Here is a 57,671-nt window from a genome sequence, read left to right as displayed (position 1 = left end):
TTATGTAGATGATTTATCTATAACTAAAGATAATAGGATAAAAACTTATATATATAATCCAAATGAAGTTTATTTATTAGTTTTGCATTTTGGCTTTCAATCGCATATAGAATTTGCTAAAAATGAAGAAATCCAAAATATAATTCTTGGGGATGCTTATGCTTGGAAAATAACTCCTTTGGCAAATAGATTATTTATTAAGCCTCTTGAAAAAGATATCCGTACAAATATGACTATTATAACTAATAAAAGAACTTATGAATTTGATATCGCTTCTACGGAACTTATGATGGGTAATGAAAGGGATTTAGTATATGTAATTAAATTTTACTATCCTAAGAAAAATGGTAATTACATGGCAAGGTTTTAATCGATGTCATTGTTGTGTAGATACGTCATTGCGAGGGAAAACTGTAAGTTTTGACGAAGCAATCTCAGGAGTTTGTTATTATTTCATGAGATTGCCGTGCAGTCTACGACTGCTCGCAATGACGGAAAAACTGATTCACGCGGGGAATGAAAACAAGAACACTTTAACTAATATAATTTAGATATGGCTGAAGAGCAAAATAATAATGATAATAATAATACCGGTTCTTTATCAGGAGCAGATGCTCCTGAAGTACAGAGAGAATTATCAAAAGTTTCAGTTAGCTTTAATAAGAGTATTGCGATAGTAGTCGTAATTTGCGGTATTTTTATATATATTTTTTATACTCTTTTTTTCGCTAATAAAAAAGAAGAAATACCGGAGACTCAAGTGCCGACTAATATTGTAAAACCTGTTACTGATGTTGATGATAATATTCCGGAGATTCCAAAGTTACCTGATCCGCCTAAGCTTGAGACACCTACTGCTCCACCACCACCTCCTCCTCCGGTAGTAGAAGTTCCACCGGTCTTACCTCCTACTACTCCTGTAGAAGAGAATAAAGACAAAACGCTTCCATTGCCGCCGGTTTCGTTGCCTTCGACTTCAGGAACGTTAGTTGAGAGTGATGCAGAGAAGCAACGTCGTGAAGCAAAAAGAAAATCAGCTATAGTATTAGTTGGTGGTGTAGAGCCTAAAAAAACACAGGAACAGATTACGGCAGAAGCGACTTTTAAAGATCGCGGTGATATGTCTTTGGTTCTTGGACGCGGTAAATTAATTGATGCAGTACTTGAAACGGCAATAAATAGTGATCTCGGCGGTGAAATAAGAGCCATTATTAGTAGAGACGTATTTTCTGAGAAAGATAAAGTTATATTGATACCGAAAGGATCAAAAATATTCGGTAAATATGCAACCTCAACTGATTCGAGCAGTTATGGTAGAGTATCTATAATATGGGATAGAATAGATTTGGCCAACGGTTATACTATAGAATTTGACTCCCCTGCAGTTGATAATTTAGGTAGACCTGGACTACAAGGGAGAGTCGATAATAAATATAAAGAACAATTTGCAAATGCCGTATTACAATCCGGCTTTAATATAGGTCTTGCTAAAGTTCTTGATAAGTTAGTGCCGCCTCCTATAGATTCACAGGCAGCAGCTACCAATAGTGCTACGGCAACACAATTGTTAAATACTGCTCAAACTATTGCGGCTAATACCGCTATGGATGCAAATACTAGGATAGTTACAATTTGTACTAATATACTTGCTGCTATTACCGATAAAACTTCGACTGCTTATACTACTATGACTCAAGCATGTACAACAGCACAAACTGCTTCTTCAGCGAATACTGCTGAGCAGAGACTTCAAACCTTAGTGCAGGCAGTTAATACGGCAGCTTCAAGTTTGCTTACTACTACCTCTATAGCATCGACTCCGACACAAGCACAACAAGCTTCTACTCAAGCTTTTACGGATGTGACGAATGTTGTACAAAATATGATAACTCAGCAGCAGTTTAAGCCGACGACAACGGTTAATCAAGGTACGCCGGTTAGAATATACGTTAATAAGGATTATAAATTCCCAAAAGCCGTTTTATTAAAATCAAAGGTAATGAAATGAATGAAGAATTTGCAGCCTTAGAGACGTTTTTACTTCCTTTTAAAAATTTATTTGCTGAAGACGGTATTAACGAGATTATGGTTAATAAGCCTGGGGAAGCATGGGTTGAAAAAAAAGGCGATATATATTCTAAGCAAATACCGGAATTGGATAGTGAACATCTACTTTCATTAGGGCGTTTAGTTGCTCAATCTACCGAACAGATGATTTCGGAAGAAAAGCCTTTACTTTCCGCAACTTTGCCGAACGGTTATCGTATTCAAATAGTATTTCCTCCTGCTTGTGAGATAGGACAAATCATTTATTCTATAAGAAAGCCTAGCGGTATGAATCTAACTTTAGATGAATATGCTAAAATGGGAGCATTTGATGATACTGCAACAGAGAGTTTAGTAGATGAAGATGCAGTAATTTTAAATAATTTCTTAGCCGAAAAAAAGATTAAAGAATTTATTAGACATGCAGTTGTTTCAAAGAAAAATATCATAATTAGCGGCGGTACTTCAACCGGTAAAACTACTTTTACTAATGCTGCACTTACTGAAATACCTGCAATAGAAAGATTAATTACTGTAGAAGATGCTCGTGAGGTTGTGCTATCAAGCCATCCTAACAGAGTGCATTTACTTGCTTCCAAAGGAGGACAGGGACGTGCAAATGTTACTACTCAAGATTTAATAGAGGCATGTTTGCGTTTAAGACCGGATAGAATTATAGTAGGTGAGCTGCGAGGTAAGGAAGCTTTTAGTTTTTTGCGTGCTATTAATACAGGTCACCCCGGTTCAATATCAACACTGCATGCGGATAGTCCCGCTATGGCTATTGAGCAGTTAAAGCTTATGGTTATGCAAGCAGATCTTGGTATGCCGCCTGACGAAGTAAAGAAGTATATTTTAACCGTTGTAGATATCGTTGTGCAGTTAAAACGCGGTAGCGGTGGGAAAAGATATGTTTCAGAGGTTTACTATAAGAAGAATAAGAATGCTGAGGGTATGGTGTAGCGAAAGCGTCATTGCGAGGAGATGCGTAGCATCGACGCGGCAATCTCAGGAGTTTTATACTACTTCATGAGATTGCCGCACTCACTTCGTTCGCTCGCAATGACGTAAAAATTACTCCACGCAAAAACTAACATATAAGTAAAAACTAGGAATATCAATTCATGGAATGGCATAAGATACTTAAAGTTACTAGGAATATATTCGGTCATGCTATAATTCATCCGGTTGTTATTTTTTGTACCATTTGGATAAGCGGTGCATTTGTTGCAATTTTTACTAATGAGGTTGGAGCTTTAGGTGTAGATATAAATGCTATAAATATTGCTTATAAGTGGGCTTACTGGCTTATTAACGTTTGGGGGCAGTTAAAAATTGCCGACTATAATTATTTAAAATTGAAGCTACTTGCATCTCTTCTTGGTCCTGCTATTGTTGTCATAATATTTTACATTAAAAATTTTGAAAGAATAAAATCATTACAATTTTTTGAGCAACCGGAAAAAGTATATGGAGATGCTAGCTGGGCTAATCCGTCAGATATAGAGGCTGCTGGTCTTAGATCCAAAAAAGGTATGTTAATAGGTGTTGATGCCAGTGGATATTTTGTTGCAGATGGGTTCCAGCATGCTTTATTATTTGCTCCTACAGGTTCAGGTAAAGGTGTGGGTTTTGTGATACCTAATCTGTTATTTTGGAGTGATTCAGTAGTAGTACATGACATAAAACTCGAAAATCACGGTTTGACGAGCGGTTGGCGTGAGAAACAAGGTCAGAAAGTTTTTGTATGGGAGCCTTCTAATCCCGATGGTATTACGCATTGTTACAATCCGATTGATTGGGTTAGTACTAAGCCCGGGCAGATGGTTGATGACGTGCAGAAAATTTCAAATCTTATAATGCCGGAAAAGGATTTTTGGAATAATGAAGCACGAAGTTTATTCTTAGGTGTAACTTTATATTTAATAGCCGATCCTACTAAAACTAAATCTTTCGGTGAAGTAGTGCGTACCATGAGAAGTGACGACGTAGTTTATAATCTAGCGGTCGTACTCGATACGCTTGGCGGTGTAATACATCCTGTTGCATATATGAATATTGCTGCGTTTTTACAAAAAGCCGATAAAGAGCGTTCGGGTGTAATATCTACAATGAACTCATCGCTTGAATTATGGGCAAATCCGCTTATTGATTCTGCTACTGCATCTTCTGATTTCAATGTACAAGAATTTAAAAAAGTCAAAACAACCGTATATGTAGGGTTAACACCCGATAATATACAGCGTTTACAAAAATTAATGCAGGTGTTTTATCAGCAGGCGACAGAATTTTTAAGCCGTAAAATGCCGGATTTAAAGGAAGAGCCGCATGGAGTAATGTTCTTGCTTGATGAGTTCCCGACACTTGGAAAGATGGATACTTTTAAAGCCGGTATAGCTTATTTTAGAGGTTATAGAGTTCGGTTATTTTTGATTATTCAAGATACGCAGCAGTTAAAAGGAACATATGAAGATGCGGGGATGAACTCTTTCTTATCTAATGCAACATACCGTATTACTTTTGCTGCTAATAACTATGAAACGGCAAATTTAATATCACAGCTTGTCGGTAATAAGACGGTAGAACAAAGATCATTTAGTAAACCTTTATTTTTTGACCTTAATATTTCTACTAGAACCCAAAACGTTTCTCAAGTTCAAAGAGCTTTACTTTTACCTCAAGAAGTAATACAGTTACCGAGAGATGAGCAAATTGTTTTAATAGAATCCTTTCCGCCTATAAAATCTCGTAAAATTAAGTATTACGAAGATAAGTTTTTTACTAGTAGATTATTACCGCCGACTTTTGTACCTACTCAAGTACCTTTTGATCCTAGGGCAAATAATAATGAGGCTCAAGAAGAGACTGAAACAACAACTGCTCCGGAAAATAATGAGTAAGATCCAAAAATGCGTTCAGCTATTATTGATATCGGTTCAAATGCTTTAAGAGCTGTAGTTTATGAAAGTGATGAGCTTGGAGCTCCGGAAATTTTTAATTATAAATTTAGAAATTATCTTACAAATTTACTTAATTTAGATAATTTAGACGTAAAACATCAAACATATTTATCTCTACAATATCTTATCCATATTCTTACCAAACTGTCTGTTACTAATATTAGATGTGTTGCAACAGCTATACTTAGGGGGCATCCTAAAGCAGATGAATTCAAAGCTATAATTAAAAAGAGATTCAATATTGATATTGAAATTATCTCAGGTGAACGTGAAGCTTATTTAACTGCTGCCGGATTAATTTCCGGTATTAGTGATGCTTTCGGTATTGTAGCCGATCTTGGGGGTGGAAGTCTTGAGCTTGCTCAGATTGGAAATAAAAAAGTCGGTAAATTAAAATCATTGCCGCTCGGTACAAAAATTATTGCTAGTAGCAATTTTGGTGATGTTGGGCTGATTACTAAAATGCTAGAGGAAGAATTTGGAGCTGCACACCTTGAAATTCTCTAGTTTTTTCAGGCGGTGCATTACGTCTAATGAGCCGTATATATATGGAGTCTATAAATTATCCCCTTAAAAATTTACATAATTTTGAAATAAATCGTGTAGAGTTTGAGTTATATTTAGAGAAATTATCGCAAATCGATAAATTAAAGCTGAGTTATTACGAGCAGAAAGCCATAAATTATAATGCAGTTCTAGTAATAAAAGCGATGATTAAGGTATTTTCACCGGAAAAGATTATTATCTCAAATTACGGTTTAAAAGAAGGAGTAAGATTTGATTCGTTACCGTCTCATGAAACAGAAAAAGATATTATTTATGAGAGGGTGAAGAGATTAGTAAAATTTGATAGAAATATATGTAAAATTGAAAAATATATTGAAGCAGTACAATATCTTTTAATTAATTCCGATGCTACGACTCTTATTATTATTGAACTCGCTATAATGCTAGCACAATATAATAAAAATATTGATAAAACGCTCAGAGCAAATTTTGTTTCGGAATTTATACTATCTTCAGACATTCCTTTTAGTATAGACAGCGCCTTATGCTCGGCATTGCTCTTACGGTTACTTATACTGCTAAAACTGACATGCAGATTAATAAAATAGCTAAGAAAATGATTAGTAAAAATGATTATTACAACAGTCATATAATCGGTTATTATATAAAAATTGCTAGAGAAATTGATGGACCGGAATTCCAAGAACCTTCTTTTTCGATTAAATTAAAAGACGATAAATTTTTACAAATTAATGCTTCAAATATCTTGCCTAAACAAGTTTTTGAAAAGGTTTGTGAACGTTTAAAAGATATAAGTTCTGCTAGAAAAAATATTAGTTATAATTTTAGTGATTAATTGTTTTTTGATCCCGTGGTCAATCCTATAGTACCGGACATTTTTTTTAAAGATCCCAATGTCATCCCCGCGAAAGCGCACAACTGTCCGAAGTTGAAAAATAAGTAGAGTAAGCAATTGTTTTTACAACTATTGCTGGTAGTATTTTTAGTGTTTTACGTTAAAAATACCATTTTTAGCTATTAAATAGCTTTTGTTCATTTTAACTTCGGACAGTTGTGGCGAAAGCGGGGATCCAGACTAAAAAATCTTTAATTTTAAAGATTTTTTATTACATAGTTTTTGTAAAATAAAGCTTTTTTTAAAAGCTTTATTTTACTGGATTCCCGCCTACGCGGGAATGACATAGAACAAAAATTGTCCGGTACTATAGGTCAAGCCATGGGATGACATCGAGTGTGTTTTCCGGGCTACACAACAAGACATTCCTGCTTTCGTAGGAATGACATCGAAATCTTTTTAAAAACTGTCCGGTACTTATTTTAAGTTCTCTTAGTCTACCTCCCAAATCATTATATAATCCTGAAAACAACAAATATATTAGGATATATGATAAAAAATTATTGGAAAAAATTTTGGAAGAATAGTACTACTAAATCACAAAATTTTATTGAACTAAACGACATTGCATACGGGAACTTAAAAAGAGTTAAGGTAGGCATAGAAGCTTATCGTGAAAATGTTATAGTATATAGATGTATTAATTTAATTGCTCAATCGGCGGGACATGTGCCGTGGAAAGTGCTTAAAAGTAAAACCGGAGAAGTAATATCAGAGCATCCGGTACATTATTTACTAAAAAGACCGAATCCTGAAAAAGCCGGAGCGGATTTTTTTAGTGAGTTAATCGCAAGCAAATTATTATTCGGTAATAGTTATATTTTATCAACTCTGGATTCATATCCTAAAGAAATTTATTTACTACCGGCTCTTGCTACTGAGCTTGTTATAGAACATGACAATATAGTTGCTTATAGATATAAAAGTAGCAAAGGTGATAGGATTTATAAGATTGACCATATAGCTAAGATGAGTAGAGTCTTGCATCTAAAAAACTATCATCCTCTAGATCAGCATTACGGGTTATCTTGTTTAGAAGCTGCTTCGCTTCCTATAGATTTACATCAACAATCTTCTTATTGGAATCATTCATTATTACAAAACGGGGCGAGACCTTCCGGTGCATTAATAGTAAAAGATAGTAACGGTTATCTTAGCGATGAACAGTTTGAAAGATTGCAAGCTCAATTATCAGAGAAATTTAGCGGTAATAGTAATGCCGGTAAGCCTTTGCTGCTTGAGGGAGGGCTTGGCTGGCAAGAAATGAGTATCAACCCAAAGGATATGGATTTCATTGAATCTAAAAACTCTGCGGCAAGAGAAATAGCTTTAGCATTTGGAGTGCCGCCGCAGTTACTAGGTATTAACGGCGATAACACCTATAGCAATATGCAGGAAGCTCGCCTTGCTTTATGGGAAGAAACGCTAATCCCTTTACTTGATAAAATTGCGGATAGTATGAGTAATTGGTTTTCATATCTTTTTAAGGAAGATATTATTATTGATTTTGATCGTGATTCTATATCTGCATTAACCGAAAAGCGTGAAAATTTATGGGCTAAAATCTCTAATGCTAATTTTATGACTTTAAATGAAAAAAGAGCTTTTGTCGGACTTCCACCGATTATAAACGGTGATAGATTATGACTAAAGATATTAGCGATACGTTAAATAATTTGTATGACCTTATAGCGAGGCTCATTATTCTACTCGAAGATGAATTAGTACGTATTACGCTGCATAAAAATGAAAATAATATAATAGATACTAAAAATGGGTCATGCCTCCATATTGCAGTTACGCCTATTAAAAAGCTATACGTTCAATAAGAGTACCAATAACCTTATCATGAATATCCAATGACTTGGAAAAGCAGATTGTCTTACGTGCAAGCCTCTTGCATCTCGTTCTAAGGTTCAAGTTACTTCGTTCTATCCGTTGAGTGTATTTTTTACTGATAATATGCTTTTTAGGGTCTAATAACCTAGCATAACTCCCCCATCCATCTGTATAGTAAAAAGTCACCTTGAAATTCTCTAGTTTTTTCAGTAATGATTCTAATGTGCTATCACATCTTGTACCAAACGTATAAGCAACTACTTTTAACGAAATCTTATCCAAGGCATACCAAAGCCATCGTTGTCTGGATTTATTCTGTACATAAGACCATTGTTCATCTATCTCAGGAGCAATAATTACTTTTGTTGTACTGATAGAATGATTTATTGTTTTTAATACTAGATTTTTTAAAACACGGATAACTGTATTGATACCCACTTTTAATACTCTTACTGTATCTCTAACTCCAGAGCCGTTGATTGACATTTCTACTATTTGCTCCTTAACTCCAGGCTTAGATGCATTATTAATATACTCCAATTGAAAATATCGATTACACCGCTTGCATTGATATCTCTGTTGTTTTGAAATTGAATATCCTGACTTTATTACTTCTTCTGTGTTGTTACAATATCTACACTTAACATCTATTTTTGCCATAACTCCTTAACTATAATTCTCTCTTATTACTGTTTGAGGATTATAGACTATTTACTCTAAACTGCAATACGGAGGCACGACCTTTTTAATATTGTCATATTCTATCGGTTCGTGATTTAATTGATCTAAATACTCACCAAGCATTTTACCGGCAAATCTTCCCACGCTTGAAAATATGCCGCCTCCAAATGTATTTCCTATGCCGCTGCCAAGCGAGCTAAAAAAACTTCCAAACATATTTACCATATTATATTTTAATATGGATTGATATTAGCACTATGATGTGGTAACACTAATAGTATAACTTCTTGTCATTGCGAGGAAATTGCATAGCAATTGACGAAGCAATCTTGTGCCAAAGTCCTGAGATTGCCACGCTCACTAACGTTCGCTCGCAATGATAGAATTAAAAAAATGGAAATCATAAATGTTTAAAAGATCTTTATTCATCTTACTATTACTTGCTGGTTCCTTAGTTAAAGCAGAAATTATAGAAGTGGATAGTTTAAATAAAATAAAACAAGATTTTAAAGAAAATTATAATAAAAATTATGTACCTCAGGATTTATTAGTAGTAACGGTTTTAGATGAATTTTTGTTTAAGTCTTTAGTGCCTATAGGTAAACAAATTGACAAAGATATTTATCTTACACTAACTCCTCTTTTGCGTAATATTAATAAAAATTCAAAAGCTATTTATATAGATCAATTGATTTTAACTAATGATAGTTATAAGAAAGAATTACAAGAATCTGATTTTCCAAATTTTGTAAATGAAATGAGTAATAGTAAAATCCCTATAATAGCCGTAAATGATGGATTTACCGGTAATTTTAATAATATTCCTAAATTTGAAATATGGTTTGCTGATTATTTAAAGAAAAATTTCAATATTGATTTTTCAAATAGTTTTCCAAACAATAATTATATTATTTTTAATAATTTAGACAGTTTTGCTAATACTTATCCGGTATTTTATAAGGGTATATTGACGAGTAATAATATATCGGAAGCGGAAATGATGCTCAATTTCCTTATTCAAGTGGAATTTATGCCTAAAGCTTTTATAATAATTAGCAGTAACATAGAATTATTAAAATCAATGGAGTTTCAACTTAATAGTTATAGTTCTAATATATTATTTATTGGTTATCATTATAATAATAAAAATACCCCGGAAAATAAAGATGCTGCATATTATACTAAAATCATTAATGATTTAATACCTCAAATAAATAAGATAAAAAGAAATAAACCGCCTCTAAAAACTAAAAAGATAAAAGATAAAAATCCTTATGATAAAAATCAATAAAATTTTATTGAGCTTACTTTGCTTAGTTATTTCGGGTATAAGTTATGGTCAAATTATTCCTACTTACTCTGTAGATTCGGTAACAATGAAAAATTTATTACCGAAGATAGATGCAGATACGCTGGTACTTATAAATATAGATAATACTATTATAACACCGAAATCCAAATTATTTCGATACCGGGATAATTCTTATATAAATTTTACTAAATATTTATATAGTCTTGCAGCGGATAACGCATCAGTTAATAAAACTATTGCAAAATTGATAGTGCAGCGTCAAATGATGCTTGTTGAATCTAAATGGGTAGATTTAATTAATAAGATGAAACAGCAAGGTGCAACAGTTTTAGGTCTTCAAGAAATAACTGCTCCATGTAATTTAATTGAAAATTATGAAGGATGGTTATATACCTTACTTTACGGACTCAATATTAATTTTACTAATAAAGTTAATGATAAAGATGTATTTAGATTTAATCCAAGCGATGCTGGAGCCCCTATTTTTTATTTAGGTATAATATTTACCGGTAATATAAATAGAGTAAAAACTCTTATAGAGTTCTTAAAAATTATACCGAAACAACCTACAAAAATAGTAATTTTTGCGAATAATAAAAAAGATTTAGAAAATATGGACTCTTATTTAAGCATGGTTGATATAGGATATTATGGAATTGAATATTTGGGGTGGCAAATGTTACCGGGATCACCTGATCATCAAATCGCTGAGTTGCAGCAATCTACGTTTTTAAATACCGGTCAGTGGTTAGAAGATGATGTAGCTAGCAAGATGTTAAATATTCCCGATAGCAAATTACAAAAGTAATATTTTATTGAGAAGGACTTTGTTGCTGAGATGCTGATGTCATTCCTAGCTAAAAGTGGTGTTGCCCGTAGGGCTCTTATGTCATTCCCGCGTAGGCGGGAATCCAGAAAAAAAGTATACATACAGTAAATTTTTAAAATTAAAAGCTCGCTTTATGCTGGATTTCTGCTTTCGCAGGAATGACATCGAACACCTGTAATAATTCGCTATTCGCATTTAATAAATAATATGAATAATAACTTAATAGCTGCTTTAAAAGATTTAATTATTAATACCGGTAGGGTTGCACTAGATATAAAAAAGGCAGGAATATTGACTGATACTAAATCAGATGGGTCAGTAGTCACTAATGCCGATAAGGAAATTAGTAAAGTAATTTATCAGGCTCTACAAGTCTTAACACCCAAAATAGCTATAGTATGTGAAGAGCAGCCGCTACCTATATTAAGCAATGATACTTTTTGGTTAATCGATCCTATTGACGGGACACGGAGCTATGTAAACGGTAAAAATACATATACGGTAAATATAGGGCTTATTGAAAACGGTCTTCCAACTATCGGCTTGATATATCACCCTGAAACAGCAAAGCTATATTATACCGATGTACAGGGGCGGTTAAAAATCGAACAGAATTCTAAAGAAATATTTGTTAATCATGAACCTAAACATGAAGAGCTTAATGCGGTAATAGGTTTTTATAATTCAAATAAAGCTACTAAAGAATTTTTAAGTAAATATTCATTCGGTCAAATAAATGCAATAGGCAGTTCAATTAAACTATGCTTAATTGCTGAAGGAGCAGCTGATATATATCCAAAATTCGGTCAAACTATGGAATGGGACATAGCGGCAGGTCATGCTTTGATTAAAGCCGGCGGCGGTAATATTTTAGATACACATGGACAAGAAATTACTTACGGTAAAGAAAATTTCGCTAACCCCAATTTTTTCGCCTGTAGTAAATATTGGTTGGAAAGGGAGGCTGTGTTTCGTGGATACTAAGTCGTCATTGCGAGCAGGCATTGCCTGCGTGGATACCACCCCGTCATTGCGAGCAGGCATTGCCTGCGTGGATACCACCCCGTCATTGCGAGCAGTCGTAGACTGCGTGGCAATCTCATGAAATAATACTCCTGAGATTGCTTCGTCGAATTACTACGTAATTCTTCTCGCAATGACGAAAAAATCGATCCATGCAACAATGCCAATCCGCATCAAACCAACTTCTTTAACTCATAAATCAATTCAAGTGCTTCTTTAGGGGATAGTTTATCAGGGTCGATAGTTCTAAATTGTTCATCTAATTTGCTGCTTATAGTAGTTTTATTAGGCTCAAGATTAAACAAACTCAAATTATTTGATTCCGTCGATAAGATATTTTTTCCTTTACCGGTAGAAGTTTTCTCAAATTTAAGCAGAATCTGCTCAGCTCTATTTATAACGCTGGCAGGGAGTCCTGCTAAAGCTGCAACATGAATACCATAAGACCTATCGGCAGCACCTGATATAATATTGTGCAAAAACAGAATATCTTTACCTGATTCCTCAATAGCAATAGTATAATTTTGTAAAGCCGGCAGAAAATTACTCATAACAGTAAGTTCATGATAGTGCGTTGCGAATAAACAACGACATTTTAGCTTATCATGGATATATTCAAGCACCGACCACGCTATAGATACGCCGTCGTAAGTGGATGTGCCTCTACCTACCTCATCAAGGATGATTAGTGAGTTTTTTGTAGATTGAGCAAGGATCGCCGAGGTTTCAAGCATCTCTGCCATAAAGGTCGATTGTCCCTTAATTAAGTCATCAGCAGCACCTATTCGGCTAAATATTTTATCGACTACTCCTATTTTGGCACTTTTTGCCGGCACAAACGAACCTATTTGAGCAATGATTGCAATAATGGCGTTTTGACGCAGATAAGTACTTTTACCAGCCATATTAGGACCGGTAATTAACCAAATACGCCCCGCTTCCGATAAATGACAATCATTATGTACAAAGCTTTTACTAGTTTTTAATAAAGCTTGCTCCACTACGGGATGTCGTCCTTTAACGATATCAAAGCTTAAATCGTCGGTAAATTCAGGCTTAACATAATCATATTCATCAGCGATATATGCAAAATTACAAAATACGTCAAGCCCGCTTAAGGAGCTTGCAAGCATTCGTAAATAGGAAGCTTTTTCGATTACTTGGCTACAAATATCGGCATATAATTCTTTTTCCAAGCTTATTACTAAGGTTTTAGCGTTGACTAACTCGCTTTCAAGCTTTTGTAGTTCAGTAGTAGTGTAACGGACATTATTAACCGTTGTTTGACGGTGAATAAATTTGGGATCAAGGATTTTATTAACATTTTTAGCGGTAATATCGATAAAAAGCCCTATAACATTATTATGAGATATTTTTAAACTATCTATGCCCGTTTCTTTGCGATATTGATCTTTTAGCTTTTCAATATGTAATTTCCCATTATTAATTAAATCATGTAATTGGGCTACTTTCGGATGGTATTCATGTTTTATTATATCTCCGTCATTTAAATTATTCGGTGCATCTTCTCGTATAGCTTCGTCTATTAAATTATATAATTCTGCATCGCCTGATAGAGGTTTAATAATTTTTTCGATAAAATCAGGTAAATTAAAACCGTAAGCGTCAAAAAATACTTCTTTAATCATCGTTGCAGCTTCCAAGGTATATTTAATACTAAGTAAATCACGACCCGAACTTCTGTTCATTGTAATACGTGTTAGGCAGCGTTCTATATCACTAGTTTTTTTTAGAAGTTCTCTAATTCTTTTTACTATTTCTAAGTTGGAATAAAAGAACTCGGTAATATTTAAACGATGATTTATTTTAGCAATATTGGTTAAAGGACTTGAAAGAAAATTATATAGTAAACGTCCGCCTTGTTTAGTAACCGTATGATTGAGAGTGTTTAGTAAACTTCCTTTCAGGGTTCCTTGTGAGTTTGTTACAATTTCAAGGTTGCGTCTAGTAGAGAAATCAATAGTCATATAGCTATGAAAATTGATAATTCTAGGGATTGGTAAATGAGGGATGTTTTGTTTTTGCGTTAATGATAAATATTCTAAAATGCTGCCTATGACACAAATTTGACTGCTAGATATCTCACCGATTCCTTTAATATCTTTCATTTTATAAAAGTCTAAAATGATTTTTTCACATTTATTAATCGCAAAAAAACTATCAACTTGATAGGTAATACGAAAATTTAATTGTTTGAAAATACTATCCGCAAGATTAGAAGATCTCAAGTTTTCGCTAAGCAGAATTTCACTAGGCTTTAAACGAGCCAGCTCATTAAGAATTTCCGCTTCCGGTACATTAACTACAAAAATTTCGGAAGTAGAAAGATCAACATAACAAAGGCTAGCCGTTTCTTTATTTTTCGGTATTACAAGACTTGCTAAATAATTAGGTTCGGCTGAAGCAATTAGATTCTCTTCAATTATAGTTCCCGGAGTTATAATACGTGTAACGTCTCTAGTAACTACCGCTTTATAACCGCCTCTATTTTTTGCCTCTTCAGGGGTTTCAAGCTGGTCACAAATAGCAACCTTATAATTTTCTTCAATTAACTTAGTTAAATAATTCTCAAGAGCATGATAAGGCACTCCGCACATCGCAATTTCTTCTTCACCGTTTTTGCCCCTTTTTGTTAAAGCTATACCAAGTACGTTACTTGCTAAGATCGCATCCTCATAGAACATCTCATAAAAATCGCCCATTCTAAATAGTAGTAAACAATCTAAATGAGCAAATTTAATGTCTAGATATTGTTGCATCATTTTCGTTGCAACGTCATAATTATATTTTTGTTTAAACTCTTGAAGATTCATATTAAGCAAAGTCATTTATATTAATGGTTTATCGAATATATAATAATGTTTGGTTAAGTTAAATATATATTTTGGGAGGAAATTAATTATAATACTGCATTATTAAATTATTTCTGCTATTATTAATTTATACTGAAAATATTTAAATTAGATTATTATGAAAACACAGCTTGTAGCTCTCACTAATAGAGGGCAAATGACAATTCCAAGTTATATTAGAGAGAAATTAAATTTATCTACAGGAAGTAAGTTAGAGTTAATAGTACAAGATAATTCTTTTACGGTAATACCTATAAATAAATCAGTTAAAAACTTGAAGCATATTTTACCAAAACCTAAAAATACTCTAACTATAGATGAAATGAATGAGATTATTAAAGGTTCATATGAGGATTCTGCGATCAGGTCCTCTACTGTACAAACATTATTGTTAGTCTGATTACAAAGGCAATTAATGTCATTCCTGCGTAAGCAGGAATCCAGTACTTTTCACTGTCACCCCGTGGCTTGACCACGGGGTCCACAAAAACAATAAAAAATACTAATAATATTAGTATTTTTAACTGGATCCCGTGGTCAAGCCACGGGATGACATTTCGCTTTTTTCTGGATTCCCGCTTTTGCGGGAATGACATTGTGAACGTTCGTACCACAACTTTTTATAAAGCTGCAAGCGAATTAACAATGTTTAGGTTCTTGCGCGCTATTTGTTCTTAATAAGCTTATAGCGTGTAGCTTTTCCTTGTCCAAGACGCTCTAAACGTTTTAAATTAGATAATTTTTTTATTATAGACTCAACTGTTCTCTCAGGAAAACCAAGTGCATTTACAGCATCTTTACGACTAAATTCGTTAATTTCTTTTGTATTAATCCAATTCCACATCATTAGTTGTTTTGCAGATAACAAATACTCTATATTATCATTTTTAATTATTTGTAATGCTCTAGTACTTTGTGATTTAACCACATTTAGAAAAAAAATCAACCAAGCGGTAATATCTTCTGATTTTGTCTTCCATGTAGCTTGAGTTTTATTAAGTGCCATATAATAATCAATTTTATTTGCTTCAATAATGTGTTCATGAGAGATAATCTGAACAAATAAATAACCATGCTTTAAAAGCAATAAATTAGTTAGTAATCTGCTTGTTCTACCGTTTCCGTCCTGAAATGGGTGAATTGCTAAATACTCAAAAATAAAATTAGCAATAATGATTAAAGAGTGCTTAGTTTTACTATCAACCGTCCAATTGTACCAATCTATTAACTCCTGCATTTCTTTTTTTACTAGATAAGGTGGAGTTGGATCAAATATTGTACCCACCACATTACCATTATGATCTTTTGCTTCTACACGATTTGATCCAAATTTATAATTTCCTTTATGTCTTGCATCTTTTTCACTATGAACCAACATATCATTATGTAACTTTAATATAAATGATTCCGTAATACTAATTTCTTCATAATTATTAAAGATAAACTCAAGACACTTTAAATATCCAACTATTTCTTGCTCATCACGAGTCTTAAATTTTTTAACACTTAGATTTTTATATAAACTTTCGACTTGCTCATCAGTAAGTTTATTACCTTCAATACGATTGGAGGAGCCGGTTGAAGTGATAATTACTGAACGTGTAAGACGATCTAGCGTTTGAGGTAAGATTTGTCCTGTAATATACCAACTATTTTTTACTCCTTCAATTTCAGAAATTTTTGTATAAATTTCTTCAATTACTGAAGGATTAAGATTTAGTCTTTTATGTATACGAAAATCTTGTAGATTCATTTCACTATTTTTACATGAGTACTATGTGAAATAATGTTAGATAATGTGAGTAAAGTCAATATATTTTTATTTTATTTTTAACAATCTAACGTTATGTCTACCGCCTTCAAATTTAGTGGTTAAAAACTTATCTATAATATCAAACACTATTTTGTGATCTATGGTTTTTGCTCCGAGTATTAAGATATTAGCGTCATTATGAGCTTTAGCGTTTTCAGCGGTTAACATATTATGGCACAAAGCTGCTCTTATTTCCGAGCTACGATTAGCGGCTATAGACATACCAATTCCTGTATCACTAATTAAAATACCGATAGGAGCTGATTTTTCAATAATAATATCTACTACTTTCTTAGCATAATCAGGATAATCAACAGTTTGTGTATTATTTGTTCCGCAGTCATAAACCTTTAAAGATTTCTGCTCTAAATAATTGATAATTTCAGACTTAAGCTCATAACCTGAGTGATCACTAGCTATGACAATATTATAAGTTTTCATAGTTAATTTTTTGATGGAAAATAATGATAAAAATTATATACTATGTAAGATTTGTTTTCTAATGTAAATAATAGTTTTGTTAAATATATGAAATATCCTGTTGCACTTAGTATCGTTATATGTTTTTGTTTAGTTGCTTGTGTTGAACAGCCGCCTGCTCCAATTGAGTATAAAGTAGGAGATGTTACTGCAAATAATAATTCTACCGAATTAGAACACGATGAGGGGTTGATAGTTCAAAGAACTATGGAAGACGATTCCGTATCAGAAAAAGTTAGCGGTAGACTTGAAGAACCAAAGGCAAAAATTATAGAAGATGATAATGATGATATTGAGATTCCTATATCTCGGAATGAAGATGAAGAAGAGATAGAGCAGTCAAGCTTTGTAAAACCGTTAAACGGGGTAATTATTACCGAGTTTAAAGCCGGTAAAAGTAAAGGGATAGATATTGCCGCTAAAGAATATAGCGAAGTTAAATCGATAGAGGCAGGAACGGTAATATATTCAGGTTTTAATAAACAATTCGGTAATTTAGTAATAGTTAAGTTAGATAAAGACGATTTAGAAGTAGCATATGCGAGTTTAGACGATTTGTTACTTAAAAAAGGTGATAAAATTACTAAAAATAGTGTTATCGGACATGTAGAACATAAGTTATATTTTGCGATGCGTAAAAACAAAATAGCGGTTGATCCGAGTAAATATATAGAATTTTAAATGGAAGATTTTATTACTCTTACTAAATACGGTGAACCTCAAAATGTTATAGTAAGGAGGAGTGGTAAAGCTAAAAATATAGCCATACGAATTACGCCTAAAGGTGCAGAGCTTGTATTGCCTCTTAAGGCAAAGCTAGAGAAAGGTCATAATTTTCTGTTAAGTAAAGAATATTGGGTTAGACAAAAATTACGCCGTAATGTAACTGTGATACCAAAGGATGAAGATAAGATTTCTATTTTGGGAAAATCTTATGAAATAATACATATTGATTCGTCTAAAAATCAGATAAAACTAAATGATTCTACGTTAGAAGTATATTGTAGTACGATACTAAAAAAACTTAGTATAGAAGTATTCCTTAAAAAGACATTATTAGCAGAAATAAAAATAATAGTAGAGAATATATCTAAAAAACATAATTTGACTTATGCGAATATTAGAATAATGGAAAATGTTACTCGCTGGGGAAGCTGTTGTAGCAAAGGGAATCTTGCTTTTAATTGGCGAGTAGTTTTTGCTCCCTTTGAAGTACTGAAATATTTAGTAGCTCATGAAATGGCACATTTAAAAGAAATGAATCATAGCGAAAATTTTTGGGAGCTAGTTGAGGATATATATCCTGAATACCAACCGGCAAAATTATGGCTAAAAAGAAACGGTAAAAATTTATATAATTATTTGTCATGAGATGTCATCCCGTGGCTTGTTCGATGTTGCCTGCATGGATACTTAATCGTCATTGCGAGGAAAAACTGTAAGTTTTGACGAAGCAATCTCAGGAATATTATTTCATGAGATTGCCACGCAGCCTATGGCTGCTCGCAATGACGAGATGGTATCCACGCAGACAACGCACTTCCGCGGGAATGACATCCTAATAAAAATAAAATACCTATTTATGAGGATAGAATGCACAACACCACGAAAAGAGTAACAGTTCCGGCACTTGAAGAAATCTTATACGAGCCTATAAAAGTGTTGGATCACGGTTTTATTAGAGTTATCGATTATATGGGAGATGATAGTGCTATAGTACAAGCAGCTCGTGTTTCGTACGGTAAGGGTACGAAGCAGCTAAATCAAGATAAAGGGCTGATAAACTATTTGCTTCGTCATTATCATACCACTCCTTTTGAGATGTGTGACATCAAATTTCACATTAAGCTACCGATATTTATTGCAAGACAATGGATTAGGCATAGAACAGCTAGTGTTAACGAATATTCGGCAAGATACTCTATTTTAGGCAACGAATTTTATTTACCAGAACCGGCAAATATTGCTTCCCAATCTGCCGTAAATAAACAATGTAGGGAAGGGGATAGCTTACCGAAAGAAGTGGCTGAAAAGGTTCTTGCAATTTTAGAAGAAGATGCTAAACAGTGTTACGGGCATTATAAAGAGCTAATGAATGCCGATGAAGATGGTAATATTATAGATGAGAATACCACAGGAATAGCAAGAGAGCTTGCCCGTATGAATTTAACTTTAAATTATTATACGGAATGGTATTGGAAAATTAATTTACATAATTTACTTCATTTTTTAAGGTTACGTGCCGACCCTCACGCACAATATGAAATTAGAGTTTATGCTGAAAAAATGCTTGAGATAGTCAAAGCTTGGGTTCCTTTTACTTACGAAGCTTTTGAGGAATATCGTTTGCAGGGAGCAAATATTTCACGTAAAGGTTTAGACGTAATCAAAAGAATGATAAAAGGTGAAAAAGTCACCCATGAAACTAGTGGTATGACTAAAAGAGAGTGGGAAGAACTAATGAAGATTTTTGGATAACTTTGCAAGATGTCATTGTGTGGACACCAAATCGTCATTGCGAGGAGCGAAGCGACGTGGCAATCTCATGAAATAATACTCCTGAGATTGCTTCGTCAATTGCTATGCAATTTCCTCGCAATGACAGATAAAGCCGATCCACGTGGGCAATGCCCGCTCGCAATGAGGTTAATTATAAATAAGGAGTATTTTGAGTGAGAAATATTATATATTTTATACTATCACTATTATTTAGCTTTAAAGGTTATGCACTTGAAACAATAAATATTGAGCATGGGCGAGCTGACCCGACACCTATAGCAGTTAATAAATTTAATGCCGATAGTTCTGCTGATGACGTAGTAGGTCACGATGTGGTGAAAGTTATCTCTAATGATTTAAAGCTTTCGGGGTTATTCCGTCCTATTTCCTCTGCATCTTTTATAGAAGAGAAGACAGGAATAGAATATAAACCGCTTTTTGCTGCATGGCGTCAAATTAATGCTAGCCTTTTAGTAAACGGTGAAGTTAAAAAACTAGAAAGCGGTAAGCTAAAAATTAGCTTTATATTATGGGATACGTTGCTTGAAAAACAGCTTGCCGGCGAAATTCTTGAAGTACCGGAAAATTTATGGCGAAGAGCAGCACATAAAATTGCCGATAAAATTTATGAAAAAATTACCGGTGATGCCGGTTATTTTGATACTAAAATAGTGTATGTATCAGAAAGCACTTCTTTACCGAAAATAAAAAGAATTGCTTTGATGGATTATGACGGGGCTAATAATAAATACCTTACCAATGGAAAGTCACTAGTATTAACCCCAAGATTTGCTCGTTCAGCGGATAAGATTTTTTATGTTTCATACGCAACTAAAAGAAGAGCTCTTGTTTATGAAAAGGATTTAAAAACAGGTAAAGAAAGCGTAGTAGGTGACTTTTCCGGTATATCTTTTGCCCCTAGATTCTCACCGGACGGTAGAAAAGCTGTAATGTCGATAGCTAAAAACGGCTCGACGCATATTTATGAAATTGACCTTGCTACTAAACGGCTTCATAAATTAACTGACGGATTCGGTATTAATACCTCTCCTAGCTATTCACCGGACGGTAAAAAAATTGTGTATAATTCTGATAGAAACGGTGTGCCTCAATTATATATCATGAATTCGGACGGAAGTGACGTTCAGCGTATTAGTTTCGGTGGAGGTTCTTACACTGCTCCTAGTTGGTCGCCTAGAGGAGACTATATAGCATTCACTAAAATTACTAGAGGAGTTGAAGGAAAAACTTTTAATATCGGAATTATGAAAGCATGCCCCCAAGATGATGAGAATAGTGAAAGAATAATAACAAGCGGATATTTAGTCGAAAGCCCTTGTTGGTCGCCTAACGGACGAGTTATTATGTTTGCTAAAGGTTGGCCGTCGAGAGCTAAAGCTCCGGGGAAAAATAAAATTTTTGCAATTGACCTAACAGGTCATAATGAAAGAGAAATTATAACACCGGCAGATGCTTCCGATCCTGAATGGTCAGGCGTGCTGAACTAATGTCATTCCTGCGAAAGCAGGGATCCAGTACTTTAAAGCTTTTAAAAAGCTTTATTTGAATAAAAATCGGTCATGCCTCCATATTGCAGTTACGCCTATTAAAAAGCTATACGTTCAATAAGAGTACCAATAACCTTATCATGAATATCCAATGACTTGGAAAAGCAGATTGTCTTACGTGCAAGCCTCTTGCATCTCGTTCTAAGGTTCAAGTTACTTCGTTCTATCCGTTGAGTGTATTTTTTACTGATAATATGCTTTTTAGGGTCTAATAACCTAGCATAACTCCCCCATCCATCTGTATAGTAAAAAGTCACCTTGAAATTCTCTAGTTTTTTCAGTAATGATTCTAATGTGCTATCACATCTTGTACCAAACGTATAAGCAACTACTTTTCACGAAATCTTATCCAAGGCATACCAAAGCCATCGTTGTCTGGATTTATTCTGTACATAAGACCATTGTTCATCTATCTCAGGAGCAATAATTACTTTTGTTGTACTGATAGAATGATTTATTGTTTTTAATACTAGATTTTTTTAAAACACGGATAACTGTATTGATACCCACTTTTAATACTCTTACTGTATCTCTAACTCCAGAGCCGTTGATTGACATTTCTACTATTTGCTCCTTAACTCCAGGCTTAGATGCATTATTAATATACTCCAATTGAAAATATCGATTACACCGCTTGCATTGATATCTCTGTTGTTTTGAAATTGAATATCCTGACTTTATTACTTCTTCTGTGTTGTTACAATATCTACACTTAACATCTATTTTTGCCATAACTCCTTAACTATAATTCTCTCTTATTACTGTTTGAGGATTATAGACTATTTACTCTAAACTGCAATACGGAGGCACGACCTAAAAATCTTGATCTAAAATATTTTTGTAAAGCTCGATTTATCTCGCTTTACAGTGGATTCCTGCTTTCGCAGGAATGACATCGAGTAATAACGGTTTAGAATGCTAAGCTACTTTTTTACTATGGTTTAAGATAAACTTTTTTATTTTTTCAAAAGCCGTATTCTCTATTTGTCTAATACGTTCCTTAGAAATATTATATTCATTACTTAGAATATCTAAAGTCTTAGGATCATCCGTTAATTTACGCTCTGTAAAAATACGGAGTTCTCTATCGTTTAAAACTTTCATAGCATTTGATAGTAGCTTTCTTTTATTAGTGGAATCTTGTCTACTAATAGCCATAGCTTCAGGAGTAGGGCGTGCTTCAGGCAATAGCTCTATTAATTCACCTGATTCTGCATCGTCACTATTTATAGGGTTATTTAACGATAAGTCAGAACCTGAAATTCTACTATTCATTTCGGAAACTTCATTAACCGAAACGCCTAGTTCTTCTGCTATTTGTACAAAATCATCGCTATTAATAGCCCTTGAGTATAAATTAGTAATTTTATGCTTAATTTTGTTAAGGCTAAAGAATAATTTTTTTTGTGCAGCCGTTGTTCCCATCTTTACTAATGACCAAGATTTTAGTATATATTCTTGGATAGCGGCTTTAATCCACCACATTGCATATGTTGATAGGCGGAAACCAAGTTCGGGATTGAATTTTTTTACTGCCTGCATTAAACCTATATTACCTTCTGAAACCAATTCGGTAACAGGAAGACCGTAAGTCCTATAGCCACTTGCAATTTTTGCAACAAGCTTAAGATGGCTTGTTACTAATTTATGTGCAGCTTGTAAATCATTTTCCTCTAAATAGGATTTAGCTAATAAAAATTCTTCTTCTTGCGTAAGTGACGGAATTTTATTGATTTTCTGTAAGTAGCTATAAAATCCTGATTCGCTAGAGATTGCTAATGCATTAATATTATTAGTCATACCAACCTTACTATTTTTCTTTATACTAACATATATATGATCTAAAATAAACTTTTTCTAGAGTATTTTTAAATAAAATCAAATAATGTCTAAAAAATCCAATAAAAATTTAGCCTTTTCCTTGTTGGGATTAATAATTAGTATGGTATTACTAAGTTTTGCTTCCGTACCTATCTATAATTTATTTTGTAAAGTTACGGGATATGGAGGTACTACTGCAAAAGAAACGGTGAGTGTATATTCTAAGGTAAAAGGCACTAAACCTATAATTATCGAGTTTGATGCTAATGTTGATAAAGATTTACCTTGGCGGTTTATTCCCAGGCAACAAAGAGTGCAAATTGTTCCGGGGCAGAATACTCTAGTGTTCTATGAAACGGAAAATCTAAGCAATAACGATATAATAGGTACTTCCGTATATAATGTTACTCCAAATAAAGCAGGAAAATATTTCGTAAAAATTCATTGTTTTTGTTTTGAAGAACAATTATTAAAAGCCGGCGAAAAAGTCTTAATGCCGGTTACATTTTATATAGATAAGGATTTTGAGCTTGACCCTGAAATGCAAGACATTAAAGTACTTACTTTATCTTATAGCTTTTTTAAAGTACGAGAGCTATATACTCGCTCAATTTGAAAAATTGGCTACGTCGTCTTGTAAGTCCTCCGGTCCTCACGTATTTAAGTATACGCTTCGGTCCTCGGCTTACAGACTCCTTGCTCTTTTCCAAATTGAGCTTCGTATACCAACTCTTCATTTACTTGAAGTATAGCTGTCACCTAGTTTGCTTGACCCCGGTATGACAACGGAGCGTTTTTCAAGAGCCACGCAGGCAAAGCTAATAATTGATGCTCAACAACCCATTTACGAATTCTAACAATCAGTGGAGTGTTTATAAGAGCGGTAGAAGGTAAAACTTTGCCGTTAGTATTAAAATTAATTATAGGTTCTATACCGTATATGCTATACCATGGCTTTAACGGTGAGCTATTTGAATATTTACGGTGAAACCAAGATAAAGAAGGTGTTGTTTCATCATATTCTATTACTTTAACTGATTGTGGATTTTTGTGATATATAAGGCTAAGTACCGATTGGTCGGAATGATGCCATTTATATTCATCGTAATTAGGATGAATATTATAATCTTTGCCTGAAAGAATTCTAATATCTTCACAACTTCTTAGCCATTTTTCAATAAAAGAGCGAGAAAGTGCAGTATTACGCACAACAATAACGGCACTCCAAATATGATCGTTATTTCTACATTCTTCGTTCAGACAATCCATTAAAGCAAAAGTTTCACCTTTAACAAAACTACCGTTTTTACGATCGCGATCATGTACCAGTAATATATCATTATCGCCTAAAAGATTTGTTAAATTACTGATATGTTTTTTAATAACAAAAGCTGAATCTAAATATACTATAATAGCTCCTTCTGGTGCATTTTTCATTGTTTCAAGTATAATATAAGGCTTCCATAGCCATAACCCCGCTCCTGCAGGTTCATTAAAAATTTCTTGATTTTTTTCTATAAATGCTTGATTTATATGCTTTTTCTTATAGTTAAATATGAAATCTATACCTTTATTAATCGCATAGTGAGTAGTAGCATTTTGATTACGATAAACATATTCCGGACCGTCGGCATAAGAAACTAAATAAATAGGCTCTTTTATAGAATTCTGAATAGATAAATCTACTTTTTGTAATGATAAATCATTAATAAAACCTTGGCGTGCATATTCTAAGATAATCAGTACGAAATAAATTAGAGCTAATGTAATAATCGTTTTGTATAATATTTTAAATAACATATGATTTTTGTATTCTTTAGGCTACATTATTGTAAGTTTCTCGCCATTGCGAGGAAAATTAAGAAGTAATTTGACGAAGCAATCTCGTACTAAACTCCTGAGATTGCCACGCTCCTTACAGTCGCTCGCAATGACGGTATTATAGCATTTTAATATATTAAAAGATAGTGTTGTAATTTAATTATAAATTTAGTATAATTTGCTGTTTGTTTAAGGTTGATATGATTAATTTAGGGGATAAGCAGTCTACTATAGTTGTCGCGATGTCAGGCGGGGTTGATAGTTCGGCGGTTGCCGCAATGTTGCATGAACAGGGACATAATGTTATAGGTATTACCTTGCAGCTATATGATCACGGTATGGCAGTAGGAAAAAAAAATGCCTGTTGTGCCGGTCAGGATATTTACGATGCTAAAATGGTAGCAAATAAGCTAGGTATTCCCCATTACGTACTTGATTATGAGAGTAAGTTTAAAGAGTCGGTAATAGATAATTTTGTTGATAGCTATTTACAAGGTGAAACCCCGCTTCCATGTGTGCAATGTAATAAATCGGTGAAATTCAGGGATCTAATTAAAACGGCTAAAGAGCTTGGAGCAGACAAGCTTGCTACCGGTCATTACGTACGAAAAATAAACGGTGATCACGGGGCGGAGTTACATACGGGACTTGATCCGGCAAAAGATCAGAGTTATTTTTTGTTTACTACTACTAAAGAGCAATTGGAATATTTAAGTTTTCCTCTTGGGGGGCTTACTAAGGATGAAACACGTAGGCTTGCTAGTAAATTTGGGCTTGAGGTAGCAGATAAGCCCGACAGCCAAGACATTTGCTTCGTACCTGATGGAAATTATAAGAGTGTAATAAATAAAATACGTCCGGGAGCAAGCGAAAGTGGCAAAATTGTTCACGTAAACGGGTTTGAACTAGGAGAGCATAGCGGTATAATTAATTACACTATAGGGCAACGTCGTGGTCTTGGTATAGCTTATAACGAGCCTTTATATGTAGTAAAGATTGATCCTAAGGACAATATAGTATATGTAGGACCGGAGTCTGCATTACATGTGCAGGAGTTTATAATTAAAGACATAAACTGGCTTGCAGATGAGATTAAAGATAATGAAAAGCTAGAAGTAGAAGTTAAAATTCGTTCGACAAGACCGCCTCGTCTAGCTGAAATAAGCAAACTCGATGATGATAAAATGAAAGTAAAATTTTTATCCGAAGAAAAAGCCGTTGCCCCTGGGCAAGCATGCGTTATTTATGCTGGCGAAAGAGTACTCGGCGGCGGATGGATTACTAGGTCGTGCCTCATCAATACAGTTATCCGTGTTTTAAAAAAATCTAGTATTAAAAACAATAAATCATTCTATCAGTACAACAAAAGTAATTATTGCTCCTGAGATAGATGAACAATGGTCTTATGTACAGAATAAATCCAGACAACGATGGCTTTGGTATGCCTTGGATAAGATTTCGTTAAAAGTAGTTGCTTATACGTTTGGTACAAGATGTGATAGCACATTAGAATCATTACTGAAAAAACTAGAGAATTTCAAGGTGACTTTTTACTATACAGATGGATGGGGGAGTTATGCTAGGTTATTAGACCCTAAAAAGCATATTATCAGTAAAAAATACACTCAACGGATAGAACGAAGTAACTTGAACCTTAGAACGAGATGCAAGAGGCTTGCACGTAAGACAATCTGCTTTTCCAAGTCATTGGATATTCATGATAAGGTTATTGGTACTCTTATTGAACGTATAGCTTTTTAATAGGCGTAACTGCAATATGGAGGCATGACCGATTACTAGAGATATAAGGTAATTATTTTTGCATAAATCCGTCATTGCGAGGAAAAACTGTAAGTTTTGACAAAGCAATCTCAGGAGTATTATTTCATGAGATTGCCACACAGCCTATGGCTGCTCGCAATGACGAAAAAATTATTACATTAGGCAATACAAAATAAGCTCACTAAAACAGGAGAAACTAATGAGTTTTTTAAGGAAGAAAAGTTTTGAATCAGTAAAAGAGATAGGTAGCTCAAGCGGCCTTAGCAAGACGCTTGGAGCATTCGATTTAATATTACTGGGTCTTGGTGCAATGATTGGTACCGGCGTATTCGTTGTTACCGGTATAATTGCTGCTAAATATTCAGGACCTGCAGTAATGTTATCTTATGCGATTGCAGGTATTACCTGTATCTTTGTAGCACTTGTTTATACCGAACTTGCTGCGATGCTTCCGACTTCAGGAAGTATTTATACTTATTCCTATGTTGCATTCGGTGAAGTATTTGCTTGGATGATCGGTAGTGTTATAATATTAGAACTTGGTGTTGCTGCAGGAATAGTAGCTGCGGGCTGGTCGGGTTACGTACAAGGAATATTAGCAGCAGGCGGAATTAATTTACCGAAAGAATTAACTACCGTACCGACAAACGGCGGTATAATAAATTTACCGGCATTTTTAATCTCGGTATTTATCGGATTTATTTTATATTTAGGTACTAAAGATAGTAAGAGACTAAATGCAATTTTAGTTTTCATAAAAATGGCTGCAATATTTGTATTTGTACTCGCTGCTGCTCCTCATTTCGATGCTACTAACTGGAGCAATTTTATGCCTTTCGGTTTTAGTAATGTTTTAGTAGGTGCATCTATTTTATTCCTAGCTTTTACAGGTTTTGGAACGATTGCAACTGCAGCTGAGGAATGTAAAAATCCAAAGCGTGATATAATGATTGGTATTATCGGCTCGCTTGTTCTAACTACTATAGTTTATGTAACAATGGCAGGGCTTGTGACCGGTATTGCACCTTTTGATCAGTTAAATAACGATCAACCACTTGCTTATGCTTTAACTATCAATAATAGCAAGATTGGCTCTGCTATTGTTGCAACTGGTGCGGTTTGTGGTATGATGACGGTGTTGATGATGAATATTTACGGTACTTCTCGTATTTTTTATGCTATTGCACGTGACGGTTTACTACCGAAAAGTTTTGCAAAATTGCACCCAAAATATGATAGTCCGTATATTACGATTATAATATTTGCCTCTTTAGCCGCTATTCTTGGAGGATTTTGTTCTACGGAATTATTAACGCAATTAACTTCAATGGGAGCATTAATTGATTATATAACCGTCACAATAATAGTGGTATTATTTAGGATAAGATTACCTGAAGCACAAAGACCTTTTAAATGTCCGTTAGTATTTATTATTGTACCGTTTATTTTAATTGCTTGTGCTTATTTGCTATTTATTCAAATATATGACGGTGAATTTAATCTATTAACGGCAGGTCGTGCGTTAATATATTGGTTTATTACAATATTTGTTTTATATATTGTAAGATCGTTTTTTATGAAAAAAGAGCAGAATTAAGGGCTACCCGTCATTGCGAGGAGGGACGTGTCCCGACGTGGCAATCTCGTCAAATATCCTGAGATTGCTTCGTCGAATTACTACGTAATTCTTCTCGCAATGACGATTTAGTAGTATCCACACAAAGCCACAAAATTAACCAAATGACTGAAAAGCTGCAACCACTTCGAGGAATGAAAGATCTATTGCCGGATGATTATAAAGTTCACGACTATATAATTAACAAAGCAAGGGATGTTGGAGTATTGTACGGTTATAAGCAAATGAGTACTCCAATACTTGAGTATACCAAAGTCTTTAACCGCTCTATGGGCGAAAGTTCTGACGTAATCAGTAAAGAAATCTACAGTTTTTTAGATAAAAGCAATGAATCCGTAGCATTACGACCTGAATTTACGGCAGGTATTATAAGAAGCTTCATTTCAAACGGTTTGCAGCATAAACTACCCCTTAAACTTTTCTCTACCGGTCCTGTTTTTCGTTATGATAGACCGCAAGCAGGGCGTCAAAGACAATTTCACCAACTAAATTACGAATATATTGGTTCTAAAGGAGCTATTACTGATGCCGAAACTTTGAAGTTAGCAGTAGACATACTTAAAGCACTCGAAATAGAGCAGGATACAATCTTAGAGCTGAATTCCCTTGGATGTAGTGAATCAAGAAGTGTTTATCAGCAAAAACTGGTAGAATATCTAAATGACTTTAAAGATCAATTATCGGAAGAAAGCAAAATAAGGCTGATCAAAAATCCAATGCGGATCCTTGATTCTAAAAGTGAAATCGATCAAAAAATAGTAGCTGATGCTCCGATTTTATCTGAATATTACACCGATGAATCCAAAGAATATTTTGATGAGCTGCTAAAATACCTTGATATTTTAGGCGTGAAATATAGTATAAATCCACGTTTGGTTAGAGGGCTTGATTATTACTGTCATACTGCTTTTGAATTCACTACGAAAAAGCTAGGGAGTCAATCCACTATTCTTGCCGGCGGACGTTATGACGGGCTTGCTAAAATCATGGGTAATAATGATGATGTGTCGGCTATCGGTTTTGCTGCCGGTATCGAGCGAATTGCTTTAATGCGGGAATATAATATATTTGAAGTAAAGCCGGTATTTGTATTACCTATAGGCGAAAATAATATTTGCTATGCTTTAGAAATTGTAGATAAATTACGCTTACAAAATATTTCTACTATTATAGAACCCGTAGGTAAAATAGCTAAAAGAATACAACGCGTTCTTAATGAAAATGCTCAATTTATTATTTTCATAGGTGACGAAGAACAAGCAAATAATAGCCTCAAACTTAAAGATTTAGAAAAAGAAGAAGAATATATAGTAGATTTTGCAAAAGTTCTTGAGTTGTTGAAGAAATATTAAATATTTATAACTTTTCTAAAACCTTTTCAATTATTCCTAAATTTAACCACGACATCTAAAAATATGATTATTATAAACGATTTAGCCATGAGTTATGGTGCAAGAATACTATTTACCGATGTAAATTTGCATATTAAAAATAATAAAAGATATGGTTTAGTAGGTGCTAACGGAGCAGGTAAAACAACTTTTTTCAAGGTCTTGACTAAGGAAGAAGAGCCGGCTTTCGGTGATATCAACATACCTAAGAACTCTAAAGTAGGTTGTTTAAAACAAGACCAATTTCTTTATGAAAATACTAAAATTATAGATACGGTAATAGCAGGAAATAAGGAGTTATGGAAAGCTTTACAGGAAAAAGAAGAGATATTAAATAGACAAGAATGTAGCGATGAAGATGGGTATAAGCTTGGCGAACTTGAACAGGTAATATACGATAATGACGGTTATACCGCTGAAATTTTTGCAGCTAGTTTACTTGTAGGTCTTGGAATAACCGAAAAATACCATTATGAGCCGCTTTCAGCTCTATCAGGAGGTTATAAACTTCGGGTATTACTTGCACAAAGTCTATTTAATAATCCGGATATTTTACTACTCGATGAACCTACAAATCACTTAGATATTATTTCAATATATTGGCTTGAGAATTATTTAAAAAATTCTTTTAAGGGAATATTAATTTTTATATCGCATGATTTAACTTTTTTAAATAATGTTGCAACGGATATTTTGGATATAGATTATGGAGAAATAAAACTATATACAGGTAATTATGATAATTTTGTTCAGGAAAAGCAGATAATAGCTGCTCAAAAATTAAGTGAGAGAAATTTCTTAGAAAAGAAAATAGAAAATATGCAGGCTTGGGTTGATAAATTTAGAGCAGGGACGAGAGCAAGGCAAAGTGCCTCTCGAGAAAAGCAGTTAGAGAAAATAGAATTACCGGATATACAGAAATCCTCAAGAATTAGTCCGTTATTTAGATTTAAACAACTAAGAAATTCAGGAAAATTAGTATTAAAAATCGACCAAATAACTAAAGATTTTGAGAATAAGCAAATATTAAATAAAGTTAGTTTTAATATATCTCGGGGAGAAAAAATTATTATTATCGGTGCAAACGGTATTGGTAAATCTACTTTGTTAAAAATCTTAATGAATAAAATATCAGCAGATCAAGGTAGTTATGAGTGGGGTTATGAATCACAAATATCTTATTTCGCTCAAGACCATCATGAGCTACTTAATGAAAATATTAGTATTATTGATTGGCTCAAAAAGCAATCTGAAAAGGAAACGGAAAATACTATTAGAAATACGCTTGGACAAGTATTATTTCGTAGTGATGAAGTAAATAAAAATATTTTAAGCCTAAGCGGCGGTGAGGGTGCAAGGTTATTACTTGCTAAAATGATGCTAGAAAAAAGCAATATTTTGGTTCTTGATGAACCGACAAACCATCTTGATATAGAGTCAAGAGAAGCTCTTAAAAAAGCTTTAATTGATTTTGAGGGTACGGTAATATTAGTAACGCACGATCGTGATTTTGCAAAATCCATAGCAACAAGAATTATTGCTCTTTCACATAGGAAAAATATTGTTGATTTTAAAGGTAAATATGATGATTATATTGAGAAATACGGGGTCGTGCCTCCGTATTGCAGTTTAGAGTAAATAGTCTATAATCCTCAAACAGTAATAAGAGAGAATTATAGTTAAGGAGTTATGGCAAAAATAGATGTTAAGTGTAGATATTGTAACAACACAGAAGAAGTAATAAAGTCAGGATATTCAATTTCAAAACAACAGAGATATCAATGCAAGCGGTGTAATCGATATTTTCAATTGGAGTATATTAATAATGCATCTAAGCCTGGAGTTAAGGAGCAAATAGTAGAAATGTCAATCAACGGCTCTGGAGTTAGAGATACAGTAAGAGTATTAAAAGTGGGTATCAATACAGTTATCCGTGTTTTAAAAAAATCTAGTATTAAAAACAATAAATCATTCTATCAGTACAACAAAAGTAATTATTGCTCCTGAGATAGATGAACAATGGTCTTATGTACAGAATAAATCCAGACAACGATGGCTTTGGTATGCCTTGGATAAGATTTCGTTAAAAGTAGTTGCTTATACGTTTGGTACAAGATGTGATAGCACATTAGAATCATTACTGAAAAAACTAGAGAATTTCAAGGTGACTTTTTACTATACAGATGGATGGGGGAGTTATGCTAGGTTATTAGACCCTAAAAAGCATATTATCAGTAAAAAATACACTCAACGGATAGAACGAAGTAACTTGAACCTTAGAACGAGATGCAAGAGGCTTGCACGTAAGACAATCTGCTTTTCCAAGTCATTGGATATTCATGATAAGGTTATTGGTACTCTTATTGAACGTATAGCTTTTTAATAGGCGTAACTGCAATATGGAGGCATGACCCGTCAAAACTTACAGTTTTTTCTCGCAATGACAAAATTTTTTCACATAACTTAATGACAAAAGTAAAATATGAATATATTATTTTATATACTCGTTTAATTTGAAAAATTGGCTACGTTATTTTTTGCTTTTAATCCTCACGTACTAAATAATGTACGCTGCGGTTAAAAGCTTCAAAATACCTTGCTTTTTTCCAAATTAAACTTCGTCTATCATTTATCAAGGAAGTTATGAGTACGGATATTAATAATATTAGCGATAGCTTAGAAATTGTTACGCAAGATCATTTATCGATTTTTTCTTTAATAAGTTCATCCGACATTATCGGTAAGTCGGTTATGTTGATGCTGCTTATTGCTTCCATTTGGTCATGGGCTATTATTTTGGATAAAATATTTAAGCTAGCACAAGTGCAGCGAAGAATGAAGAGCTTTGAAAATGTGTTTTGGTCGGGCAGTGTATTAGAACAGTTATATGAAAGCATAAAAAGGTCGGTTAATAATCCGCTAGCTTTGATATTCGTCTCGGCTATGGATGAGTGTAAAAGCTTAAATACAAAAGGGCTTTCCGATGCGTTAAAAAATAACCATAAAGAGCGTATAACGGGTGCAATGTACCTAGCTCAAAATAGGGAAGTCGAAAAGCTTGAGAAGAATTTAAACTTCCTTGCCACTGTTGGATCAAGTGCTCCTTTCGTAGGGTTATTCGGTACGGTCTGGGGAATTATGCACAGCTTTCAGTCGATTGCTACTTCTAAGAATACTTCTCTTGCCGTGGTAGCTCCTGGAATTGCAGAAGCCTTACTTGCAACGGCTATAGGTTTATTTGCAGCTATTCCGGCAGTAATTTTCTACAACTATCTGATTTCCCGTATTACTCTTATCAATAATAAAATTGAAGATTTTAGTAGCGAGCTAAATTCTATACTTTCCAAGGCAATTGATCAGGAGAAAATGTAATGGCTATAAAGCTTGCCGGAAGTAATAGAAAGAGTAAAAGAGCGGTAGTTAGCGAAATTAACGTTACGCCGCTTGTTGACGTGATGCTTGTGCTGCTAATTATTTTCATGATCACTTCTCCAATGCTTGTTTCAGGCGTAAATGTGGATTTACCCGAGACAAATTCAAGCCCGATTTCAGGGCAGGATGAGCCTTTAGTTGTTACTATCAATAATAAAGGCGAACTTTTCCTGCTTGAAACTCCTATAGAGAGAACGCATTTAACCGATAAGCTTGCGAATATCACTAAAGAAAAAAAGGATACTAGAATTTTTGTAAGGGGCGATAGAAATGTTTCTTATGGGCAGGTGGTTGAGATAGTCGCTGAAATTCATGCTGCCGGCTTTTCTTGTGTAGCTCTTATTTCAAATATTAAAAATAATGAAAAGTAACGATAATTTTACGGTTTTCCTTAGTTGTTCTATCGTTCTGCATTTACTTCTTTTATATTTTTTTCTATTCGGTATGCCATCGCTTTTTGAAAAATTACCGGAAGAGCAAACTATAACTTTTGAGATGTTACCTGTTAGCGATAAATCAAATATTATCACTCAAACAAAGCAAAAAGAAGCCCCTATAGAAAATGAAGATGCTAAAAAGTCTGAGCGGAGCACGCCAAAAGAAGAAGAGCCGCAGCAAGATTTGTCTAAAGAAGAAAAAGCAAAAGAACCTGAGACTAAACCGGTAGAAGAAAAACCTAAAATAGAAGAGAAAAAACCTATAGAAGAACCAAAGCCAGAAGAAGTAAAAGAAGAGTTGCCTGAGAAGAAGGAAGAAGTAAAAGAAGAAAAGCCTAAAGAAGAGGAAAAAAAGAAGCCTGAAGAGAAGAAGACCGAAGAAAAAAAAGAGAAAGCCGTTGTTAAAAAACTCGAAGAGAAGCCTAAAGAAGTAAAGAAAAAAGAGCCTAAAACCGATGAGCTTGATTCTTTACTGAAGAATTTAGAGCAATCTTCGGAAGGGGATAATGTAAAATCCACTAAGCATCAAAGATCAAAAAAAGTTGATAATGCAAAAGAAGCTAAAGGGGTTTATACGGACGGGCTGCCTCTTTCCGATAGTGAAACATCTTTGATAAAAAGACAGATTGAAAGACATTGGAGCAATGTGCCTGCAGGGGTTAGAGGCAATAATAAGGTAAAAGTCATTATTAGCATTACGCTCGATAAAGCAGGTAATGTTGAGCAGGCAAAGGTAAAAGAAAGAATCTGCCCTAATATTCCGGCTAGTGTTTGTGAAGCTTTGGCGGATAATGCAATTAGAGCGGTATGGCAGGCAAGCCCTATCGAAAATCTTGACCAAGCACGCTTTAATCACTGGAAAGAGATTAATTTTAGCTTTGATCCGAGTAAGTTGTAGGCTGGGTATTGCCTGTGTGTATACCAAATCGTCATTGCGAGGAGGTATTGTTACGTGGATCAGTTTCACCTCTGTCATCCCGTGGCTTGACCACAACTGTCCGAAGTTGAAAAATAAGTAGAGTAGTGATAAAATAATTTCTATTTTTAGTAGGAGTTATATATGGTAGTAAGATATTCAGAATTGTTATCAAAAATACCGGACAGTTTATTTGAGTCAGTTGGAGCAGAATATAAGATAGATAAGGTAAACCATAAGCTTACAGGGAAGTCATTGTTTCAGATATTACTATATAATATATGCGAAGAAGATAAGATAAGTTTAAGAGTGATAGAAGAGAGTTTTGAAGAACATCAATTTACAGTATACCATAGAGGGAACATAGTACGAGCAAGCAAGAGCGGAATATCAGATAGACTTAAAGCGATTGATTATAGGTATTATGAAAGTATATTTAGTAGTTTAAGAAAGAGTATAGGGAAAGATATAGTATCAAATGAGGGAAAGAATATAGAATTATTTGATTCTACTTTGGTAACGCTGTCGAGTAAATTGTTAAAATGCGGTTTTAAGACCTCAACAGGAAGTAAGCATCAGATAAAATTTAGTGTAGGATTTGACTCTCTACCGTCTAGCGTACGTTTTGGTGATAAAGCTAGTGATAATAGTGAGGATGTAGCCCTTAAAGCCGCTATAGAAGAGGCAAGTTTATCAAAGGAAGATATAGTTGTATTTGATAGAGGGATAAGCGCACGTAAAACATTTCAAGAGTTTAAGCAAGCAGGGATAAAGTTTGTTACCCGTTTAAATGATAAGGTTAATTACAAGATAATAAAGTCTAATGAGCAAGAGGCGGAAGCAGGTTTAGAAGCAGATAGAGATTTGGATATATTAGGAGATTATATAGTAAATCTACGAAGCAGAGATATACATTGGATTAAAGAAGAATTTCGATTAATTAAAACAAAACACCGGATTAATGGGAAAGAGTTTGTATTTTTAACGAATCTAACAGAACTAAGTGCTGTTGAGATAACAGATATTTATAAGATGAGATGGGATATAGAAGTATTTTTTAAGTTTATCAAACAACACCTAAATGCTAAGCATTTTCTTTCTAGAGATATAAATGGTATTAAGGTAGTGTTTTATATAATATTAATAGCGGCTTTACTTATTCTAACTTTTAAAAAGCTAAATAATATTGATAGTTTCAAGTTAGCTAGAAAAAGATTTGTTGAACAACTACGAAGAGCTATTACTTATGATATTATACTTTTATACCAGCACGACCCATCCAAGTTCAAGAATTCCTTTGTTTTCTAGGCTTCCTCGAACTTCGGACAGTTGTGGGAGCGAAGCGACGTGGCAATCTAGAAAATAATTAAAAAAATTCTGTAAATCAGAATTTTTAACTGGATTGCTTCGTCAATTACTACGTAATTTCCTCGCAATGACGGAAAAGCAGGACCACGCAACAATGCCTCGCAGGAATGACATAGTAAAGAGTGGGGCAAATAATAATAGAATAATTATTTTTATAATGAAAAATAACCATCGATGAAATTAGTAATAGTAGAATCGCCTGCAAAGGCAAAAACGATAAATAAATATTTAGGTGATGAGTTTAAGGTCATTGCATCATTCGGTCATATTAGAGATTTACCTTCTAAAAAAGGCTCAGTGTTACCTGATGAAAATTTTGCGATGAAATATGATATTTCCGATAAAGCAGGTAAATATGTAGATGCCATAGTTAAAGATGCAAAAAAAGCTGATGCAGTATATCTTGCAACCGATCCGGATCGTGAGGGTGAAGCTATCTCGTGGCATGTTGCAGAGGTAATAAAAGAAAAAAATAAGGTTAAATCCGATGATTTTTTTAAAAGGGTAGCCTTTAATGAAATCACTAAAAAAGCAATTATTCATGCCGTTGAGAACCCTAGAAAACTTGATGCTAACTTAGTAAATGCACAGCAAGCAAGAAGAGCTTTAGACTATTTAGTCGGCTTTACCCTTTCACCTCTTTTATGGCGTAAATTACCTGGATGTAAATCGGCGGGACGTGTACAGTCCGTGGCTCTGCGATTAATATGTGAGCGAGAAGATGAAATAGAGCGTTTTAAGTCGGAAGAATATTGGGATATTAGCCTTAAAATGCAAAATAGTAATAATGAATTATTTACTGCTAAATTGACTCACGTAAACGATCAGAAGTTAGAAAAATTCTCAATTATTAACGAAAAAGACGCCAAAGATTTAACCGAAAAATTAAAATCTCAAAATTTTCATGTTGATAAGATAGAAAAGAAACAACAAAAACGCACACCGCAACCTCCTTTTATTACTTCATCACTACAACAAGAAGCAGCAAGAAAATTAGGTTTTAGTGCTAAAAAGACTATGCAAATAGCACAAAAACTTTATGAGGGCGTTGACATAGGTAAGGAAACTATAGGGCTTATTACCTATATGAGAACCGACGGCGTTACATTATCAAATGATGCAATAGCAGATATACGTAAGTTAATCGATAAAAGTTATGGGGATAAATACTTACCGACTAGTCCTAGAATTTATAAATCCAAAGTAAAAAATGCTCAAGAAGCTCATGAGGCGATAAGGCCGACGAATATTACTTATACGCCGGGTAGCTTAAAAGAAAAGCTGGAAAAGGATTATTATAAACTCTATGAACTAATTTGGAAAAGGACTATAGCCTGCCAAATGGAAAATGTGATAATGGATTTGGTAGTTGCAAGTTTAGCTTCGGAAAATAAAGAATATTTGGCAAAAGCAAACGGATCAACTATAGCATTTGACGGGTTTTATAAGGTTTATCGTGAAAGTGTGGACGATGAGGCTGAAGAAGAAAATAAAATGCTGCCGCCTTTAAAAGAACAAGAACCGCTTAAAACTAAAGAAATTATTCCGAACCAGCATTTTACAGAACCTCCTCCAAGATATTCGGAAGCAAGCTTAGTGAAAAAACTTGAAGAGCTTGGGATCGGTCGTCCTTCGACCTATGCTAGTATTTTATCGGTTTTACAAGATCGAAAATATGTTTCTCTTGAGAAAAAACGATTTATGCCTGAAGAATTAGGACGTTTGGTAACGGTATTTTTGGTGGGGTTTTTCAAGAAATATGTAGAATATGATTTTACCGCAGGTCTTGAAAATGAGTTAGATGAAATAGCAGCAGGCAGACTTGAGTGGAAAGCTGCTTTAAATAATTTTTGGAGCGGTTTTAACCATAATATTGAATCGGTAAATGAGCAAAAAATCACCGAGATTATTAGCTATGTACAGAAAGCCCTTGATTATCATTTATTCGGTGATAATGCAGAATCTAAAGTTTGTCCTTCATGTAAAACAGGCGAGCTTAGCTTAAAGCTCGGTAAGTTTGGAGCGTTTTTAGCATGTAGTAATTACCCTGAATGTACTTTTAGAAAATCTATTGTTAGCGATAACGATAATAACGAAAATGAAGGCGATTTTGCCGCTACTCCTAATGAGAATAAAATTTTAGGCACTGATAAAGACGGGATAGAAATATATCTGAAAAAAGGACCTTACGGACCTTATGTTCAGCTCGGCGAACAAGAAGGCAAAGTAAAGCCAAAACGTAGCCCCGTGCCTGCTAGCTTAAATCAAAACGACATCACACTTGAGATGGCATTAAAGCTTCTAAGCTTACCGCTAAAAATAGGTATTCATAAAGATAGTGGCGAGGAAATTATGATAGGATACGGTAAATTCGGTCCTTACATAAAATATATGGGTAAATTTATTTCAATACCTAAAAAATATGATTTTCTAAATTTAAACTTAGATGATGCGATGAAATTAATTGAAGATAATAAAGCGAAGTTAGAAAAGAAACAGGCGTAAGAGGATGTAGCATTGCCACCCTCGTCATTGCGAGCGACCATAGGGAGTGCGGCAATCCAGTAAAAAATTCTGTAAATCAGAATTTTTTTATTATTTTTCTGGATTGCCACGTCGCTTCGCTCCTCGCAATGACGAGAAAATAGTACGAAACACTAAAAAAATAAGTAAAAATGATAAAAGTTATAACACGATTTGCTCCGTCACCAACCGGTATGTTACATGTCGGAAATATCAGGGCAGCATTGCTTAACTGGCTATATGCAAAGAAGCATAACGGGCAGTTTATTTTAAGATTTGACGATACGGATTTAGAGCGTAGTAAACAGGAATATAAAGACTCTATCGAAGAAGATTTAAAATTTTTAAATCTTCATTGGGATCAGACATTTAATCAATTAAGTCGTTTAAGTAGATATGATGAAATCAAAAATCTATTATTAGACAAAAAAAGATTATATGCCTGCTATGAGACTCCGGAAGAGTTAGAATTAAAGCGTAAATTTCAATTATCTAAGGGATTACCGCCGATTTATGATCGAGCTAGCTTAAATCTAACAGAAGAACAAACACAAAAATATATAGAGCAAGGAAGAAAACCGCATTATAGATTTTTGGTAAATCATGAACCTATTAGCTGGCATGATATGATCAAAGGCGAAGTTAAATATGACGGTAAGGCTTTAAGCGATCCAATAGTGATAAGAGCAGACGGTAGTATGACCTATATGTTATGCTCGGTTATTGACGATATTGATTATGATATTACTCATATTATTAGGGGCGAAGATCACGTTAGCAATACCGCTATTCAAATTCAAATGTTTGAGGCTTTAAATACTACTCCTCCAACTTTTGGACATTTGAGTTTAATAATCAATAAAGACGAGAAAATTTCTAAAAGAGTCGGGGGATTTGAGATTGCAACTCTTAGAAAAGAAATCGGGCTTGAGGCTATGGCAATTGCTAGCTTTTTTAGTTTACTTGGTTCATCGGCACAAATCTTACCTTATAAATCAATGGAGAAGCTAGCAAATCAATTTGAGATAAGTAGTTTTTCTAAAAGCCCGACTATCTATCAGCCAGAAGATTTGGAAAGACTAAATCATAAATTATTAATAAGTTTAGATTTTGACGAAGTAAAAGACCGCCTTAAAGAAATCGATGCCGAGTATATTGATGAAAATTTTTGGTTATCGGTAAGACCCAATTTACAAAAATTACGTGATGTAAAAGATTGGTGGGAGATTTGTCATAAAACTCCGAATGTAAAAATTCTAAATTTAGATAAAGAATATTTAAAACAAGCAGCAGAATTATTACCGCAAGGTGAAATTACCAAAGATAGCTGGAGTATTTGGACTAAAGAAATAACAAATATAACAGGCAAGAAAGGTAAGGAGTTATTTCTGCCTCTTCGCCTTGCTTTAACCGGTAGAGAATCAGGACCGGAAATTGCAGGAGTTTTACCTTTGATTGATCGGGAAGAGATAGTAAAGCGGTTAACTAGTGCGTGACTCTTTATGTAATTCCCGCAAGGCATTGCTCGCGTGGACACCTAACCGTCATTGCGAGGAGCGAAGCGACGCGGCAATCCAGGAAATAATTAAAAGAATTCTGTAAATTAAGAATTTTTTACTGGATTGCTTCGTCAAAATTTTCAATTTTTCCTCGCAATGACGGATAAACAGGTACATGCAACAATGCCTGCTCGCAATGACGATTGAGTATAACAATAGACTTCTTGCATAACCTATCTTATAAAGAGGAATTTGAAGGAAACACGGTAGCACTGCACCACAGCGTATATAAACATACGTGAGGATGCGAGTACCGGATTGACGTACAAACTACCTTTAGAAGGAGGTTATGCAAGAAGTCTAATATTTTAGCTATAATACTCTATCATATTAGTATTAATAGCACCGGCAAGTTCTGCAGTATCACCGTAGATATTATCAGCAATAAGAGAAACTATACCTGCCGCTCCCGCCATTAAACCTTCCACAGTTTCACAAGCTACATATCCTGCAGCTATCCCTGCTTTTATTGTATTTTCTGCACATTTGATAGAATCGTACGGCGAAATTGCAATTGCTCCTAAAGCACAAGCACCTATAAGAACAGGCGGATTGTAATAAGCAAAAGTTGCAAGGCTTGCTACAGTTGCTTGAGCAAATGTAGATATAAAAGAATAATTAGTACTTACATCAGAAATAACACCTTGAATAGAACATACAGCACTTGCACTATTCTCTATCACATTAATAGCATGTTCTGTTGCTAAGGTAGCATACATTGTAAAATCTGCCGCAGCTTTAGTAGCATTTTGAAAATGAATTGTAGCACTATCAAAGTAACTAGATGTTTTTTTTGAGGTTTGTGGACCCGTATAGATTTTTGTCATGATTTTTCCCCTTAAAATTAAATCGTGACGACATTATAACTTAAATGTTGGGGCGTGTCAATGGATATTATTAATAAATAATTAAAAAATTAATAAAGGTAAATTAGTGTATAATTCCCAATTTCTGGAATAAATCATTGTCTCTTTCAGGCATTGGATTAGCTGAGGTTAAAAGCTTTTCTCCGTAGAATATTGAATTAACGCCTGCCATAATACATAAAGCTTGTAATTCATCAGACATTTGTTCCCTACCTGCCGATAAACGAATATAAGATTTTGGGTCATGCCTCCATATTGCAGTTACGCCTATTAAAAAACTATACGTTCAATAAGAGTACCAATAACCTTATCATGAATATCCAATGACTTGGAAAAGCAGATTGTCTTACGTGCAAGCCTCTTGCATCTCGTTCTAAGGTTCAAGTTACTTCGTTCTATCCGTTGAGTGTATTTTTTACTGATAATATGCTTTTTAGGGTCTAATAACCTAGCATAACTCCCCCATCCATCTGTATAGTAAAAAGTCACCTTGAAATTCTCTAGTTTTTTCAGTAATGATTCTAATGTGCTATCACATCTTGTACCAAACGTATAAGCAACTACTTTTAACGAAATCTTATCCAAGGCATACCAAAGCCATCGTTGTCTGGATTTATTCTGTACATAAGACCATTGTTCATCTATCTCAGGAGCAATAATTACTTTTGTTGTACTGATAGAATGATTTATTGTTTTTAATACTAGATTTTTTTAAAACACGGATAACTGTATTGATACCCACTTTTAATACTCTTACTGTATCTCTAACTCCAGAGCCGTTGATTGACATTTCTACTATTTGCTCCTTAACTCCAGGCTTAGATGCATTATTAATATACTCCAATTGAAAATATCGATTACACCGCTTGCATTGATATCTCTGTTGTTTTGAAATTGAATATCCTGACTTTATTACTTCTTCTGTGTTGTTACAATATCTACACTTAACATCTATTTTTGCCATAACTCCTTAACTATAATTCTCTCTTATTACTGTTTGAGGATTATAGACTATTTACTCTAAACTGCAATACGGAGGCACGACCTATTAAATTATAAACTTTTTCAGCACTATCGGCAGTTTTAAAATCTTTCATATATTATCAAATTTAATATTAAGTTCTTCCGTCAAAATAGCCATCAACTCAAGTCCTATTTTATTTTTCCATTTTCCTTGTTCATAAAAAAAATGATAAGGACCGCTAACCGGCGATGACAACCAAATTTCTTTAGCTGCACTTTGTTTGTTTATTACATATATACCCTTATCAGTATCAAGATTTAATATATCACCTTGTAAATCTACGTCTATACTTGCTTCTTTATCTTGCTCTTCTATCTTGTCGGCTATATATGCAATTGTTGTTTCGGCTATTTTACTAAATTCTGTATTATTCATGATAACATCCGTTAAATGGATAAAAATATACGAAGATCAACTTCAAAAAGAGCACGGAGTCTATAAGGCGAGGAACGCAGCGTATACTTAATACGTGAGTACCGCAGATCTTATAAGACTTTGGGCCAATTTTTGAAGTTCATCGAGTAGATGGTGTTTCAGGGTCAATTTCCGGCTCAGGTACTCTAATCAAACTTTTTCTATAAGTTTCAACAAATCTATTATGATCATTAAGATTGTTAGAAAAATTATGTCCGCCTTTACCGTCAACCACAAAAAATAAGGCATCCGTTTTAGCAGGTTTTACCACTGCTTCTAAAGATTTTAACGACGGACAAGAAATCGGACCGGGCGGTAAACCTTTTATATAATAAGTATTATACGGCAGTTCTTGCAATAAATCTTTTTTTGTTAAAGCTCTTGCTAATTTAAATTTTCCTTCAGTCAAAGCATATATAGCAGTCGGATCGGCTTGTAGCTTCATATTTTTCTTTAAACGATTAATGAATACTGCGGCTATAATAGGTTTTTCTGCATTTGAACCGGCTTCTTTTTCAATTATCGAAGCTAGCGTTAATACTTCAAGTCTAGTTTTTAACGGAGAATCCGGTGAAAGATTTTGCATCACCTTATCTAAATTAGCAGACATTAAATTTCTCATTTGATCGATTATCTGCTCTTTTTGATCTCCATAAGAGAAAAAATACGTTGAGGGCATTAAAAAACCTTCCGGTATTATCCCTTTTATTTCTCCAAGTAATCGACTTTCTTCATTAATTTTCTTTATAACCTCACCAACCACCGTACCTTCTGGGACAATTATCTTATGTATTATAGATTTACCACTTGCTAATATTCTTAAAGTTTGCAGGGGCGATATATTACGAGTAAACACATATTCACCGCTTTTAAGAGGTCTTTTTATAGAATAAATTTTAGCAATTACCTTAAAAATTCTCGGATATTTGATTACTTCATTAGAATAAAGTTTTGTAACTATTTGATTTACGGATAATTTAGGTTCAATAATTATCGTTTTATTTTGAGTAAGATTTCCCGCCACAAAAATATAAAATATACTAAAATTTAGCAAAGTAATAAATATAGTTAGAGATACTATAACTAAAAAAAGTTTAGTTTTTAATAGGTTTTTTAACATAATAACTATTATTTTTATAAGACTTAGAAATATTGATAAAAAAAATTACCACGAAATATGGTTTTTTCTTGACATTTGAAATAACATATAGTAAAACTAACTTAAAGTTTGGTTGAAGTTAAATATTTGCTGAATTTAAATTATATAGCTTTTGCTAAATAAATCAATAGTTTTAATATTTGGTAATTAAAATATTAAAATTAGATGACTAACAAGCAACAAATTAATAACGTAACCAATTTACTATAACAATAGTATACTCCTGTAAAATGAAAAGTTAGAATTTTTATTACAAACGAAAAATATAAATCTTTATTCATAGTTCATATTACTATACCGGCGTTAATACTGATCTTATAATGGGCATTATATATTATGATACAAGATCACAATACCGATCTAAAACACGAAGAACATACGGAAAGGTTAAAAGCTTTACAAAATAAGTTAGGAAACTTATCCGGTTTCTTGACGACAATGCGTTCTGATAACAATGAGGAATACAAAAAAATTTCCAATGATTTAGAAATTTTAATGAAACAAATTAATACTATAAGAAAAAATATGGAAATATATTTTGTTATTATATTAATATTAATGTTTATTATAATTCAGAAAATGTTGTGGACCACCGGTTCAAGTACTAATCTTTCTCTTTTAACAACTTTATTTTAGGTTCTAAGAACTCCTGTTTAATAATTTCTGCAGCTATATAAGAAGGTGATCGATTTGATTCAAACCCTAATTTCTGCAAAATTTTTTGACTTTCTATTACCTGCTCATACGCTTTTTTAGAATTAAATAATAACTCTTGAAGCTTATTACTAATAAGACTAGCTCGGCAATTAAATTGGATAAATTCCGGAATTATTTCGCTACCTGCTATAATATTTATCAACGTAACATATTTTATTTTTATCAATAACCTGATAATAAAAAAGCTTATAAGATTAACTTTATAAGCCACAATCATAGGAGTACCAGAAGCTGCTATTTCTAAAGTATTAGTACCGGATTTTGCTAAAGCTGCATCCGCAACGGCATAAGTTTTAAGTCTCTCACTTGAAAATAAATAATTAAACTTAACATCTTCTAAAAACGGCTTTATTATTGCCTCATGCGCAGGATTTGCAAGAGTAAATATAACTTTAAGATTATTACAACTCTTGAATATTTCTTCAATAGAAGAAGCAAAAACCGGTAAATGCCTTAGAATCTCTCCTTTTCTGCTTCCAAGAGTAACACATAAAACTCTCTCATTCTCGTCTATTTTAAACTCTTTACGCAAAACTATTTTATCGCTATAAAATTCCTGCTCCATGATCGGATGACCTATATATCTACAATCAAGCCCAACTTTAGTAAAATACGGCGGTTCAAACGGTAGTAAAGCAAATAAACAATCATAAATTTTGGCGTAGTTTGCTGCCCTTTCCTCTTTATATGCCCAAACTGACGGAGCAACGATATGAATCATTTTCAGCTTTGGTAAAAGTTTTCTTACCCGCTTTGCGGTGCGGTAAGTAAAGCCTGGTGAATCTATGGTAACTAATAAATCAGCTTTACTATTTATTATGTCCTCCACTGTTTTATCAATTAATTTTTTAAGCTTAAAAATATGAGGCAAGATTTCTACAAAACCCATTAAATTTATGGCAGTAATAGGAAATAAGCTTTTAAAACTTCCGGCTTCTTCCATATATCTACCGCCAACGCCGACAAACCGTATACTCGTTGAATCCCCAAAATTGGCTACGTCGTTTTTGTAAGACCTCAGATGCTCGCGTATTTTTAACGGCTTCGTAGGCTCACCACCTATTTGACTGGGGGCTTTTGAAGTATCTGCGGTATATATTCCCGGATTGTTTTTTAAATGCTTAATTATGCGTCCACCGATAAAGTCTCCTGACATCTCACCGGCTATAAAGTAAATTTTTGTCATTGAAGCTAATTATTTTTTAAGGTTCTCAATTTCTGCTTTCAACTGCCTTATTTTTTCTATAGATAATTCAGTAATCTCATATATTTCTTCTATCGAGTTTTTTTTTCATTAACATCTTTTTTGCTATTTTTATACTTTTTGTAACTTCCCCTTCTTCTATACCATTTGCCATACCTTCTTCTCTACCTTTTTCTTCAGCAGAAACTATATAATCGCGGTCTTTAAAGCCTTTGCTCATATGAGCACGATAAATAATTCTTTCTTTAGTTGTCATTTTAAGGATATCAAGTTTTTTTGCTACCTTCTTCATATACGGTGATTTAAAGTCTTTCTTAACTTCAGAATGTTTTACTACATATAACCATTCGTCCAATTCATCTCTTATAACATCATTAAATAACGGTACTGATATTACAAAATATTCCGGAAACACATCACATAAATCGAATATTTTACCTCTCATATCTCCCAAAGAAAATTTCATAGGATGTTTTTTATCAACTTCTCTAAAAATAGTCTTACCGTGATATAAAGGTGCTTTCATATCAGCAAAAGGAAAATACAATAAATTAATATGAAATATCTTTTTTATAGTAGTGTAGTCTTCATTTTTATAAATACTATCGACTATTAACCTACTAGAATTAAAACAAGCTTTATGCATAAAAAGATTTGTATAGGACTTATCTATTTCCACTATATATTTATGTTCTTCTTCATCTTCTACTATTACATCTGCTACGCTAGATTTTAAAATATCATCTTCTTTATTACTGCAACTTTCAAGCAATGCCGTTATCTTAACCGGACTATAACCCGCATCTTTAAGTATTGCCGAGATAAATCCTTCAACTATCTCGTAATCACCTTTATCCTTAAGCAAATATTTTATAGCGTAATCAAAACTTATTATAGTACTCATATTTTCCTATCTAATTACATATTATTAAATTCCATTTTACGGTAACTCAAAGCTTCCGCAATATGCGTTTTCAAGACCTTATCCGTATTCTCAAGATCGGCAATCGTGCGTGCGACTCTAAGTATTCGGTTATAAGCACGCATTGATAAACGAAATTTATTTACCGCTTCATTCAGTAAATCTCTGCCTTCATCCGCCGGCATAGCGTAATCTATTAGTAACTGCCCGTCTAACCTGTTATTTGTTTTAATATTATACCCTTCGTATCTCTTTTCTTGAATCAAACGCACCTTCTCGACTCTTGCAGCTATATCTTCAGATTTTTCCTCAGAATTATCTGTAATAAAGGCATAATTATAAATATTAATATTTGATACTTCTATATGCAAATCAAATCTATCCATAATAGGTCCCGATACTTTCATTTGATAATCGCTAGCACATTTGGGGGCTTTCATACATTCTTTATAAGTATCACCCAAATAACCGCATTTACAAGGATTCATAGCTGCTATTAACTGAAAATTCGCTGGATATTTTATATGAGCACTTGATCTTGAAATCAATATTTCACCATTTTCAATAGGTTGTCTTAAGGAATCAATAACATTATGTGGGAATTCAGGTAATTCGTCTAAAAATAATACACCGTTATGAGCTAGCGTAATTTCACCAGGCTTTACTTTTTTTCCAACCCCTCCACCAACCATAGCAGCAAGCGAACATGAATGATGCGGAGTTCTGAACGGCCTTACTTTTGTAAGCTTACCGTCTGAAAATTTTCCAGCGATACTTGTAATCGTGCTGCATTCTAAAATTTCTTTTGTAGACATTTTAGGTAGTATACTGGGAAGACAGGCAGCAAGTCTTGATTTACCGGTTCCGGGAGGACCGAACATTAAAAGGGTCATGCCTTCCCCCATCCATCTGTATAGTAAAAAGTCACCTTGAAATTCTCTAGTTTTTTCAGTAATGATTCTAATGTGCTATCACATCTTGTACCAAACGTATAAGCAACTACTTTTAACGAAATCTTATCCAAGGCATACCAAAGCCATCGTTGTCTGGATTTATTCTGTACATAAGACCATTGTTCATCTATCTCAGGAGCAATAATTACTTTTGTTGTACTGATAGAATGATTTATTGTTTTTAATACTAGATTTTTTTAAAACACGGATAACTGTATTGATACCCACTTTTAATACTCTTACTGTATCTCTAACTCCAGAGCCGTTGATTGACATTTCTACTATTTGCTCCTTAACTCCAGGCTTAGATGCATTATTAATATACTCCAATTGAAAATATCGATTACACCGCTTGCATTGATATCTCTGTTGTTTTGAAATTGAATATCCTGACTTTATTACTTCTTCTGTGTTGTTACAATATCTACACTTAACATCTATTTTTGCCATAGACCCATTAAAAGGTTATGCCCTCCTGATGCTGCAATTTCTAAAGCTCGTTTAGCAATTTTTTTGACCTTTTATATCTTTAAAATCGGGATAATTTATTGGTTCATCTTGCAATTTAGCTTCCGGAGGAGTTAAAACTTGTGAACCTTTAAAATGATTTACTAGTTCAATTAAATTACCTGCAACAAGTATATTATCGTTACCCGACCAAGCAACTTCCGAGCTATTTTTGCTTGAACAAATAAGACCTTTACCTCTAGCAGAAGCCCCAATCGCTGCAGGCAAAGCTCCGCTTACCGGTAAGATTGAACCGTCTAATGATAATTCTCCTATTATTAAATATTCCGCAATTTCAAGTTCAGGTAAAATATTCATTGCGGTAAGTATTGAGCAGGCGATTGCAAGATCGAAATGGCTTCCCTCTTTTACTAAATCTGCCGGAGCTAAATTTATTAAAATCTTTTTAGTAAGTAGTGCAAGCCCTATAGAAGATAACGCTGCTTTAACTCGTTCTTTTGATTCAGCTATAGTTTTATCGGCAAGCCCTACTATAGTAAAAGCAGGGATACCCGGTGATATTTGTACCTGCACGTCAACATCGATAATATCAATTCCATTAAACGTTAGACTTGCTATATGAATTATCATGAAATTTTTCTTCAAATGCTATTTTGTGGGATAAGTATTGTTGGAAGCTCAAATCGTCATTGCGAGAAGAATTACATAGTAATTCGACGAAGCAATCTCAGGAGATTTGATGAGATTGCCACGTCGCTTCGCTCCTCGCAATGACGAAAAGCAACAATCACCAATCGAAAAAACATACTATAGAACAAACTTAGCTAAGTCAAGATTAGTTATTATTTTTGATAATTGATTTTCTACGAATTTATCATCGATAGTTATTTTTTTGCCTTTCATTTCGCTAGCTTCAAAGCTTATATCCTCAAGCAAATTCTCAAGTATAGTATGCAGCCTTCTAGCCCCTATATCTTCGACTTCTAAATTAACGGTGATCGCATAATCCGCTATCTTCTCAATAGCAGAAGTAGCAAATTCAAGATGCACGTCTTCAGTACCTATTAGTGCCGAATATTGCTTTATTAAACTAGTTTCAGGCTCAAGTAATATTTTAATCATATCATCTTTGGTAAGTGAATTTAATTCCACTCTAATCGGTAATCTTCCTTGTAACTCCGGTAATAAATCAGAAGGTTTAGCAATATGGAAAGCACCTGAAGCAATAAATAATATATGATCGGTTTTAACAGGTCCATATTTAGTATTAACCGTTGTTCCTTCTATCAAAGGCAGCAAATCTCTTTGCACTCCCTCTCTACTTATTTCAGCATTTTTTGCTCCGGAACTACCGGTCGAAGCTATTTTATCAATTTCATCAATAAAAACTATCCCATCATTTTCAGCTAAATTTATAGCTTGCTGAATAATTTTTTCTTGGTCTATTAATTTTTCTGATTCCTCAGGTATAATAATAGCCATAGCATCTTTAACTAGCATTTTTTTTGTTTTAGTCTTACTGCTGCCAAGGGCTCGTCCAATCATATCGCCAAGGTTAAGAACGCCCATAGATGCTCCAGGCATGCCTGGTATTTCAAAACTTCCACCACCGACAGGTGTAGTATCAGCTACGCTAATTTCAATTTCCGTATCATCAAGTTCGCCGTTTAAAATTTTTTCTTTGAACTTTTCTCTAGTCTCACTACTAGAAGTTTTACCTACTAAACTATCTAATATTCTCTCTATCGCTTTTTCACGTGCATTAATATCTACTTCCGTTTTTGCTAAAGTTTTTTCAGTATTAACGGCTATTTCGACTAAATCACGAATTATTGATTCTACATCACGCCCTACATATCCGACTTCGGTAAATTTAGTTGCTTCAATTTTATAGAAAGGAGAATTAGTCAACTTTGCAAGGCGTCTTGCTATTTCCGTTTTCCCGACACCGGTTGAACCGATCATTAAAATATTTTTCGGTACTATTTCATTACGTAAATTACCTTCTACTCTTTTACGACGACAGCGGTTTCTAAGTGCAATAGCAACAGCTTTTTTGGCCTTTTCTTGACCTACGATAAATCTATTAAGTTCATTAACTATTTGAGAAGGGGTAAGCCCCATAGGGTCTTTTTTATAAGTAGTTTTAGTAGCTTTCATACAACTTTTTCCATTATAATATTATGATTAGAAAATACACACAAATCTGCAGCTATATTCATAGATTTTAAAGCAATTTCTTCAGCAGTTAAATTGTTCTCGTAAGACATTAAAGCACGAGCGGCAGATAGTGCAAATAAACCGCCTGAACCTATTGCCGCAACATTATTTTCAGGCTCTACGACATCACCGTTACCGGTTAAAATTAATATATGACTACGATCAGCAACAATCATCATTGCTTCCAAACGTCTCAAATATTTATCGTTACGCCAATCTTTTGCAAGCTCAACTGCACTTCTAAGTAGATTATGCTTATGTTGCTCTATCTTTACTTCAAGTTTTTCAAATAACGCAAGACCATCAGCCGTAGAACCCGCAAAACCGGCAATAATTTTATTATTTGCTATAGTCCGAAGTTTTCGTGCTGTAGATTTTAGTACGGTATTACCATGCGAGACTTGTCCATCTGCTGCTATAATTATTTCTTCGTTCTTTTTTAAACAAAGTATTGTTGTGCCGTATAAGGCTAAATTATCTGACATAATATAAAATTTATTGATATTAAGTTGTTAATTAGGTACTATATAATATTGAATTACTCCTAAATAAAATGAAGAGTTATTCGACACAGCTTCAAAAAGAGCTAGGAGTTCAAAGTCCTCGGAACGAAAGCCGTTACTTAATATAGTTCGTACCGCAGCTCTTGTAGAACATTGTCACCAATTTTTGAAGTTCTATCTTAGTATATACTCAAATGATTTCAAGAATTGAATTTGTTATCAAATGGTGAACGCACGCAGCTTATACTTAATAAGTGAGTACGTGAATCCATGAAGATAACAAAGAGCAATTCTTGAAATCATCAGAGTATACTTGACTAATCAGGTTTAATTAATTATTGTCCCTTGAATTTTCAAGGCTTAAACTTAAATAATGAATATATACGCAATATACATTAACTCTACACAAAAAAATAATAATTTTATTGTTATTGAAGAAGGCTTTTCATGGATAGCTGCTCTTTTAAGTATATTTTGGGCATTATACCATAAAATGTGGTTAGTTGTTGCTATTGCCGTAATAGCGAATATAATCGTTACGGCGATTAATATCGAAGAGTTAAAGTTTATATTTAAGATAGTCTTAATATTAGGCTTTGGCTTTTTTGCTTCAGATATTAGAGAAAATTATTTAAAAAGAAATAATTACCGACTAGAAGATATAATAATTGCCAACTCTAGCATTGAAGCTGAATTGAAATTTTTAGCACGTAGTATGCTTGTTTAATTTACGTCATTGCGAGAAGAATTACGCAGTAATCAGGGCGAAGCAATCTCAGGATATTTGAACGAGATTGCCGCGTCGCCTACGGCTCCTCGCAATGACGATTTTCGCTTCAATAAAGCCTTTAACAGGAATAAAATGATGTATAACAAAGAAAATGTTTTTGCAAAAATTATAGATAAAAATCTTCCGGCAAAAATAATTTATGAAGACGAACAAATTTTAGCATTCAAAGATATAGCACCCGTAGCACCTGTACATATTATCGTTATACCTAAAAACGAATATATAGATTATGCGGATTTTATCTCTAAAGCTCAAATAGACGAAATAAAACATTTTTTTGCTAAAATTTCCGATATAGCGAATGAAGCAGGGCTAGACAAAGACGGTTATCGTTTAATAACTAATAAAGGCGAAAAATCGGGACAAACTATTTTTCATTTTCACTTCCATATTATCGGAGGCGAAAAACTCATCGGATTAATAAATAAATGACTAAAAAATACAATATTGCAGTAATCGGAGCTACAGGAAATGTAGGGCGTGAAACTCTAAATATTCTAGCTGAGCGTAATTTTCCCGTTAATAAAATTTATGCTATAGCTTCAGATAACTCTATCAGACGAGAAATAAGTTATGGAGAAAAAATACTAAAAATCAGTAGTTTAACTAATTTAAATTTTGATGATATCGATATTGCTTTTTTTTGTGCCGGTTCAGAAGTTTCAAAAGAATTTGTACCTAAAGCTACTGCTAGTAGTTGTGTAGTTATCGACAAATCCTCACTTTTTAGAGTTGACAATCAAGTACCGTTAATTGTACCTGAGGTTAATTTATCAACACTTACAGAGTTTAATACTAAAAATATCATAGCTAACCCTAACTGTATAGTAATTCCGCTTGCAGTAGCATTAAAACCGCTAGATAATGAAATAAAGATTAAAAGAGTAGTGATATCTACTTATCAATCAGTATCAGGAGCAGGTAAAGCAGGAATGGACGAACTCTACGACCAAACAAAATCTAAATATGTTTTTGGAGAGAATGATCCTAAGAAATTTCTAAAACAGATTGCATTTAATCTTTTTCCTCATATAGGTGATTTAAATAAAGACGGCTATACAAGTGAAGAAGCAAAAATTGCTTTTGAACTAAACAAAATTATGGGCAATCACTTTAAAGCTAGTGTTACTTCCGTGCGAGTACCGGTATTTATCGGTCATTCTATATCGGTTAACATAGAATTTAACGACAAAATGGACGCTAACATCGCTGAAGAAATATTACAAGACGCAGATGGAATTGTTACAATTTCTAATAATAATGACCTTGCTTATATCTCGCCCGTTGAAGTGGTAGGCGAAGATGCCGTATATGTCTCCCGCATTAGAAATGACGTAAGTAAACCTAATACGATAAATCTATGGATCACATGTGATAATTTACGTAAAGGAGCAGCTTTAAACAGCGTTCAAATTGCTGAAGAATTAATTAACACTTATTTATAATATAACTAATATGGATAATAAAAATACTAATTTAAATAAAAAAAACCCTCTAGTAATAGCTCTAGGTCAATGTAGAACGGCTTTTTGGATAGTTTTTTGGTTTGCTTTTGTAATCAACTTACTAATGTTAATTACTCCTCTTTACTCCTTGCAAGTTCTTGATAGAGTCCTTGGAAGCGGTAATCTACAAACATTATTATTTTTATCAATAATAATCGCATATATCTATTTTGTTTACGGATTATTACAAATTGCTCGTTCTTTTACACTTATAAAGGTAGGAGAATGGCTTGATAGAACAGTAGCTCCCGTAATTTTTGCTTCTTCAATTTCTGCAGCCGCAACACGAGCAAATATGGGTTCTAGCCAATTATTACGTGATTTTCAAGCTGTCAAAACATTCCTAACAAGTACCGGAATTAATACTTTATTCGATGCCCCTTGGAGCCTTATCTATATTGCCGTTATTTTCTCAATTCATCCATATATCGGTCTTATTACCGTTTTTGGTGCAGTTATCATAGTTTCAACCGCTTTCTTTAACGCTGCCGCTACTAATAAAACGCTCGGTGAAGCTACCGAATTTTCGATAAAAGGTATGACACAAGCTGATATTGCAAACAGAAATGCAGAAACAATTGAGGCAATGGGAATGATGAAAAATGTTACAAAAAATTGGCATAAATTTAACATATTAGCACTTGATAAACAATCAGTTGCTAGCTATCGTAACGGTGTTATTTCTAACTTTTCAAGGTTTATCCGTAACATAATGCAGATGGCTGTTACCGGAGTCGGTGCTTACATTGTTGTAAAATCTCACAGTGCAGATATGACGCCCGGTAATATGATTATGAGTTCTATCATAGTCGGTAGAGCTCTTGCTCCTTTCGATAATGCTATTGATTTATGGAAAAGTATGAGCGGTGCTATTAAATCATACAAAAACATTAATAATTTATTTAACACTTATTCTTCTAGAGATGAAGCGATGCCAATTCCGAACGTTGATGGTCATCTTACTGTTGAAAATATTTATTATGCTCATCCTATACCGAAACATTTACCACAACCTCCCGTACCGAAATATATCTTAAAAGGCGTTAGTTTTGCAGTACAACCGGGCGAAGTTTTAGCAATTATCGGTCCTTCGGCTACAGGAAAATCAACTTTAGCTAAAATCATAGTCGGGGTATGGAAAGAATCATCAGGTTCAGTACGTTTAGATGAAGCAGAAGTTTACCGTTGGAATAGAGACGATTTCGGTAGACATGTTGGCTATCTTCCCCAAGGAATAGAACTTTTTAGCGGTAGTATTAAACAAAATATAGCTAGAATGGAAGAAGATGTCGATCCGCAAAAAGTTATTGAAGCAGCTAAAATAGCCGGAGCTCATGAAATGATATTAAGATTCCCTGACGGTTATGATTCTGATATCGGTCCTGCAGGCTCTAATCTATCAGGGGGTCAAAGACAACGTATCGGGCTTGCTAGAGCTTTTTACGGCAATCCAAAACTCATCATTTTAGATGAGCCTAATGCTAATTTAGATGAGGCAGGTGAAGTTGCCCTTGCAAGTGCCTTAAAACAAGCAAAACTTAAAGGGATAGCAGTCGTTGTAATTTCACATAGACCTTCCGTATTATCCGTTGTTGATAAAATTCTAATATTACAGGATGGAGCCGTTGCAGTTTACGGAACGGAAGAAGAGATTCAAAAACACTTTAAAACTTTAAAAAGCGGCACAATTCATATTAATAATTAATGGTATTACCGCATGGCTTCCAAATCGTCATTGCGAGGAGCGAAGCGACGCGGCAATCCAGAAAAAATAATTAAAAAAATCTGATTTACAGATTTTTTTTACTGGGTTGCTTCGTCGAAACTTACAGTTTCTTCTCGCAATGACGAAAAACACCAATAATAATGATTAAATATTATGCAGGACTTAAAACACAATAAACCTCAAATTACTCCGGAACAATTGAAACAATTATTGTCCTTACGCGAAGATTCATTAAACCTTAAAGGTCAAAGTTCTAAGCGTAAAGCTTTAATAAATACTACATTAAAGAAAACCTCTCACGTTATAGAGTTCTTATTAGTAAAGCTTGACAGGTTTGTTAATTTTACTACCAAAAAAACAGATAAAGAGCGTAATAACGTAGCCCAAGCTGCAAGGTCACCTATACTTTTCGGTATTTATGTTATTATCTTTTTAGTATTAATAGGCGGATTATGGGCGGCTCTTGCCCCTCTTGATAGCGGTGCTGTAGCTGTCGGTATCGTAATACCAAGCACAAATAAAAAAACGATTCAACATAATGAAGGTGGAATAATCAATGCTATTTACGTTAAGCAAGGTGACAAAGTCAAAGAAGGCGATAAGTTAATAGAGCTTGAAGAAACTAGAATAAAAAGCGAACATGAAAATATTCTTGGTCAGTACCGTAATTTTTTAGCAACTGAAAATCGTTTAATTGCCGAACGTGATAATTTAGAACAAATCGAATTCTCTGATTTTCTAATGCAGGATATAAATTTACCGGAAGTAGCTAAAATAATTCATACACAGGAAAATTTATTTAGATCTAGAAAAGAAGTATATAACTCAGAGAAAGATGCATTACATCAAAATATTGCTCAACTTGAGAAAAAAATTGAAGGTTTAGAAGCAAAAAAAGTTGCCGCTTCAAAAACTGCTGAAGTTTATCAAGACCGTTTAAAAGCTTTAAGAACGTTAAAAGAAAAAGGCTTTGTACAAAAAGCAGCTTTATTAGACCAAGAAGCAAAAGTTGCCGCTTCAAAAAGCGATGTTGCAACAACTGAAGCCGAAATAGCAGGGATACGCCATGCTATTACCGAAACTCAAATTAAAATTATAAATCAACAAAATAAATATACTGAACGGACTTTAACAGAGCTTCGTGAAGCTCAAGTACAAACAGCCTCTCTTAAAGAAAAATATAATTCCCTGACGGATTCACTTAATCGTGTGATAATAAGATCACCTGTTGACGGTATAGTTAATAATTTAAAATATCATACAATAGGCGGTGTTATAAGTCACGGACAACCTATTATGGAAATTTCACCAATTAATGATCCATTAATAATAGAAGCAAAGGTATCTCAAAAAAACATTGACTCAGTACATGAGGGACTAGTTGCAAAAATACGTTTCAGTGCATTTAAATCAAGAACGACTCCAACATTTACCGGTAAAGTAGTAAGCATATCACCCGATATCGTACAAGATGAAAGACAGCATCCAGGACAACAACAAGATAATTATTATGTTGCAAGAGTTGAAATTGATATGGATGAATTTAACAAAGTTGCTAAAGTTAAAAATCTTGAGCTACATCCAGGTATGCAAGCTGAGGTACAAATCGTAACCGGTACTAGAACACTACTTAGATATTTACTTGATCCCGTTACTGATACTGCATTTAAAGCTTTCAGAGAAAAATAGATAATTTGAAGATTTTAAGCTAGATAACTTTACGGAACCTAGGTCCTGTACACTTTTAATTAATAATCATAATTATGGCTCTTTTTAGCTGCAAATTATCAGATTTTTTTGAAATATGAATAACTATTCCTGCAAAAATCTTATTAATTTTCGCTTAAAAATATCTCATAATTATAATCATTAATCAAAATTGTACAGAACCTAAATATTTTGTAACAATATTTATTAAAAATTCTTAATCCTTTATTGACTTTTAACCAAAAAAGTATAGCTTATTTTGCAATCTAATTATATATAAAGGTTATGTTAGGCTACGAAAAAGAACAAAAAAGTTTAAATAAAGAACAAAAACAAGCTGTCGGATTACTTTCTATAGGTACATTTCTAGAGTATTTTGACCTTATGCTTTATGTGCATATGGCGGTGCTTTTAAATAATTTATTTTTTCCGGAATATGATCCTTTCACTTTTTCGCTGCTTACTGCCTTTTCTTTCTGCTCTACCTACTTGTTAAGACCTATAGGAGCATTAATATTCGGATATATAGGAGATCATTTTGGACGTAAGATTGTAGTTGTTTTAACTACTCTATTAATGGCTATTACTTGTGTGATTATAGGCAGTATGCCAACATATGCACAGATAGGTATAACAGCCTCTTGGGTTCTTACTATATGTCGTATAATTCAAGGTATGTCGGCAACTGCAGAAGCACGAGGTGCAGAGCTGTATTTAACCGAAAATACATCTCCTCCTATACAATATCCGTTAGTAGCAATTATAACCGTATTTTCTGCCGTAGGCACGACGGTAGCACTAGGTATTGCATCAATTTTTACTAATCAAAATATTTATCAACATGAATCAAGTTGGCGTATAGCTTTTTTTGTTGGTGCAACTATTGCTTTTGTAGGTACTATTGCGAGGACTAGTTTAAAAGAAGCAGAGGCATTTTCAAATAAAAAAAATAAATTAAAACTAAGACTTCAAGAAAATAATATTACGCTTGAAGAAATTGACAAAGATATTCTAGATCAAAAAGTTCCAAACGCCACTTCTATTTGGTATTTCTTTATCCAATGTGCTAGACCTCCGTGTTTTTATTTCGTGTATATATATTGTGCTGATATATTAAAAAGAGAATGTGGTTTTACTCCGAATCAAATTATAAATCAAAATTTTTGGGTATCTATAATAGATTTACTCGGTATTATCGGTCTTGCATTTATTAGCTATAAAATCCATCCTTTAAAAATCTTAAAGGTAAAATTATATCTATTTTTTACCTCTCTCATTTTTTTTCCTATAATGTTAAATTATAACCCTACTCCTTTATATATTTTTATTTTTCAATGTTTAGCTGCATTATTCGTATTTGATCATGTACCGGCAGCTCCTATATTTTACAAATATTTTCCGGTTTTTAAGAGATTTACATATACTAGTATGCTAAGTGCAATAGCAAAATTATTTAGGTCG

53 protein-coding genes and 8 pseudogenes (1 of these 61 running past the window's edge) are annotated in these 57,671 nt (G+C 33.7%); 39 read left to right on the top strand and 22 right to left on the bottom strand.

The window, feature by feature from the left end; translation table 11 throughout:
* From ACNFN7_RS03850 to ACNFN7_RS03820, 7 genes and pseudogenes are all read left to right on the top strand, one after another.
* Nucleotides 1-370, top strand: the 3' portion of a protein-coding gene (locus ACNFN7_RS03850) for a TrbG/VirB9 family P-type conjugative transfer protein (protein ID WP_218460835.1). The gene continues 107 nt to the left of window position 1, outside the view; the window shows 370 of its 477 coding nt (coding positions 108-477); its start codon lies beyond the left edge, outside the window; the stop codon is at nt 368-370.
* Between the two features lie 183 nt (nt 371-553).
* The gene (locus tag ACNFN7_RS03845; protein ID WP_485440933.1) at nt 554-2,008 is read left to right on the top strand and encodes a TraB/TrbI/VirB10 family type IV secretion system protein; all 1,455 of its coding nucleotides are present in this window, start codon (nt 554-556) and stop codon (nt 2,006-2,008) included.
* Nucleotides 2,005-3,009, top strand: a complete 1,005-nt coding sequence (gene virB11 / locus ACNFN7_RS03840) for a P-type DNA transfer ATPase VirB11 (RefSeq protein WP_485440932.1) — start codon at nt 2,005-2,007, stop codon at nt 3,007-3,009. The genes ACNFN7_RS03845 and virB11 overlap by 4 nt, the downstream gene beginning before the upstream one ends.
* Before the next feature lie 161 nt (nt 3,010-3,170).
* The gene (locus tag ACNFN7_RS03835; RefSeq protein WP_485440931.1) at nt 3,171-4,946 is read left to right on the top strand and encodes a type IV secretory system conjugative DNA transfer family protein; all 1,776 of its coding nucleotides are present in this window, start codon (nt 3,171-3,173) and stop codon (nt 4,944-4,946) included.
* Between the two features lie 9 nt (nt 4,947-4,955).
* Nucleotides 4,956-6,369 (top strand): annotated as a pseudogene (locus tag ACNFN7_RS03830) (Ppx/GppA phosphatase family protein).
* 549 nt (nt 6,370-6,918) lie between these two features.
* On the top strand, nt 6,919-8,076 hold the full coding sequence (locus ACNFN7_RS03825) for a phage portal protein (RefSeq protein WP_485440930.1): 1,158 nt from the start codon (nt 6,919-6,921) through the stop codon (nt 8,074-8,076).
* Nucleotides 8,073-8,258, top strand: coding sequence for a hypothetical protein (locus ACNFN7_RS03820; protein WP_485440929.1), 186 nt, complete (start codon nt 8,073-8,075; stop codon nt 8,256-8,258). Before ACNFN7_RS03825 ends, ACNFN7_RS03820 begins: the two co-directional genes overlap by 4 nt.
* Here ACNFN7_RS03820 and ACNFN7_RS03815 read toward each other — a convergent pair.
* Complete coding sequence (locus ACNFN7_RS03815) at nt 8,236-8,928, bottom strand: IS1 family transposase (protein WP_485440928.1); 693 nt, start codon at nt 8,926-8,928, stop codon at nt 8,236-8,238. The two genes, ACNFN7_RS03820 and ACNFN7_RS03815, sit on opposite strands and share 23 nt — an antisense overlap.
* Before the next feature lie 84 nt (nt 8,929-9,012).
* Nucleotides 9,013-9,165: pseudogene (locus ACNFN7_RS03810) on the bottom strand (host specificity protein); the annotation flags it as partial.
* Nucleotides 9,166-9,355: 190 nt separating this feature from the next.
* On the opposite strand from ACNFN7_RS03810, the gene ACNFN7_RS03805 reads away from it, so the two are divergent.
* From ACNFN7_RS03805 to ACNFN7_RS03795, 3 genes are all read left to right on the top strand, one after another.
* The gene (locus ACNFN7_RS03805) at nt 9,356-10,240 is read left to right on the top strand and encodes a DUF2608 domain-containing protein (protein ID WP_485440927.1); all 885 of its coding nucleotides are present in this window, start codon (nt 9,356-9,358) and stop codon (nt 10,238-10,240) included.
* Nucleotides 10,224-11,069, top strand: a complete 846-nt coding sequence (locus ACNFN7_RS03800; RefSeq protein ID WP_485440926.1) for a DUF2608 domain-containing protein — start codon at nt 10,224-10,226, stop codon at nt 11,067-11,069. Before ACNFN7_RS03805 ends, ACNFN7_RS03800 begins: the two co-directional genes overlap by 17 nt.
* A 228-nt stretch (nt 11,070-11,297) precedes the next feature.
* A complete protein-coding gene (locus ACNFN7_RS03795; RefSeq protein WP_485440925.1) occupies nt 11,298-12,074 on the top strand; it encodes a 3'(2'),5'-bisphosphate nucleotidase CysQ family protein in 777 nt (258 codons plus the stop codon).
* A gap of 212 nt (nt 12,075-12,286) precedes the next feature.
* Here the strand turns inward: ACNFN7_RS03795 and mutS are convergent, their stop codons facing one another.
* Nucleotides 12,287-14,947 (bottom strand): DNA mismatch repair protein MutS, encoded by a 2,661-nt coding sequence (gene mutS / locus ACNFN7_RS03790; RefSeq protein ID WP_485441231.1) that lies wholly within the window; start codon nt 14,945-14,947, stop codon nt 12,287-12,289.
* A gap of 157 nt (nt 14,948-15,104) precedes the next feature.
* Between mutS and ACNFN7_RS03785 the strand changes: the two genes are divergently transcribed.
* On the top strand, nt 15,105-15,386 hold the full coding sequence (locus ACNFN7_RS03785) for an AbrB/MazE/SpoVT family DNA-binding domain-containing protein (protein WP_485440924.1): 282 nt from the start codon (nt 15,105-15,107) through the stop codon (nt 15,384-15,386).
* Between the two features lie 50 nt (nt 15,387-15,436).
* A pseudogene (locus ACNFN7_RS03780) lies at nt 15,437-15,541 on the top strand (palindromic element RPE4 domain-containing protein); the annotation flags it as partial.
* Between the two features lie 109 nt (nt 15,542-15,650).
* Here ACNFN7_RS03780 and ACNFN7_RS03775 read toward each other — a convergent pair.
* Nucleotides 15,651-16,739 carry a Fic family protein gene (locus tag ACNFN7_RS03775; RefSeq protein ID WP_485440923.1) on the bottom strand — a complete coding sequence of 363 codons (1,089 nt, stop codon included), beginning with the start codon at nt 16,737-16,739 and terminating at the stop codon, nt 15,651-15,653.
* A 66-nt stretch (nt 16,740-16,805) separates the two neighbouring features.
* The gene (gene rpiB, locus ACNFN7_RS03770) at nt 16,806-17,240 is read right to left on the bottom strand and encodes a ribose 5-phosphate isomerase B (RefSeq protein ID WP_485440922.1); all 435 of its coding nucleotides are present in this window, start codon (nt 17,238-17,240) and stop codon (nt 16,806-16,808) included.
* Between the two features lie 51 nt (nt 17,241-17,291).
* On the opposite strand from rpiB, the gene ACNFN7_RS03765 reads away from it, so the two are divergent.
* From ACNFN7_RS03765 to tolB, 5 genes and pseudogenes are all read left to right on the top strand, one after another.
* On the top strand, nt 17,292-17,960 hold the full coding sequence (locus tag ACNFN7_RS03765) for a murein hydrolase activator EnvC family protein (RefSeq protein ID WP_485440921.1): 669 nt from the start codon (nt 17,292-17,294) through the stop codon (nt 17,958-17,960).
* Entirely contained in the window at nt 17,961-18,650 is a 690-nt protein-coding gene (locus ACNFN7_RS03760; RefSeq protein ID WP_485440920.1) for a M48 family metallopeptidase, read from the top strand.
* Nucleotides 18,651-18,872: 222 nt separating this feature from the next.
* Entirely contained in the window at nt 18,873-19,757 is an 885-nt protein-coding gene (gene thyX, locus ACNFN7_RS03755) for an FAD-dependent thymidylate synthase (protein ID WP_485440919.1), read from the top strand.
* A gap of 2 nt (nt 19,758-19,759) precedes the next feature.
* Nucleotides 19,760-19,895, top strand: a pseudogene (locus tag ACNFN7_RS03750) (polysaccharide polymerase); the annotation flags it as partial.
* A 56-nt stretch (nt 19,896-19,951) separates the two neighbouring features.
* Nucleotides 19,952-21,286: a Tol-Pal system beta propeller repeat protein TolB gene (tolB, locus tag ACNFN7_RS03745; RefSeq protein WP_485440918.1), complete on the top strand. Its 1,335-nt coding sequence runs from the start codon at nt 19,952-19,954 to the stop codon at nt 21,284-21,286.
* A gap of 98 nt (nt 21,287-21,384) precedes the next feature.
* On the opposite strand, the pseudogene ACNFN7_RS03740 reads toward tolB, so the two are convergent.
* Together ACNFN7_RS03740 and rpoH are read right to left on the bottom strand one after the other, a co-directional pair.
* Nucleotides 21,385-22,078 (bottom strand): annotated as a pseudogene (locus ACNFN7_RS03740) (IS1 family transposase).
* A gap of 186 nt (nt 22,079-22,264) precedes the next feature.
* The gene (gene rpoH, locus ACNFN7_RS03735) at nt 22,265-23,146 is read right to left on the bottom strand and encodes an RNA polymerase sigma factor RpoH (RefSeq protein ID WP_485440917.1); all 882 of its coding nucleotides are present in this window, start codon (nt 23,144-23,146) and stop codon (nt 22,265-22,267) included.
* A gap of 85 nt (nt 23,147-23,231) precedes the next feature.
* On the opposite strand from rpoH, the gene ACNFN7_RS03730 reads away from it, so the two are divergent.
* On the top strand, nt 23,232-23,783 hold the full coding sequence (locus tag ACNFN7_RS03730) for a cytochrome c oxidase assembly protein (RefSeq protein ID WP_485440916.1): 552 nt from the start codon (nt 23,232-23,234) through the stop codon (nt 23,781-23,783).
* A 143-nt stretch (nt 23,784-23,926) separates the two neighbouring features.
* On the opposite strand, the gene ACNFN7_RS03725 is transcribed toward ACNFN7_RS03730, so the two are convergent.
* Nucleotides 23,927-24,967: a hypothetical protein gene (locus ACNFN7_RS03725; RefSeq protein WP_485440915.1), complete on the bottom strand. Its 1,041-nt coding sequence runs from the start codon at nt 24,965-24,967 to the stop codon at nt 23,927-23,929.
* A 221-nt stretch (nt 24,968-25,188) separates the two neighbouring features.
* On the opposite strand from ACNFN7_RS03725, the pseudogene mnmA reads away from it, so the two are divergent.
* The 14 genes and pseudogenes from mnmA to ACNFN7_RS03655 form a co-directional block, all read left to right on the top strand.
* Nucleotides 25,189-26,283 (top strand): annotated as a pseudogene (gene mnmA / locus ACNFN7_RS03720) (tRNA 2-thiouridine(34) synthase MnmA); the annotation flags it as partial.
* A gap of 46 nt (nt 26,284-26,329) precedes the next feature.
* Nucleotides 26,330-26,749 carry an IS1 family transposase gene (locus ACNFN7_RS03715; RefSeq protein WP_485441230.1) on the top strand — a complete coding sequence of 140 codons (420 nt, stop codon included), beginning with the start codon at nt 26,330-26,332 and terminating at the stop codon, nt 26,747-26,749.
* A gap of 74 nt (nt 26,750-26,823) precedes the next feature.
* Entirely contained in the window at nt 26,824-26,946 is a 123-nt protein-coding gene (locus ACNFN7_RS03710; protein WP_485440914.1) for a hypothetical protein, read from the top strand.
* A 23-nt stretch (nt 26,947-26,969) separates the two neighbouring features.
* Nucleotides 26,970-28,367, top strand: a complete 1,398-nt coding sequence (locus ACNFN7_RS03705) for an amino acid permease (RefSeq protein WP_485440913.1) — start codon at nt 26,970-26,972, stop codon at nt 28,365-28,367.
* Nucleotides 28,368-28,510: 143 nt separating this feature from the next.
* Nucleotides 28,511-29,758 carry a histidine--tRNA ligase gene (gene hisS / locus ACNFN7_RS03700; protein WP_485440912.1) on the top strand — a complete coding sequence of 416 codons (1,248 nt, stop codon included), beginning with the start codon at nt 28,511-28,513 and terminating at the stop codon, nt 29,756-29,758.
* A gap of 63 nt (nt 29,759-29,821) precedes the next feature.
* The gene (locus tag ACNFN7_RS03695) at nt 29,822-31,435 is read left to right on the top strand and encodes an ABC-F family ATP-binding cassette domain-containing protein (RefSeq protein WP_485440911.1); all 1,614 of its coding nucleotides are present in this window, start codon (nt 29,822-29,824) and stop codon (nt 31,433-31,435) included.
* A 51-nt stretch (nt 31,436-31,486) separates the two neighbouring features.
* Nucleotides 31,487-32,180 (top strand): IS1 family transposase gene (locus ACNFN7_RS03690; protein ID WP_485440526.1). Its coding sequence is split into 2 segments (ribosomal slippage): nt 31,487-31,773 and nt 31,772-32,180, totalling 696 coding nucleotides; the frame shifts between segments, so codons are not numbered across the junction.
* Nucleotides 32,181-32,440: 260 nt separating this feature from the next.
* Complete coding sequence (gene tolQ, locus ACNFN7_RS03685) at nt 32,441-33,169, top strand: protein TolQ (protein ID WP_485440910.1); 729 nt, start codon at nt 32,441-32,443, stop codon at nt 33,167-33,169.
* The gene (tolR, locus tag ACNFN7_RS03680; protein WP_485440909.1) at nt 33,169-33,600 is read left to right on the top strand and encodes a protein TolR; all 432 of its coding nucleotides are present in this window, start codon (nt 33,169-33,171) and stop codon (nt 33,598-33,600) included. Before tolQ ends, tolR begins: the two co-directional genes overlap by 1 nt.
* Nucleotides 33,590-34,564, top strand: a complete 975-nt coding sequence (locus ACNFN7_RS03675; RefSeq protein ID WP_485440908.1) for an energy transducer TonB — start codon at nt 33,590-33,592, stop codon at nt 34,562-34,564. Before tolR ends, ACNFN7_RS03675 begins: the two co-directional genes overlap by 11 nt.
* 162 nt (nt 34,565-34,726) lie before the next feature.
* Complete coding sequence (locus tag ACNFN7_RS03670; RefSeq protein ID WP_485440459.1) at nt 34,727-35,890, top strand: IS4 family transposase; 1,164 nt, start codon at nt 34,727-34,729, stop codon at nt 35,888-35,890.
* A gap of 234 nt (nt 35,891-36,124) precedes the next feature.
* On the top strand, nt 36,125-38,455 hold the full coding sequence (gene topA, locus ACNFN7_RS03665) for a type I DNA topoisomerase (RefSeq protein WP_485440907.1): 2,331 nt from the start codon (nt 36,125-36,127) through the stop codon (nt 38,453-38,455).
* Nucleotides 38,456-38,625: 170 nt separating this feature from the next.
* Complete coding sequence (gene gltX, locus ACNFN7_RS03660; RefSeq protein WP_485440906.1) at nt 38,626-39,969, top strand: glutamate--tRNA ligase; 1,344 nt, start codon at nt 38,626-38,628, stop codon at nt 39,967-39,969.
* 218 nt (nt 39,970-40,187) lie between these two features.
* Nucleotides 40,188-40,341: pseudogene (locus ACNFN7_RS03655) on the top strand (palindromic element RPE1 domain-containing protein); the annotation flags it as partial.
* Here ACNFN7_RS03655 and ACNFN7_RS03650 read toward each other — a convergent pair.
* From ACNFN7_RS03650 to mltG, 5 genes and pseudogenes are all read right to left on the bottom strand, one after another.
* On the bottom strand, nt 40,341-40,859 hold the full coding sequence (locus ACNFN7_RS03650; RefSeq protein WP_485440905.1) for a hypothetical protein: 519 nt from the start codon (nt 40,857-40,859) through the stop codon (nt 40,341-40,343). The pseudogene ACNFN7_RS03655 and the gene ACNFN7_RS03650 sit on opposite strands and share 1 nt — an antisense overlap.
* Nucleotides 40,860-40,962: 103 nt before the next feature.
* Nucleotides 40,963-41,139 (bottom strand): annotated as a pseudogene (locus ACNFN7_RS03645) (biotin synthase BioB); the annotation flags it as partial.
* Nucleotides 41,140-41,168: 29 nt separating this feature from the next.
* A protein-coding gene (locus tag ACNFN7_RS03640; protein WP_485440904.1) for an IS1 family transposase occupies nt 41,169-41,862 on the bottom strand; the annotation gives its coding sequence in 2 pieces (ribosomal slippage) (nt 41,169-41,577 and nt 41,576-41,862; 696 coding nt in all).
* A 129-nt stretch (nt 41,863-41,991) separates the two neighbouring features.
* Nucleotides 41,992-42,297, bottom strand: coding sequence for an iron donor protein CyaY (cyaY, locus tag ACNFN7_RS03635; RefSeq protein ID WP_011270854.1), 306 nt, complete (start codon nt 42,295-42,297; stop codon nt 41,992-41,994).
* 139 nt (nt 42,298-42,436) lie between these two features.
* Complete coding sequence (gene mltG / locus ACNFN7_RS03630) at nt 42,437-43,456, bottom strand: endolytic transglycosylase MltG (RefSeq protein WP_485440903.1); 1,020 nt, start codon at nt 43,454-43,456, stop codon at nt 42,437-42,439.
* A gap of 375 nt (nt 43,457-43,831) precedes the next feature.
* Between mltG and ACNFN7_RS03625 the strand changes: the two genes are divergently transcribed.
* Nucleotides 43,832-44,131 carry a hypothetical protein gene (locus ACNFN7_RS03625; protein WP_032139557.1) on the top strand — a complete coding sequence of 100 codons (300 nt, stop codon included), beginning with the start codon at nt 43,832-43,834 and terminating at the stop codon, nt 44,129-44,131.
* Here ACNFN7_RS03625 and lpxB read toward each other — a convergent pair.
* The 9 genes from lpxB to hslV form a co-directional block, all read right to left on the bottom strand.
* Nucleotides 44,100-45,398 (bottom strand): lipid-A-disaccharide synthase, encoded by a 1,299-nt coding sequence (lpxB, locus tag ACNFN7_RS03620; protein WP_485440902.1) that lies wholly within the window; start codon nt 45,396-45,398, stop codon nt 44,100-44,102. The genes ACNFN7_RS03625 and lpxB overlap by 32 nt on opposite strands.
* Before the next feature lie 76 nt (nt 45,399-45,474).
* Nucleotides 45,475-46,320: a PD-(D/E)XK nuclease family transposase gene (locus ACNFN7_RS03615; RefSeq protein ID WP_485440901.1), complete on the bottom strand. Its 846-nt coding sequence runs from the start codon at nt 46,318-46,320 to the stop codon at nt 45,475-45,477.
* A gap of 14 nt (nt 46,321-46,334) precedes the next feature.
* A complete protein-coding gene (locus tag ACNFN7_RS03610) occupies nt 46,335-47,231 on the bottom strand; it encodes a YifB family Mg chelatase-like AAA ATPase (protein WP_485440900.1) in 897 nt (298 codons plus the stop codon).
* The gene (locus ACNFN7_RS03605; protein WP_485441229.1) at nt 47,228-47,422 is read right to left on the bottom strand and encodes an IS1 family transposase; all 195 of its coding nucleotides are present in this window, start codon (nt 47,420-47,422) and stop codon (nt 47,228-47,230) included. Before ACNFN7_RS03605 ends, ACNFN7_RS03610 begins: the two co-directional genes overlap by 4 nt.
* A gap of 1 nt (nt 47,423) precedes the next feature.
* The gene (locus tag ACNFN7_RS03600) at nt 47,424-47,741 is read right to left on the bottom strand and encodes an IS1-like element transposase (protein ID WP_485440565.1); all 318 of its coding nucleotides are present in this window, start codon (nt 47,739-47,741) and stop codon (nt 47,424-47,426) included.
* Entirely contained in the window at nt 47,729-47,779 is a 51-nt protein-coding gene (locus ACNFN7_RS03595) for a hypothetical protein (protein WP_485441228.1), read from the bottom strand. Before ACNFN7_RS03595 ends, ACNFN7_RS03600 begins: the two co-directional genes overlap by 13 nt.
* Before the next feature lie 13 nt (nt 47,780-47,792).
* Nucleotides 47,793-48,389 carry a magnesium chelatase domain-containing protein gene (locus tag ACNFN7_RS03590; protein ID WP_485440899.1) on the bottom strand — a complete coding sequence of 199 codons (597 nt, stop codon included), beginning with the start codon at nt 48,387-48,389 and terminating at the stop codon, nt 47,793-47,795.
* Between the two features lie 177 nt (nt 48,390-48,566).
* Nucleotides 48,567-49,919, bottom strand: a complete 1,353-nt coding sequence (hslU, locus tag ACNFN7_RS03585; RefSeq protein WP_485440898.1) for an ATP-dependent protease ATPase subunit HslU — start codon at nt 49,917-49,919, stop codon at nt 48,567-48,569.
* The gene (gene hslV / locus ACNFN7_RS03580) at nt 49,916-50,464 is read right to left on the bottom strand and encodes an ATP-dependent protease subunit HslV (RefSeq protein WP_485440897.1); all 549 of its coding nucleotides are present in this window, start codon (nt 50,462-50,464) and stop codon (nt 49,916-49,918) included. Before hslV ends, hslU begins: the two co-directional genes overlap by 4 nt.
* A 391-nt stretch (nt 50,465-50,855) precedes the next feature.
* On the opposite strand from hslV, the gene ACNFN7_RS03575 reads away from it, so the two are divergent.
* From ACNFN7_RS03575 to ACNFN7_RS03550, 6 genes are all read left to right on the top strand, one after another.
* Nucleotides 50,856-51,209, top strand: a complete 354-nt coding sequence (locus ACNFN7_RS03575; RefSeq protein ID WP_485440896.1) for a DUF2628 domain-containing protein — start codon at nt 50,856-50,858, stop codon at nt 51,207-51,209.
* Nucleotides 51,210-51,347: 138 nt separating this feature from the next.
* Nucleotides 51,348-51,704: an HIT domain-containing protein gene (locus ACNFN7_RS03570; RefSeq protein WP_039594921.1), complete on the top strand. Its 357-nt coding sequence runs from the start codon at nt 51,348-51,350 to the stop codon at nt 51,702-51,704.
* Nucleotides 51,701-52,717, top strand: a complete 1,017-nt coding sequence (asd, locus tag ACNFN7_RS03565; RefSeq protein WP_485440895.1) for an aspartate-semialdehyde dehydrogenase — start codon at nt 51,701-51,703, stop codon at nt 52,715-52,717. Before ACNFN7_RS03570 ends, asd begins: the two co-directional genes overlap by 4 nt.
* A 10-nt stretch (nt 52,718-52,727) precedes the next feature.
* Nucleotides 52,728-54,482: a type I secretion system permease/ATPase gene (locus ACNFN7_RS03560; protein WP_485440894.1), complete on the top strand. Its 1,755-nt coding sequence runs from the start codon at nt 52,728-52,730 to the stop codon at nt 54,480-54,482.
* 174 nt (nt 54,483-54,656) lie between these two features.
* A complete protein-coding gene (locus ACNFN7_RS03555; protein WP_485440893.1) occupies nt 54,657-56,192 on the top strand; it encodes an HlyD family type I secretion periplasmic adaptor subunit in 1,536 nt (511 codons plus the stop codon).
* 303 nt (nt 56,193-56,495) lie between these two features.
* Nucleotides 56,496-57,671: MFS transporter (locus ACNFN7_RS03550; RefSeq protein ID WP_485440892.1), on the top strand; the 1,176-nt coding region annotated here is incomplete at its 3' end.

It is taken from the genome of Rickettsia sp. MAE-05, assembly GCF_057319745.1.
This window is presented reverse-complemented; position numbering and strand designations above follow the sequence as displayed.

Bases quoted from the DNA above. Each gene is read 5' to 3' on its own strand.
- cyaY (WP_011270854.1), bottom strand. From the start codon at position 42,297: ATGAATAATACAGAATTTAGTAAAATAGCCGAAACAACAATTGCATAT.
- ACNFN7_RS03815 (WP_485440928.1), bottom strand. From the start codon at position 8,928: ATGGCAAAAATAGATGTTAAGTGTAGATATTGTAACAACACAGAAGAA.
- ACNFN7_RS03570 (WP_039594921.1), top strand. From the start codon at position 51,348: ATGTATAACAAAGAAAATGTTTTTGCAAAAATTATAGATAAAAATCTT.
- gltX (WP_485440906.1), top strand. From the start codon at position 38,626: ATGATAAAAGTTATAACACGATTTGCTCCGTCACCAACCGGTATGTTA.
- hslV (WP_485440897.1), bottom strand. From the start codon at position 50,464: ATGTCAGATAATTTAGCCTTATACGGCACAACAATACTTTGTTTAAAA.
- ACNFN7_RS03835 (WP_485440931.1), top strand. From the start codon at position 3,171: ATGGAATGGCATAAGATACTTAAAGTTACTAGGAATATATTCGGTCAT.
- hslU (WP_485440898.1), bottom strand. From the start codon at position 49,919: ATGAAAGCTACTAAAACTACTTATAAAAAAGACCCTATGGGGCTTACC.
- rpoH (WP_485440917.1), bottom strand. From the start codon at position 23,146: ATGACTAATAATATTAATGCATTAGCAATCTCTAGCGAATCAGGATTT.
- tolQ (WP_485440910.1), top strand. From the start codon at position 32,441: ATGAGTACGGATATTAATAATATTAGCGATAGCTTAGAAATTGTTACG.
- ACNFN7_RS03775 (WP_485440923.1), bottom strand. From the start codon at position 16,739: ATGAATCTACAAGATTTTCGTATACATAAAAGACTAAATCTTAATCCT.
- ACNFN7_RS03785 (WP_485440924.1), top strand. From the start codon at position 15,105: ATGAAAACACAGCTTGTAGCTCTCACTAATAGAGGGCAAATGACAATT.
- topA (WP_485440907.1), top strand. From the start codon at position 36,125: ATGAAATTAGTAATAGTAGAATCGCCTGCAAAGGCAAAAACGATAAAT.
- ACNFN7_RS03705 (WP_485440913.1), top strand. From the start codon at position 26,970: ATGAGTTTTTTAAGGAAGAAAAGTTTTGAATCAGTAAAAGAGATAGGT.
- ACNFN7_RS03625 (WP_032139557.1), top strand. From the start codon at position 43,832: ATGATACAAGATCACAATACCGATCTAAAACACGAAGAACATACGGAA.
- rpiB (WP_485440922.1), bottom strand. From the start codon at position 17,240: ATGAAAACTTATAATATTGTCATAGCTAGTGATCACTCAGGTTATGAG.
- lpxB (WP_485440902.1), bottom strand. From the start codon at position 45,398: ATGACAAAAATTTACTTTATAGCCGGTGAGATGTCAGGAGACTTTATC.
- ACNFN7_RS03560 (WP_485440894.1), top strand. From the start codon at position 52,728: ATGGATAATAAAAATACTAATTTAAATAAAAAAAACCCTCTAGTAATA.
- ACNFN7_RS03695 (WP_485440911.1), top strand. From the start codon at position 29,822: ATGATTATTATAAACGATTTAGCCATGAGTTATGGTGCAAGAATACTA.
- ACNFN7_RS03795 (WP_485440925.1), top strand. From the start codon at position 11,298: ATGAATAATAACTTAATAGCTGCTTTAAAAGATTTAATTATTAATACC.
- ACNFN7_RS03675 (WP_485440908.1), top strand. From the start codon at position 33,590: ATGAAAAGTAACGATAATTTTACGGTTTTCCTTAGTTGTTCTATCGTT.
- ACNFN7_RS03670 (WP_485440459.1), top strand. From the start codon at position 34,727: ATGGTAGTAAGATATTCAGAATTGTTATCAAAAATACCGGACAGTTTA.
- ACNFN7_RS03820 (WP_485440929.1), top strand. From the start codon at position 8,073: ATGACTAAAGATATTAGCGATACGTTAAATAATTTGTATGACCTTATA.
- ACNFN7_RS03610 (WP_485440900.1), bottom strand. From the start codon at position 47,231: ATGACCCTTTTAATGTTCGGTCCTCCCGGAACCGGTAAATCAAGACTT.
- mltG (WP_485440903.1), bottom strand. From the start codon at position 43,456: ATGTTAAAAAACCTATTAAAAACTAAACTTTTTTTAGTTATAGTATCT.
- thyX (WP_485440919.1), top strand. From the start codon at position 18,873: ATGCACAACACCACGAAAAGAGTAACAGTTCCGGCACTTGAAGAAATC.
- hisS (WP_485440912.1), top strand. From the start codon at position 28,511: ATGACTGAAAAGCTGCAACCACTTCGAGGAATGAAAGATCTATTGCCG.
- ACNFN7_RS03555 (WP_485440893.1), top strand. From the start codon at position 54,657: ATGCAGGACTTAAAACACAATAAACCTCAAATTACTCCGGAACAATTG.
- ACNFN7_RS03730 (WP_485440916.1), top strand. From the start codon at position 23,232: ATGTCTAAAAAATCCAATAAAAATTTAGCCTTTTCCTTGTTGGGATTA.
- ACNFN7_RS03650 (WP_485440905.1), bottom strand. From the start codon at position 40,859: ATGACAAAAATCTATACGGGTCCACAAACCTCAAAAAAAACATCTAGT.
- ACNFN7_RS03590 (WP_485440899.1), bottom strand. From the start codon at position 48,389: ATGATAATTCATATAGCAAGTCTAACGTTTAATGGAATTGATATTATC.
- ACNFN7_RS03615 (WP_485440901.1), bottom strand. From the start codon at position 46,320: ATGAGTACTATAATAAGTTTTGATTACGCTATAAAATATTTGCTTAAG.
- ACNFN7_RS03800 (WP_485440926.1), top strand. From the start codon at position 10,224: ATGATAAAAATCAATAAAATTTTATTGAGCTTACTTTGCTTAGTTATT.
- ACNFN7_RS03760 (WP_485440920.1), top strand. From the start codon at position 17,961: ATGGAAGATTTTATTACTCTTACTAAATACGGTGAACCTCAAAATGTT.
- ACNFN7_RS03805 (WP_485440927.1), top strand. From the start codon at position 9,356: ATGTTTAAAAGATCTTTATTCATCTTACTATTACTTGCTGGTTCCTTA.
- ACNFN7_RS03600 (WP_485440565.1), bottom strand. From the start codon at position 47,741: ATGGCAAAAATAGATGTTAAGTGTAGATATTGTAACAACACAGAAGAA.
- mutS (WP_485441231.1), bottom strand. From the start codon at position 14,947: ATGAATCTTCAAGAGTTTAAACAAAAATATAATTATGACGTTGCAACG.
- asd (WP_485440895.1), top strand. From the start codon at position 51,701: ATGACTAAAAAATACAATATTGCAGTAATCGGAGCTACAGGAAATGTA.
- virB11 (WP_485440932.1), top strand. From the start codon at position 2,005: ATGAATGAAGAATTTGCAGCCTTAGAGACGTTTTTACTTCCTTTTAAA.
- ACNFN7_RS03725 (WP_485440915.1), bottom strand. From the start codon at position 24,967: ATGTTATTTAAAATATTATACAAAACGATTATTACATTAGCTCTAATT.
- ACNFN7_RS03845 (WP_485440933.1), top strand. From the start codon at position 554: ATGGCTGAAGAGCAAAATAATAATGATAATAATAATACCGGTTCTTTA.
- ACNFN7_RS03825 (WP_485440930.1), top strand. From the start codon at position 6,919: ATGATAAAAAATTATTGGAAAAAATTTTGGAAGAATAGTACTACTAAA.
- tolR (WP_485440909.1), top strand. From the start codon at position 33,169: ATGGCTATAAAGCTTGCCGGAAGTAATAGAAAGAGTAAAAGAGCGGTA.
- ACNFN7_RS03575 (WP_485440896.1), top strand. From the start codon at position 50,856: ATGAATATATACGCAATATACATTAACTCTACACAAAAAAATAATAAT.